Here is a 56,113-nt window from a genome sequence, read left to right on the forward strand (position 1 = left end):
AATTGCGCCACATCGCGCCGACCTCGGGCATGATCTATATCGACGGCGATACCTCGATGTCGCCGGGCACCTGGGAAGCCGTGATGCGCGGTGTCGGCGGCGCGGTGGCCGCCACCGATGCTGTCATGGAAGGCAAACACCACAACGCCTTCGTCGCGGTGCGCCCGCCCGGGCATCACGCCGAGAAATCGACGCCGATGGGCTTTTGCTTCTTCGACAATGTCGCGATCGCCGCGCGCCACGCACAACGCAAATACGGCATCAAGCGCGCCGCGATCGTCGATTTCGACGTCCATCACGGCAACGGCACGCAGGACATCTTCTGGGCCGACCCGACCGTGATGTACTGCTCGACGCACCAGATGCCACTGTTCCCCGGCACCGGAGCTGCCGGCGAACGCGGCGAGCACGACACCGTCGTCAACGCGCCGCTCGCGCCCGGCGACGGCGGCGTCAAATTCCGCTCCGCCTTCGAGAACCTGATCCTGCCGCAGCTCGAGAAGTTTTCTCCCGAACTCGTCGTCATCTCGGCGGGCTTCGACGCCCATCACCGCGATCCCCTGGCCTCGATCAACCTGACGGGCGAGGATTTCGGCTGGGTCACGCGCAAGTTGATGGACCTCGCCGACAAGAGCGCCGGCGGCCGCGTCGTCTCCGTGCTGGAAGGCGGCTACGACCTCGAGGGCCTGAAAGAGTCGGTGGCATCTCATGTCACCGCATTGATGGGCGCCTAAATACCCGCCACAATACGCCCGCAAAAATTCGATTGATTCTGCGCCGGGGCAAGCATGGCCTGCGACGGGTCATGCTTGGACGACAAGATCCGATCACGGTCTGATCGGCGCACTGGGAACACATGATGGCCGAAAATACTCAAGCCGACGTCAAGAAGCTCTCCTTTGAAGGCGCGATCGAGGAACTCGAATCGATCGTCAAGCGGCTCGAGGACGGCAAGGTCCCGCTTGAGGAATCGGTCGCGATCTACGAGCGCGGCGAGGCACTGAAGCGGCGCTGTGAGGAATTGCTGCGCCAGGCCGAAGCCCGCGTCGACAAGATCACCACCGACGCCTCGGGCCAGGCATCCGGGACCGAACCGCTCGACGTGCAGTAACGCCGCCGACCGCCGCGACCCTGCGACAGGATGTCCGCCACCGCGGGCAATTGTTGCTGCGTATTTCCATTGATCGATCACGCCGCGGGGTGACCGCGGCGACCGGCGCGGCCGCGAATCGGGCCGTTCCGGACCGGCCGGTTGCCGCTAAAATGGCCAAATTGGAACCCGCTCCGGGTGCCAACCATTGAAAAGTCTAGGTTTTTCAAGACGGCGCATAGGAACCCTGCGCCGCCTATCGGGTTGGCTTTGGTTACGGCTTTGGTGTAATGCTTCCAGTTCTATGGGCATTTGAGGGTGGCCGGCGGCCCGATTTTTCGGGCGGCATGCATCTCAAATGGTTCGACAAAACTGAACCGGGACGGGTGAAGAGCGACCAAGGTGATGCGTATCACGTGGTCCAATCCGGAGTGAATCTAGGCTTACAACCAGGCACGGTCTGCCGGGGCGGCACCCAGTGTCTGGCTTTCGCTGCGCGATGTGCGCGCCAACCCATCTCGCGTCGGGCGGTTCGTTCCGACAGGCAAAAATTGGAAATTCGCTGTGACCACATTTAGTAAAACGCCGCTTCTTGACACTATTCACACGCCCGATGACCTGCGCAAGCTGAAGGTCGAGCAGGTGCGGCAAGTTGCCGACGAGCTCCGCCAGGAAACCATCGACGCCGTGTCGGTGACCGGCGGCCATTTCGGCGCAGGCCTCGGCGTGGTCGAACTGACCACCGCCATCCACTACATCTTCGACACCCCGCGCGACCGCCTGATCTGGGACGTCGGCCACCAGGCCTATCCGCACAAGATCCTGACCGGTCGCCGCGACCGCATCCGCACCCTGCGCACCGGCGGCGGCCTCTCCGGCTTCACCAAGCGCACCGAGAGCGACTACGATCCGTTCGGCGCGGCGCACTCCTCGACCTCGATTTCGGCCGGCCTCGGCATGGCCGTGGCGCGCGATCTCTCCGGCGGCAAGAACAACGTTATCGCCGTGATCGGTGACGGCGCGATGTCGGCGGGCATGGCCTATGAGGCCATGAACAACGCCGGCGCGATGAATTCGCGCCTGATCGTGATCCTCAACGACAACGACATGTCGATCGCGCCGCCGGTCGGCGCGATGAGCGCCTATCTGTCGCGGCTCTACTCCGGCAAGACCTACCGCTCGCTGCGCGAGGCCGCCAAGCAGATCAACAAGCGCCTGCCGAAGATCCTGGCCAACCGCGCCAACCGCGTCGAGGAATATTCCCGCGGCTTCATGATGGACGGCGGCACGCTGTTCGAGGAGCTCGGCTTCTACTATGTCGGCCCGATCGACGGTCACAATCTCGACCATCTGCTGCCGGTGCTGAAGAACGTCCGCGACATGGAGACCGGGCCGATCCTGGTTCACGTCGTGACCCAGAAGGGCAAGGGCTACGGTCCGGCGGAAGCTTCCGCCGACAAGTACCACGCCGTCGTCAAGTTCGACGTCGCCACCGGCACCCAGGCCAAGGCCAAGCCGAATGCGCCGGCCTACCAGAACGTGTTCGGCCAGAGCCTCGTCAAGGAAGCGCAGAAGGACGACAAGATCGTCGCCATCACCGCGGCGATGCCGTCGGGCACCGGCGTCGACATCTTCAACAAGGCGTTCCCGGACCGCACCTTCGACGTCGGCATCGCCGAGCAGCATGCGGTGACCTTCGCCGCGGGCCTTGCCACCGAAGGCTACAAGCCGTTCTGCGCGATCTACTCGACCTTCCTGCAGCGCGGTTACGACCAGGTGGTCCATGACGTCGCGATCCAGAGCCTGCCGGTTCGCTTCGCGATCGACCGCGCCGGCCTGGTCGGCGCCGACGGTGCGACCCATGCCGGTTCGTTCGACAACGCCTATCTCGGCTGTCTGCCGAACTTCGTGATCATGGCGGCCTCCGATGAGGCCGAGATGGTGCACATGGTCGCGACCCAGGTCGCGATCAACGATCGCCCGAGCGCGCTGCGCTATCCGCGCGGCGAAGGCCGCGGCGTCGAGATGCCGGAAGTCGGCGTTGCCCTGCCGATCGGCAAGGGCCGCATCATCCGCGAAGGCAAGAAGGTTGCGCTGCTCTCCTTTGGCACCCGTCTCGCCGAGTGCGAGAAGGCGGCCGACGAGCTCGCGGCCCACGGCCTCTCCGCCACCATCGCCGACGCGCGCTTCATGAAGCCGCTCGACGAAGAGATGATCATGAAGCTCGCCCGCGACCACGAGATCCTGATCACGATCGAGGAAGGCTCGATCGGTGGCTTCGGCTCGCATGTCATGCAGTTCCTGTCCGACAACGCGATGCTGGACAGCGGCATGCTCAAGTTCCGCTCGATGATCCTGCCCGACGTGTTCCTCGACCACGACACGCCCGCGGCGATGTATGGCCGCGCCGGTCTCGACGCCAAGAGCATCGTTGCCAAGGTGTTCGAGACCCTCGGCAAGGACTACAAGACCGAGACCGTCAAGCTCGCGTAATCGCGTTCCACCTCTCCCACCGGGGAGAGGTCGGATCGGGCGAGCGATCCAGGTGAGGGGGTGAGGTCCCATGAAAGTGCGTAACCCCTCACCCGCGCCTCCGGCGCGACCTCTCCCGATGGGAGAGGTTTCAAGTCGATCTTGTCCTGGGCAAGTCCATGAGAATCTATCTGGCAGGTCCTGACGTGTTCCTGCCGGATGCCGTGGAGATCGGCCGCCGCAAGGCGGAGGTTTGCGCCTATCACGGGCTGACCGGGCTGTATCCGCTCGACAACAGCATCAATCCCACCGTCGCCGGCGCTTCGCTCACCATCTTCAAGAGCAACGAGGCGATGATGGAGTCCGCCGACGCCATCATCGCCAATTTGACGCCGTTTCGCGGCCCCAGTGCCGACGCAGGCACCGTCTACGAACTCGGCTACATGGCGGGACGCAGCAAACTGTGCCTCGCCTATTCGAACGATCCCACGTCCTACGCCAATCGCGTGGCGCGGCTGAGCCAGGTCGTGCCGGCATCCGACGGACGCCTGATCGACGCGGAGGGGCTGACGGTGGAAGAGTTTGGATTGCCCGACAATCTGATGATGATGCACGCGCTCGATTTGCACGGCAGCCCGCTGGTGACACCGCGGGAGCCGGCGACCGACCTCTGGCACGACCTCACCTCCTTCGAGGCCTGCGTGCGGCTCGCCGCCACGCAGCGCCGGCAGAGCGCCAAGTGAGCAAGTGAGTGAGCAAGTAAGTGAGCAAGCAAGTGAGTAAGGCGGGCGACAACGACAATAGCGCATCCTCCGGCAAGCGCATCGACGTGCTGCTGGTCGAGCGCGGCCTGTTCGAAAGCCGGGCGCGGGCGCGCGCCGCGATCGACGCCGGCCTCGTCACCGCCGACGGCAAGCCGATTGCAAAGGCGTCCGAGATCGTCGCGCCCGGCGCCGAGCTCACGGCCGAGCCGGCGCATCCCTATGTCTCGCGCGGCGGCGTCAAGCTCGCCGGCGCGCTCGAGCATTATCCGATCAACGTCGAGGGCCATGTCTGCCTCGACGTCGGCGCCTCGACCGGCGGCTTCACCGAGGTGCTGCTCGCCAACGGCGCGAGTCTGGTGTTCGCCATCGATGTCGGTCACGGCCAGCTGCATCCCTCGCTGCAGGGCCATCCGAAGATCGTCTCGATGGAGGAGACCGACATCAGGAACTATGAGGGCAAGCGACTGCCGGCGCGGCCCGATATCGTCGTGATCGATGTCAGCTTCATCTCGCTGAAGCTGGTGCTGCCGGTGGCGCTGTCGCTGGCGGCGGCCCCGATGCATCTGCTGGCGTTGATCAAGCCGCAGTTCGAGGCGGCCCGCAAGCACTCCAAGCGCGGCGTCATCCGCAATGCGATGGTGCATCAGGAGATCTGCGACGATATCGCAGCCTTTGCCGCCTCGCTCGGCTGCACCGACATCGAGGTGTTTCCGTCATCGATATCGGGCGGCGACGGCAATATCGAATTCTTCCTCGGCGCGCGCCGTGGCTGAGCTGCTCACGATCGGCCATGTCGGCCACCGCGGCGACGGCGTCGCGATCGATGGTGCACAGTCGATCTTCGTGCCCTATACGCTGGCCGGCGAAACGGTCGAGGTCGAGGATGTCCCCGGCAATCATCCCGACCGGCGGCGGCTGCTGCGCGTCGTGCACGAAAGCCCCGAGCGCATTGCGCCGTTCTGCCCCCATTTCGGAGTCTGCGGCGGCTGTGCGATCCAGCACTGGAGCGAGGCGCCCTACCACGCCTGGAAGCGCAACATCGTGGTCGAGACGCTGGCCCAGGCGAAGATCGCGACTGAGGTCGCGCCGCTGCGCGACGCCCATGGCGCCGGCCGACGCCGCATCACGCTGCACGGACGCATGGGTACCCACGAAGTCCTCAAGGTCGGCTTCGCCGCCGCTGGCTCGCATGACATCATCCCGGTCGATCGCTGTCCGATCCTCGACCCCGTGCTCGACGGTGCGCTCGAGGCAGCCTGGGCCACAGCCGAGCCGCTGATCTCGATCGGCAAGCCGCTCGACATCCAGGTGACGGCGACCGCGAACGGCCTCGACATCGACGTGCGCGGGTCCGGCGCGCTGCCGACCAGCCTGATCACCACCTTGTCGCGGGTTGCGGAGAAACACCGGCTGGCGCGGCTGACGCGGCACGGCGAGCTGGTGCTGCAGCGCGGCTCGCCCGAGATTGCGATCGGCAAGGCGAAAGTCGTGCTGCCGCCGGGCTCGTTCCTGCAGGCGACGGTCAAGGGCGAGGAGACGCTGGCTGCGCTGGTTCGCGAGCATTGCGGCCGCGCCAAGCACATCGCCGATCTGTTCTGCGGCGTCGGCCCGTTCGCGCTGCGCCTCGCCGAGAAGGCGCGGATCTCGGCCTTCGACAGCGACGCGGGTGCGATCGCGGCACTTCAGAAGGCCGCGCAATCAACGCCCGGGTTGAAGCCGCTCAAGGCCGAGGCGCGCGACCTGTTCCGCCGCCCGTTGATGCCGCAAGAGCTGCGCGACTATGACGCCGTCGTGTTCGATCCGCCGCGGCAGGGCGCGCAGGCGCAGGTCACGCAGCTGGCGGCGAGCAAGGTGCCGGTGATCGTCGCGGTGTCCTGCAACGCCGCGACCTTTGCCCGCGACGCAAGGATCCTGATCGATGGCGGCTACAGGATCGCCGGTGTCACGCCGGTCGATCAGTTCCGCCATACGCCGCATGTCGAGCTGGTGGCGCGCTTCGCGCGCTGAGACATCGTTGCGCCTATCGCAGCGTGCGGCGGTCTCGCTATAATCCGCATCGCATGTCCCACGATCCGCTGCTTGCGCGCATCATTCCCGTCCTCGCCGCCGTGCCTGGTGTCGCCGCCATCATGCTCGGCGGCTCGCGGGCGCGCGGCACGGCGCATGACGCCTCTGATTACGATCTCGGTCTCTACTATCGGGATGGCGCCGGCCTCGATATCGATCGGCTGCGCGCGGCAGTCATGGGCCTGGTCGACGATCCCGCTGCCGTGAATGTGACAGCAATCGGCGAATGGGGGCCGTGGATCGTCGGCGGCGCCTGGCTCGCGATCGACGGCCACAAGGTCGACCTGCTCTACCGCAGCGTCGAACAGGTCACGGCCGTTATCGACGCCTGCCGCAACGGCGAGATCGGCATGCATTACCAGCCGGGCCATCCGCACGGCTTCTGCTCGGCGATCTGGATGGGCGAGGTCGCGCTGTGCCGCCAGCTGCATGATCCCGATGGCATCATCGCGGCATTGAAGGCGAGAACGGCGCCCTACCCGCCCGCCCTGCGCGACGCGCTGCTCCGGCGCTTTCAATGGGAAATCCTGTTCGCGATCGAGAATGCCGCGCTTGCCGTGCCGCGCGGCGACACTACGCACATCGCCGGCTGCGCCTATCGCGCGCTGGCCTGCGTCGCGCAGGTGCTGTTTGCGCTGAACGGGCAGTATCTGATCAACGAGAAGGGCGCGCTGGCGCAGGCTGCGGATTTTCCGGTGACGGTTCGTGACCTCGCCGCGCGCGTCGCCGAAGTCTGGCGGCAGATCGGAGTTGCGGACTACGCGGCTGCGTTGCGGACGCTGCACGTGCTGGAGAGTGAGCTCCGGGAGACATCGTAGTCCCGTAGGATGGGTAGAGCGCACCGAAACCCATCACTTCGAACCCGCTGCGCGATGATGGGTTTCGCTGCGCTCTACCCACCCTACAAGATCATCGTCCCCAGCGGTCCTGCCAGATCTTCTCGCCGATCGTGCAGCTCACCCGCGGCTCCTTCTCGGCGGTCCGCACCACCGGGCGCTCGGGGGTGCGGCCGGCGACTTCGAGCAGCAGCTTGGTGCGGATCGCCTCCTTGAACTTCTCGCGGTCCTTGATCGTCACCACGAAGGAGCCGGGCCCGCCGATCACGCAATCCTCGTAGTAGTAGTCGAGATTTTCGATATCCATCGTCGAATAGGACGGCTCCTTCACCATGATCGGCAGGCCGTTGATGACGATGCCCTTGTCGAGCGCGGCATCGCGCGCCGGCGTGATCGGCGTGCCGTTGTTGTTGGGCCCATCGCCGGAAATATCGATCACGCGGCGAATGCCGCGATGCGGGTTCTCGTCGAACATCGGAATCGCGAAGTAGATCGCGCCCGAGATCGAGGTGCGCGAGGCGCGGCGCACCGGCGTCTTCATGATCTCGGCGGAGACCGCGTCCGCCGATTCAGGGCCGTCGATCACCCGCCAGGGAATGATCACCTTCTGGTCGTTGGATGCGGCCCACTCGAAATAGGTGATCGAGATCTTGCCGTTCGGGCCGGCCTTCAGCGCCTGCAGGAAATCCTTGGAAACGATCGCCTGGGCATAGCCCTCGCGCTGGATCGCGAGCTCGTCCATGTCCATCGAATAGGAGACGTCGACCGCGATGATCAACTCGATGTCGACGCTCGGCGTGGATTCCTTTTCAGCGACGCGATGGCCCACCTGGGTTCCCGGGCTGGGCGCGGCAACACCGGCCACATCGCCGCTGGCCAACATGCCCGCGACAAGCACCGCTCCGATCGAGACATACCAGCGCATTGCGGCCCTCCCGTCGTGTGCCGTTATGGTGACATGCAAATCAGGCGGCGAAAAGCGCAGATATCATCTGTCCTTCACATTCAAGTTAGAGGCCTGCAAGTTAGACGCCCGCAGGTTTAGACGTCACGCATGAGGCAACACGCGCCGTGCCGTTGCCGCAATGACGCCGTGCAAATCGAACGGTTCCAAGATGTGCCGGAAGACGGTATTCTTACGGAGCAATCGCGAGGGAGTGCGATGCCCGATACCGTCGTCAAGCCGAAAACCAGGACGAAGACCAAGGTCGAGCGGCCGCGCCTGCACAAGGTGATCCTGGTCAACGACGACTACACGCCGCGCGAATTCGTCGTCACCGTGCTGAAGGGCGAATTCCGCATGACCGACGACCAGGCCTACAAGGTGATGCTGACCGCGCATCAGCGCGGCGTCTGCGTGGTCGCGGTCTTCACCCGGGACGTCGCCGAGACCAAGGCGACGCGCGCCACCGACGCCGGCCGCGCCAAGGGCTATCCGCTGCTGTTCACCACCGAGCCCGAGGAATAGCGCGCCAGCGCCAGTTTGCCGCAGGCCTTGCCGCGCATTTTATCGATCGCAGCCACCGCTGCTTTAGGGATCGCATGGCACGAACGCGGCATGTCCGTCGCACTGCGCCAACAATTGTCCCTGCGGAAGAGTCGCCCCGAGACCTCGTTCGGTCCGTTCCGCCCCCTGCCCGCTTTGCCATGGCTTGTCATGGCGACGGCGATAAGGATCGTCGGCTTCGGCAAGCCGGGCCTGATATTGCCCGCGCTGGTGCTGGCCGACATCTGCGTGCTGCTCGCCTTCTTCGCGACGGCACGGGATTCGATCCAGGCTGCCGGGGGTCAATCATCGCTCGGCGAACTGACGCTGGCCGAGCAGATCAGGCTGTCGCGGTCGATCCTGTGGCGGATCGTGCTTGTGATCATCATCGCGACACTCGCCACTGCGGCGATCGGCTTCGCCTGTTTTGCACCGCACCTGCTGTGGGGCCTCGACGGCATGGCCTTCGATCAGGGCGCCGATCTCGGCCGGTTCTGGAGTGCTGCGATCGCAGCCCTGGTGCTGATGATGATCGTCAACGCGGAAGGTAATGGCGGCCGCGTCGCGCTGTTTGCCGCCGTCAGGGACCTTGGCCGGCACGCGCTCTGGCTTGGCGCCGCGGTGCTCGTGCTTGGCGCGATCAACGTTGCGCTCGGCTACGGGCAGCAGCTTGTGCGCACCGCGATCTGGCAATTCTGGCAGACTTCGATGACGGGCCAGCCGATCAAGAACCTGGTCTACGTCGTTTTCATCTTCAGCTTCGCCATGCTGCGGCTATGGATCACGCTGTCGATCCTGACCTTCGGCCTGAAGCAGTCTTACGCGCGCGGCGGATAGCGACTCCTCACCGCTCCGCCGGCTGCGCGGGTTGCGTCCGCTGGCTCAGCACGATGTCGGCCACGACGGCGCCCATCACCAGCGCGCCGCCGATCAGGGCACGCAGCGACGGCACTTCGGCAAACGCCAGCCACACCCAGAACGGCATCAGCGGCGTTTCGAGGGTTGCGATCAGCGATGCCTGACCGGACGGCAGGAATCGCGAGCCGACCGTAAACAAAGTGAGGCCGAGACCCACCTGGCATGCGCCGAACATCGCGAGCACGCCGAGATCGGCGCCGCCGACCGCGCCGATGCCGAGCCCCAACGGCAGGCTAACGGCGCTGCCGAGGAAGTTGGAGAGCGCCGCGGCTGCTATCATCGGCGTGCCCCTGTGCCGCCGGATCACCACCGTCATCAGCGAGATCGCGAGCACCATCACGCAGGCAAGCCCGATGCCCCTGTAATCCGTGACGCCCCCGGCGCCGCTGACGGTGATGGCGACGCCCGCGAGCGCGACGAGACTCGCCAGCAATGTGCCGGGTCGCGCCCGCTCGCGCAGCCAAAGCCAGGCGATCGCAGCGGCCGCAAACGGCTGCATCGCGATCAGGATTGCGACATTGGCGACGCTGGTCAGTTGCAGCGCCGGAATGAACGTCACCATGCCCAGGGTCGAGAGACCGGCCACCAGCCATCCGCTCAACGGCATCGCGACGAGATCGTGCACGCCGCGCCGGCCTTGCGTCGCGACCAGAAACAGCACAATCGCGCCGCCGCCGAACAGCCCGCGCCAGAACAGGATGGTCCAGGAATCGAAGTGCAGCAGCCGGGTAAAGAACGGCGCGGTGCTCCAGGCGGCCGCGGCCGCCACGACCAGCGCAATCCCGGTGCGATGCTGCGCGTCCGTCTCAGTCACGTCGCACCGACGCTAGCTGGCCGCAGCAATCGGCGCTTCGTCGAACAGGCCATAGACCCGTTCCGCCTTCGAGAACCCCGCGATCGGAAACTCGCCGAGATCGCTCCAGCCGCCGTCATGGAGGCCGGCGAAGCGCTCGGACGCGACGACGGTGCGGCCGAGACGGCCGGCGATCTTCTCCAGCCGCGCCGCGAGATTGACCGCCGGGCCGATGCAGGTGAAGTCGAGCCGGTTGCCGCCGCCGATATTGCCATAGAGCACGCGCCCGAGATGCAGCGCGACGCCGAAGCGGAAGCGCTCGACCGCATCGCCATTGGGAAATTGCAGCGCCTCGACCCCGGCACGGGATGCGCGCGCCGCCTCCAGCACCCGTGAGCAGACCTGCACCTCGTCGCCGAGATATTCGTCGACCGGAAACACCGCGAGCAGGCCGTCGCCCATGAATTTGAGCACCTCACCGCCATGCTCGCGGATCGCGGTGACCTGGCAATCGAAATAGAGGTTGAGGATCTCCACCACGGTCTCGGGCGGCAAACGGTCCGACAGTGCGGTGAAGCCGCGCAGGTCGGACAGCCAGATCGCGGCATCCATCGTATCGGCGTGACCGCGCCGGATCTGGCCGCCCATGATGCGCTCGCCGGCGCGGTTGCCAACGTAGGTGTCGAGCAGTAGTGAGGCGGTGCGGCGCAGCGTCACGATCTCGATGTAGCGCGCCAGCGGCACGGTGATCGAGCGGATTGCATCGAGCTGCTCCTCGGTGAAGCCGCCCGGCTGCTTGGTGGTCCAACTGGAGGCATTGACGAAGCCGTCGGTGTAAACCAGCGGTACCGCGAAATAGTCGGTGACGCCCTCGGCCTGCAGGTCCACGACAACGGGAAAGCGTTTGCTGGCGGGGTCGTCGAGCCGCGCGCGCACTTCAATTCCCTGCTTGAAGACGATCGGCAGCGGGCTGACGGCAAATTCGGGGGAGTCCAGGATGTTGTGATCGACCGTGCCGGTTTCGACCTCGGAGCCGGGCTTCCAGAAGAAATGCCGGCCGTAGATCTCGGGATGCAGCGTGCGCACGAAGACGCCGACGCGCCACAGCGGCAGGCCGGCTCGCACCAGGCGCTCGCAGCATTCCGCCATCATCTGCGGTGGGGTCGGCGCCGACCGCGCGCCGCCGATCATCCATTTGATGATGTCCCGAAGCTCCGACGCGTTCATGGCATTCCCCAGGCGAGCACCCGATCCGGTGATCGCCAGTATATAGGGGATCAGCGCCCGGTCTGCCCTCGGTCGCGCAGAAAATGATCGGCCAGCACGCAGGCCATCATCGCCTCGCCCACCGGCACCGCCCGGATGCCGACGCAGGGGTCGTGGCGGCCCTTGGTCAGGATGTCGGTATCGGCGCCCTTGCGGTCCACGGTCCGGCGCGTGGTCAGGATCGACGAGGTCGGCTTGACCGCAAAGCGCACCACCACCGGCTGGCCGGTCGAGATGCCCCCGAGGACGCCGCCGGCATGGTTGGACAGGAAACGCGTGCCGTTGTTGCCGGTCCGCATCTCGTCGGCGTTCGCTTCGCCTGACAGTTCGGCGGCGCCGAAGCCCGCGCCGATCTCGACACCCTTGACCGCGTTGATGCTCATCATCGCCGAGGCCAGATCGCTATCGAGCTTGGCGTAGATCGGCGCGCCGAGACCGGCCGGCACGCCTTCGGCAACGACCTCGATGACGGCGCCGATCGAGGAGCCGCTCTTCCTGATGCCGTCGAGATAGCTCTCGAAGAACGCCGCCTTGTCCTTGTCCGGACAGAAGAACGGATTCCTTGCGATCTCGTCCCAGTCCCATTTCTCGCGGTCGATCTTGTGCGGGCCAATCTGCACCAGCGCGCCGCGCACCTTGACCTCGGGCAGGACTTTTCGTGCGATCGCGCCGGCCGCGACGCGGGTCGCGGTCTCTCGTGCGGAGGAGCGTCCGCCGCCGCGATAGTCGCGCAGGCCGTATTTCGCTTCATAGGTGAAGTCGGCATGGCCGGGACGGAACTTGTCCTTGATCTCGGAATAGTCCTTCGAGCGCTGGTCGGTGTTCTCGATCAGCAACGCGATCGGCGTGCCGGTCGTCACCTGCACGCCACTTTCCGGATGCGCCATCACGCCGGACAGGATCTTCACCGCATCCGGCTCCTGGCGTTGGGTGGTGAAGCGCGACTGGCCGGGCCTGCGGCGGTCGAGGTCGTGCTGGATCTCCTCCACCGTCAGAGGGATCATCGGCGGGCAACCGTCCACCACGCAGCCGATCGCAACCCCATGGCTCTCGCCGAAGGTCGTGACGCGGAACATATGGCCGAAAGTATTGAAGGACATGGCGTGTCGTAACGCGCGGGGTGGGCAGCGTCAAACGGGTTTCATGCCCCCAAAGACGCGGCCGACCGGGTGCCTTTAACTATATTTCTGCAGCCCCGCCGCGCCGAACACGTAGACCGCACCCTGCTCGATCGTGAGGTCGGCGGCCGAGGCCGCCGTCTCGAAGCCGAGCGCGACCATCAGCGCCCGCGCCGTGCCGCCATGGGCGACGGCGACCGTGTCTGACGTCACCGAACCGTACCATTCGGTCATCCGCACCTGCACGTCGACGTAGCTCTCGCCGCCCTCCGGCGCGACCTGCCACTTCTCGGCCAGGCGGCGCGCATAGACGACAGGGTCCGCGGCCTGCGCCTGCGCCAAGGTCGAGCCCTCCCAGGTCCCGTAGGCGATCTCGCGCAGCCGCGCGTCGAGCGCGTAATCGCCCGGCGGCAGGCCAAGCTCGGTGCGCACCAGCTCCATGGTCGCGCGCGCCCGGATCAGCGGGCTTGCGACGAATGGCAGCGTCGTCTTGTCACGGCCGGCGCGCGCCAGGAGATCGGCAAGGATGCGGCCGGCATGCACCGCCTGGGCACGGCCGCGCTCGTTGAGGGCGATGTCCTGCACGCCCTGAAGCCGGCCCTCGGCGTTCCACGAGGTTTCGCCGTGACGGATGTAGTAGATCGTTGGCACCGGCATTCCCGTAACCGCTGGTCCCTGTGAGCGAGCTGTCGGGCGCCTGACCCAAGACTTCCACGCTTCGGCTTCCACGCTTCGGATTTTTTCGGCTCGGAGGTACACCAGCACTTTGGCTGGCGACAAGCCCAAATCGGCCGCAGCAGAGCCGCACTGCGCGCAGGTCGGCGCAACCGGAATAGGCACGTCGTTTGGGTGTTATGTTTGACAAGGCGGCCATCGCCGCGACCATCGAAGACTGGATGCATGACCGCGTTTCGTCAAAGTGTCGAAGCCATGATTCCAGCGCTCCGCCGCTATGCGCGCGCGCTAGTGCGTGACACGGATATCGCCGACGACCTGGTGCAGGACACGCTGGTGCGCGCGCTGCGCTCGGAGCGGCTGTTTCTCGGCGGCGACGTCAGGAGCTGGCTCTACACGATCCTGACCAATCTGAACAAGAACCGGCGGCGTTCGCTGGCGCGGCGGCCGGCCTTCATGCCGCTGCTCGACAACAACGCCGACGCCAGCGGCACCGAGGCCGAAGGCCGCGACATCGAGCGCGCGCTGTCGACGCTGGTCGAGGAGCAACGCTCGGTGCTGCTGCTCGTGATGCTGGAGGGCATGAGCTACCGCGAGGTCGCCGACATCCAGGGCGTGCCGATCGGCACGGTGATGTCCCGCCTCGCCCGCGCGCGCGCCCATGTGCGGGCCTCGATCGAGGGCCAGCGTCCGGCGCTGAGGCGGGTGAAATGATAATGTGCGCGATGGCAGACGTTACGATGAGCGATTTTCGAACAGGATTTGGCAGAGACGACTGATATGACCGACCCGAACATTCCCGTCACCGAAGACGAGCTGCACGCCTACGTCGACAACGAGCTGCCGGCCGAACGCCGCGGCGACGTCGAGGCGTGGCTCGCCACCCATCCCGACGACGCGGCACGGGTGCAATCATGGCGCGCGATGGCCGAGACGCTGCATGCGCGCTACGACGGCGTGCTGGACGAGGCGGTGCCGAAGCGGCTCGAGCTCGAGCGGCTGGTGCGCCAGCCGCGCCGCTGGGTCTATGGCGCGGTAGCGGCGACGCTTGCCGCCTTCATCGCCGGCGGCGGCGTCGGCTGGGTCGCACGGGGCGCTACCGCTGCGCCCTCGACCTTCCAGAGCTTCACGCTCGATGCGCTCGACGCGCATCGGCTCTACGTGGTCGAGGTCCGCCATCCGGTCGAGGTGCCCGGCAGCGAGCGCGACCATCTGCAGCAATGGCTGACCAAGCGCTGCGGCTGGGACGTCCGCGCCCCCGACCTCAGCGGGCTGAAGCTGGTCGGCGGCCGCCTGCTGCCGGGGCCGAGCGGGCCGGCGTCGTTCCTGATGTATGAGAGCACGTCCGGTGAGCGCTTCACGGTCTACACCGCCAAGGCAAAGACCGAGGCGACCCAGATGCGCTACGCCGCGCAGGGCAGCGACGGCGCGCTGTTCTGGGCCGATCGCGGCGTCGCCTATGTCGTCAGCGGTGGCACCGACCGCACCCGCCTGACCCAGGTCGCGCGGGCGGTCTACGATCAGATGGAGAAGAACGGCGGCTGATCTCCCGTAATTTTACGGGAGATCACGGCGTGAAAATGTGCCGTTTCGAGCAAGTGAATCCAGCCTCACTCGGCGTCCCAATTCCGACATTGAAAACTTCGATTCGTGTCATCGACGCGTCTCATTATCGCACCGGATGTTCACGCGAAGATGATCTGCGCCCGATCCGCCGATCGGCGCACGCGGCCTCGATTGGGGTTTTGTGTACCGCGCTGGTCCCCCTCTCGAGGCCGCACTCCTTTTTCCGCCATCCGGTCTGCACGCCGCAGACCAGGAGTTCGGACGGCCGGTCATCCTTTGACGCGCTCACGGCGCGGCGTCTACCCCGGTGGAGTCCGGGGTAGTTGCAGTTTCGCGTCTTCGCGTCTCTGGGGCGCGCTCCCGGCGGTCAGCCGAGATCGCTGCGCGGATTATAGGGATTTCGCTCCCGCCACGTCTGCATCAATGCCTCAAGCTCGGCATCGTTCCCGTCGGGAAGGATGATGCGGGTCGTGACGTAGAGGTCGCCGACAGCGCCCGCCTTCGACAGCCCCTTGCCCTTGAGGCGGAAGGTGCGGCCGCTGGAGGTGTTCTTCGGGATCGACAGCTCGACCGCGCTGCCGAGCGTCGGCACGCGGACCTTGCCGCCCAGCACCGCCTCGTAGAGGGTCACCGGCAGGTCGATCCGCAGATCATTGCCGTCGACCTTGAAGAACGGGTGCGGCGCGATCGAGATCGTGATCAGGAGATCGCCGGGCGGGTGGCCTTGCGCGGTGTCGCCCTGCCCCTTCAGCCGGATCTGCTGGCCGGCGGTGACGCCGGGCGGAATCTTGACGTTGAGCTCACGGCCGGTCGGCAGGCGGACGCGCTTGTCGCCGCCCCTGACCGATTCCTCCAGCGACACCGTCATGGCGACCGAAAGATCGAGGTCGACGCCGACCCCGCCGCCGTCAAATTCAAACGGGCCGGCTCGCCCCGTGCGGCCGCCAGCGCTGCCACGCGCGGCGTTGCCGAACATGCTGTTGAGGATGTCCTCGAAGCTGCCGCCGCCCATCCCGCCGCCGCCGGGACCGCCGCGGAAGCTGTACTCGAAGCCGCCGCCCGGACCGGCACGGCCGCCGGCGCCACCGCCAGGGAAACCCTGGAAGCGCGGCTTGCCCTCGGCATCGATCTCGCCGCGGTCGAACTGCTTGCGCTTGTCCTCGTCGCCGACGATCTCGTTGGCCGTGTTGATCTCCGCAAAGCGGGCGGCCGCCTTCGGGTCGTTCTTGTTGTTATCGGGGTGATGCTTCTTGGCGAGCTTGCGATAGGCGCTCTTGATCGTCGCAGCGCTGGCGCTCCGCTGCACCCCCAAGACCTCATAGGGGTCGCGCATCCGTCACGTCTCCTTCACGGGAAAATCAGTCCTGGCCGGGAACCCATCCGGGCCCACCTTACCTCCATGTGGGGGCTCAGTGGCATTTTTGCAACTAGGCCGGTACCGGCTTCTGCCGGAACTCTCAGGACTTTCTCCAAGGCTTCAAACTATGGATTTCCCACCGCCCCTGTCCAGCCTTGCAGGCGGCTCCCTGCAGCCAGCTCTCGGTGGCTCCATTAACATAGCTGGCGAGGAAATCCCGGCACGTCTTGCCGTCCTCGCCCGAATAGGCCTGCGCCAGCGGCGTCACCGAGCCGCGCGCGCCGGTCTCGGGATTTTCCCAGGGCTGGCTGGAATCCTTGTCGCCCTTGGTCAGCACGTCGGAGGCCGCGTTGCGGGCAAAGGCGAGATCGCTGTCGGTCGGCATCACAGCACTGACTTGGGCCGAATTGACCTGGGTCGAATTGACTTGGGTCGGGCCGATCGAGCCCGTCACATCCTTGTCGTCCATCTTGGCGAAGGCATCGCTGCGCGACAGGCTGCAGCCGCTGGCGCCGACGCCGATCAGGATCAATGTCACCACCGCGCCCGCGGGATGGATCGCCGATAGGCCAACGCGCCCCCATGCCCTATATAGGGCTAGTAACGCGCTCTCGGACGCGGGCGAATGCAAATCGGGACTCCTGACATGACCGACACGACCTCCATCAAACACCCGACACCGTTAACATCGGGTGATTTCACCGCGGCGGAGGAGCCGTTCGCCCTGTTCGCTGAATGGTTTGCGGAAGCGGTCAAGTCCGAGCAGAACGATCCGAACGCGATGGCGCTCGCGACCGTCGATGCCGACGGGCTGCCCGACGTGCGGATGGTGTTGATGAAGGGCTTCGATGCCGACGGCTTCGTGTTCTACAGCCATATTGCGAGCGCCAAGGGCCGCGAATTGGCCGCAAATCCTAAGGCCGCTTTACTGTTTCACTGGAAATCGCTGCGCCGCCAGGTGCGCATCCGCGGGCCGGTGACGCCAGTCGCCGATGCCGAGGCCGACGCCTATTTCGCCACAAGGCCGAAGCAGGCGCAGATCGGCGCCTGGGCCAGCAAGCAATCGCAGCCGCTCGAGAGCCGCTTCGCCTTCGAGCAGGCGATCGCCAAGGTCGGCGCGAAGTATGTCATCGGCGAGGTGCCGCGGCCGCCGGGCTGGAGCGGCTGGCGGATCACGCCGCAGCGCTTCGAGTTCTGGCACGACCGCCCGTTCCGCCTGCACGACCGCATCGAATTCCGCCGCGATGACGCCGGTCACGCATGGTCGAAGGTGCGGCTCTATCCCTGAAAACCCGCGACTGTCATGGAAGGGCGAAAGCGCGAAGCGCGTCTTCGTGTAAGATGACCCGGCCATCGACGTCCTGATCTCCTCTTCGTTCGAAGACGTCGATGCCGGCACGGTGCCGCGCATGGCGAAAACGAAAGAAACCGTCGATGACCCGCCCATCCAATGCACCGCGGCGCACGCTGCTCCTGACCGGCGCGAGCCGCGGCATCGGCCATGCCACCGCGATCCGGTTCTCATCCGCCGGCTGGCGCGTCATCACCCTCTCGCGGCACGCGTTTCCGGAGGTCTGCCCCTGGGGCGCCGGGCCGGAAGACCACATCGAGGTCGACCTCGGCAGCCATGACGACACCGTGCGCGCGATCTCGGAGATCCGGCAGCGGCTGGACAATGATGAGCTGCACGCGCTGGTCAACAATGCCGCGATCTCGCCGAAGGCTGTGGGCGGCGGCCGGCTCGGCACCATGGACACCGACATCGAGACCTGGACCCATGTTTTCCACGTCAACTTCTTCGCGCCGATCATGATCGCGCGCGGGCTGATCGAGGAATTGAAGCATGCCAAGGGCGCGGTGGTGAACGTCACCTCGATCGCCGGCTCGCGCGTGCATCCGTTTGCCGGCGCGGCCTACGCGACGTCGAAGGCAGCGCTTGCGGCGCTGACGCGCGAGATGGCGTCGGACTTCGGCCGCGTCGGCGTTCGCGTCAACGCGATCGCCCCGGGTGAGATCGATACCTCGATCCTGTCGCCCGGCACCGAGAAGATCGTCGACCAGCAGATCCCGATGCATCGCCTCGGCACCCCGGACGAGGTCGCCAAGATCATCTACGTGCTGTGCACGGAAACCAGCTCGTACGTGAACGGCGCCGAGATCCACATCAATGGTGGCCAGCACGTCTGAGCTGCCGTCAATTCGTGCCACGCCGTCATTGCGAGGAGCGACAGCGACGAAGCAATCCATGTCTGTGCTTGCCGCGCGATGGATTGCTTCGCTTCGCTCGCAATGACGTGGATAGAGCGGCGCTCACCCGCCATCCTTGGAGGACAAACACGATCGTCATTTCGTGGGGGGAAGGAAGGGAGAGGTTCGAGGCGATCCCGGCCGCCGCCGCGGCCGTAGTGCAGGGATTGCTTCGATGGCAGGCGTAACGACGCAGACGAGGCTTCTGCCTCCAGAAGGCCTCAGCCTTTAGTCCGCATAGAACCGACGCGACTTCTTCTCAGTCCGCCGCAGCGCGACGTCATTCAGCGCGCTGGAGCAGTCGTCTTCGTCCTCGCCATCAAGCAGCGCAGCGTCACAGTAACGGCAAAGTCTCGGCGAGATCGCCTGCACCTTGCCTGCTGCGCGGTCCTGTTGATAGCGCGCAAAGTCGATGACGTTACGCCGTGGCGTTATGATCTTCTCAACCATTGCTGTCCTCCGGCTTCGAGGCAGGCGTTATCGCAGACAAGTTTCGCCCAAACGTTCAGCGCAACACTCAAATTTTAGGAGAGGAAATAAGGCAGAAAAGCGCGTCCCAAAACGCGACGCTGGAACAGCGCTACAGCCACTTCTTCCACTTGAAAATCCAGTAGGGAACGATCGCCGCGACCAGCATCAGTACCAGTGCGTATGGATAGCCGTGCGTCCATTCGAGTTCCGGCATGATCTTGAAATTCATGCCGTAGATCGACGCAATCAGCGTCGGCGGCATCAAGACCACCGCCATCACCGAGAACAGCTTGATGATGTTGTTCTGTTCCAGATTGACCACACCGAGCATGGCGTCGAGCACGAAGGTGATCTTGTTGGAGAGATAGGAGGCGTGGTCGGTCAGCGAGGCGACGTCACGCTGCATGGTCTTGAGCTGCTCGCGCATGTCCTTGGACCATTTCACACCTTCCACGATCGCCGAGAGGAAGGTGACGAGGCGGCCGATCGAGACCAGGCTTTCCCGCACCTTCGAGGTCAGGTCGCCCTTGCGGCCGATCGCGATCAGGATCTGCGAATATTGCTTGGCGTGGCCGTGACGCTCGCTCTCCGGCTCGAAGATGTCGTGGGAGACCTGGTCGATGTCGGCCCCGCAGCGCTCCAGGAGGTCGGCGCAACGGTCGATCACGGCATCCAGCAGTTCCATCAGCACCTGCTCGCCGGTGATGCTGGGGGAGCAGGCGCGGGCCAGCTTGTTCTCGACCAGCGCAAACGGCTTCGGCAGGTCGTAGCGCACCGTCACCAGCCGATGGCTGGTCAGGATGAAGGTGACCGCCGTGGTGCGCGGCATGTCGGTGTCAGACTGGCACATCAGCGTCGCGGTCATGTAGCGGGCGCTGTTCTCGATGTAGAGCCGGCTGGAGATTTCGATCTCCTGCATGTCCTCCCGGGTCGGAACCGCGATCCCCGCGAGCTTCTCGACGGCCCGGTCCTCCTCGACGGTCGGGTTCACCAGATCGACCCAGACCGCGCCCTCCGGCAGCGCGCCGAGGTCGGTGGCGGCGGCCTTCTTCAGCGAAAAATCGGAGGGAACGAACACCGACAGCATCAGGAACTCCACAAAACAGGGGCTGGCAGGACCCGCCGACTTAGCGCGATTCTGGCTGGCGCTTCATGACCGGGGCATTAACCGGGCGTCCATATTTGTGGCAGCCGGGTGGCAGTGATGGAGGTCCGACTCGACGACCGTTGCCTGTTTGCACAAAAAACCGACCCGCGCCAGAACAGTTGCGGCAAAAAAGCCACAGATCACGTCCCGCGATGCGGGAAAGCCATCTAAAGTCTGGGAAGAATGGCGGCTTTCAGGCAATAATGCCTCTCATGGAATCGTGGCGTTTGGGGCGTAATGTTGGCGCTTTCGTGCGCGGATTTTCGATTGGAATGTAATCATGTCGTCGCTCAAAGTTACCTTCGGGATCCTGACCGCGGGCCTGATGTTGTCGGGCTGCATGCAGGCCACGACCTACGAGGCAACCAATACCGCTGCCTTCAAGCCGCGTGACAAGGAACTCCTGGCCAAGACCACCTACGTCAAGACGCCGGTGGCCGAACCGTTCCGCCGCGCCATCGTCGAGTATCACCGCAAGGAAGCCCCCGGCTCGATCGTGGTCGATTCCGACAACCATTACCTCTACTACGTGCTGAACGACGGCAAGGCGATCCGCTACGGCATCACCGTTGGCGAAGAAGCGATGGCCTGGTCCGGCATTGCCAAGGTCGGCAGCATGACCGAATGGCCGGCATGGCATCCGACCCCCGGCGAGATCTCGCGCCTCGGCGTTCCGACCTTCGTGGCGCCCGGTCCGGACAATCCGATGGGCTCGCGCGCGATGTATCTCTACTCGGGCGGCAAGGATACGCTGTTCCGCATCCACGGCACCAACCAGCCGGAATACATCGGCTCGTCGATCTCCTCGGGCTGCATCCGCATGACCAACGAGGACGTCATCGACCTCTACAACCGCGTCAAGCTCGGCACCATTGTCGTGGTGCTGGAGCCGAAGCACGGCGACTCGCCCTACAAGCCGCAGATGGCGCTGCAGGGTGCCGGCGGCACCACCTACTGATCCCAATCACATCGCAATCGCGATCAAAGGCGCCGGCTTTGCCGGCGCTTTTTTGTTGGCTGCGGCTTGGTCTCGGGCGCGCCGCTGGGTGCGGCGGCCGCATCATCCGATTGCGCCGCATCCGGCGCATCGGCCTTGCCGTGGTCGGCCTTGGTGGCGTCCGGCCTGGATGCATCCGATTTCGCGGCAACCTCGCGCGGCGGCGCCTCTTCCGGGCGCTCGGCCGGCAGCAGCGGCGCGACCTGCGGCAGCGGATCGTACACGTTCCACTGGCAGATCCGGTAGTTGCTGCGGCGCTCCGCGAGGTCGAGATGGATGTGGTCCTCGTGGTACCAGTCCGAGCCCGGACCGAGCACCGTGGAGAAGCGGGCGCAGACCGAATGCAGCACGGTCTCGCGCAGATCGCGCGGCACGCTGGGGTCGGTCAGCGAGATCGACTTGCCGTTGGCGAGACCGAACGCGCGCACGTCGAGCGCATTGGCGCGGCCATGCTCGGACAGCTGCGCGCCGACAACGCGGTTGCGGCCACGGCATTCGAACGAGTCGAAATTGTCGAGATTGCTGATCCCGCCCCCGAGGCGCTGCGCCAGCGGCGCGATATCGGTGCGGACCCAGTCGGCGACCGCGCTTGCCATCTTGCAGCGGAGGATCGCCGCGGGCTTGACTGCGACCCTGCGCTTGTCCGGCAGCACGATGGCCTCGAGCCGCACCAGATCCTCGCCGCCGCAACCTCCGGCGCCGTGGATATCGGGAATGCTCGGCGCGATTGCGATCTCCTCGGTGAGTGCCTGCCGGCAGGCCGAAAGCTGCGGCTTGGGAGGCTCAGCCGGCTTGGCTGCTTCGGCAGGCTTGGCCGCCTCGCTGGGCCTGGCAGCCTCGGCAGGTGCGGCTGGATGCTGCGTCTCGGCCGCCGGCAGCTCGGGCTCGGCTGCGGCAGGCGCATCGGCGGCCGCGGGCGCGTCAGCGGGGCGCGGCTTCGGCAACGGCACCGCTGAACGGCGGACCGCCTTGTGCGCCCTGTGCGGCCGGGTGCCGAACAGATCGTCCCACGGAAAGGTGGGCGCGCCGCGGGCAGCCTGCGCGGGCCCCGCTTGCATGCCAAGGGAAAGCAAAAGGCAAAGCAGCGCGGCGGCGGCGGTAACCATTGCCGCGCCCCCGCGGCGAAACGCGCCATCAGGCCATTTTCGGCTTGCTTTCTCCGCGCTACAGTTCATGTCAGTTCCATGATTTTACTGTCGGCCGTCCAAGATGCCGGCAGATCATGCGTGAGGATCGAGGAGGGATTTGCGTATGCTTGGTTTGATGCAAGATTGGCCGTTGCTGTGCCACAAGATTATTGAGCACGCCGCCAAATATCACGGCACGCAGGAAGTCGTGACACGGTCGGTCGAAGGCCCGATTCATCGCACCAATTACGCCGAAATCCATGCCCGCTCGCTGAAGGTCTCGCAGAGCCTCGAGCGTGACGGCATCAAGCTCGGCGACCGCATCGCCACCATCGCCTGGAACACCTGGCGCCACCTCGAGGTCTGGTACGGCATCATGGGGATCGGCGCGATCTGCCATACGGTCAATCCGCGGCTGTTTCCGGAGCAGATCGCCTGGATCGTCAACCACGCCCAGGACCGCATCGTCATCACCGACCTCACCTTCGTTCCGGTGCTGGAGAAGATCGCGAGCCAGCTGCCGAGCGTCGAGCGCTACGTGGTGCTGACCGACAAGGCGCACATGCCGCAGACCACGCTGAAGAACGCGGTCGCCTATGAGGACTGGATCGCGGCATCCGACGGCAAGTTCGAGTGGAAGACCTTCGACGAAAACACCGCCGCGGCGATGTGCTACACCTCCGGCACGACGGGCGATCCCAAGGGTGTACTTTATTCGCACCGGTCCAACGTGTTGCACGCGCTGATGGCCAACTCGAAGGACGCGCTCGGCACCTCCGCCTCGGACACAATGCTTCCGGTGGTGCCCTTGTTCCATGCCAACAGCTGGGGCATCGCGTTCTCCGCGCCGTCGATGGGCACCAAGCTGGTGATGCCGGGCCCGAAGCTCGACGGCGCCTCGGTGTACGAATTGCTGTCGACCGAGAAGGTCACCCATACCGCCGGTGTCCCGACGGTGTGGCTGATGCTGCTGCAATACATGGCCGCCAACAATGTCAAGCTGCCCGATCTGCAGATGGTGATCTGCGGCGGTTCGGCGATGCCGCGTTCGATGATCCAGGCGTTCCTCGACATGGGCAGCCAGGTGCGGCACGCCTGGGGCATGACCGAGATGAGCCCGCTCGGCACGCTGGCGACGCTGAAGCCGCCGTTCACCGAGCGCACCGGCGAGGAGCGGCTCGACATCCTGCAGACCCAGGGTTATCCGCCGTTCGGCGTCGAGATGAAGATCACCGACGATGCCGGCAAGGAGCTGCCGTGGGACGGCAAGACCTTCGGCCGCCTCAAGGTCTCGGGTCCCGCGATCGCCAAGGCCTACTTCCGGGTCGATGCCAACATCCTCGACGATGCCGGCTTCTTCGACACCGGCGACGTCTCGACGATGGACGAGCACGGCTACATGCGGATCACCGACCGCTCCAAGGACGTGATCAAGTCCGGCGGCGAATGGATCTCCTCGATCGATCTCGAGAACCTCGCGGTCGGCCACCCCGCGGTCGCGGAAGCCGCCGTGATCGGCGTTCATCATCCGAAATGGGACGAGCGGCCGCTGCTGATCGTGCAGCTCAAGCAGGGCCAGAGCGCCACGCGCGAGGACATCCTGAAGTTCATGGACGGCAAGATCGCCAAATGGTGGATGCCCGACGACGTCGCCTTCGTCGACGGCATTCCCCACACCGCGACCGGCAAGATCCTGAAGACAGCGCTGCGCGACCAGTTCAAGGACTACACCTTCCCCACCGCCGCGGCGTAGGCGAGTTGCCATCCTCTCCTGGAGGGGGAGGATCGGTTCGCATGAAGCGCAGCGGAATGCGAACCGAGGTGGGGTGACAGTCCCTCCATTGAGACAGGTGCCCGTGCTGAGGGATCACCCCACCCCGCCGCTCATTTCATTTGCGTCGACCCTCCCCCTCCAGGGGAGGGTAAATAGCACCGCCCAAATCCCTTGAATTCGCCGCAGGACCGTGGTCTCACACGGTCATTGGCGGCGGCTGAGGTCGCCGGGGACATCAACCGGCAGATTTTTCGACGATGGCGCGCAGGTTTTCCGCTCCCTACCAGCAGGAGCCCGTGTCCGGTCTCGCCACCTGGTCGCGCAACCTCGCCATCTTTTCCGTCGTCGCGGTGGTGGTCTCGATCCTCATCGTCCGGTTCGGGTTCCTGGAGGTCAAACCGGCGCTCGCGACCTTCTTCGGCGCGCTGGGTCTCGCCGGCCTGTCGATCCTGCTCGGGCTGGCCGCCTTCGCCGCGATCTGGCAGAACGGCACCCGCGGCATGGGCCGGATCCTGCTCGCGTTCCTGATCGACGCCGCGATCCTCGCCTACCCGGCCTACCTCACCTATCAGTACCGCAAGCTGCCGCGGATCTACGACGTCACCACCGACGCGATCGACCCGCCGAAATTCGAGGCGCTGGCGCGGCTGCGCACCGGCGAGGGCACCAATCCGGCCGCCTATGCCGGCCTCTATTCGGCCGAGAAGCAGCGCGCGGCCTATCCCGACATCGAAACCGTCGAACTGGAAGCCCCGGTCGACCGTGCCTATGAGATGACGCTGCGGCTGGTGAACCGGCGCAAATGGCTGGTCATCGACGCACGCGCGCCGCAGCCGCCGCGCCGCATCGGCCGCATCGAGGCGGTGGCGCGCACGCCGATCATGGGATTCCGCGAGGACGTCTCGATCCGGGTTACGCCCGATGACGAGGATTCGCGCGTCGATATCCGCTCGGCCTCGCGCTATTTCGACACCGATCTCGGTAGCAACGCCGCACGGGTCAAGAAGCTGATCGAGGACCTCAACACGGCGGCCGAAAACGAAAATTCCAAGCCGGCGAAGAAGGCGGCCCCGGTCGCGCCGAAGGCGCCGCCGGCGAAGACGGTGAAGAAGTAACGCGCTAGCGTCATTCCGGGGCGTGCGCAGCACGAACCCGGAATCTCGAGATTACGGGTCTGGTGCTTACGCACCATCCCGGAATGACGTGCGGATAGGCCTCGTCCCCTTACACCATCCGGTACGTGCCGCCGATCACCGGATCGCCATCCGTCGCCACGACGCCGCGCGCGACCAGATCCTCCAGATGCGCCAGCACGGAATAACCGGCGGCGTTGGCGAGGCGCGGATCGAGCCCGATATAGATCGCCCGCACCATGGTCGGGATGTCGGCCTCCCCCTTGCCGAGGCGATGCAGGATCGACGCCTCGCGCGCCCGGCGATGCCGCGCCAGGAAGCGGACGAAGCGCGGGCCTTCCGGAATCTCCGGGCCATGGCCGGAGAAATAGAGCTGCTCGGGGCGCTGCTCCAGCCGTTCCAGCGAGGCCATGTAGTCGATCATCGAACCGTCGGGCGGCGCCACGATCGAGGTCGACCAGCCCATCACATGGTCGCCGACGAAATTGATGCTGCGTTCGGCCCACGCGAACGCCAGGTGATTGGCGGTGTGGCCGGGGGTCGCGACCGCCTCGAGCGCAAAGCCTGCGCCCTCGATGACGTCGCCGTGCTTGACCTCGATGTCGGGCCGGAAATCGCGGTCGGCGCCGGATTCCGGATTGTGCTTCTCGCTCTCGAAGCGCGGCCGCGAGGCGCGGTGCGGCCCCTCGGCATAAACAGGCGCGCCGGTCGCAGCCTTGATCCGGGGCGTGTTCGGCGAATGGTCGCGATGGGTATGGGTGACCAGGATATGGGTCACGGTCTCGCCCTTGACCGCATCGAGCAGCGCTTTCGCATGCGCCTCGTCGTCGGGACCGGGATCGATGATCGCGACCTTGCCCTCGCCCACGATGTAGCTGACCGTGCCAGTGAAAGTGAACGGGCTCGGATTGTTGCAGAGGACGCGGCGCACGCCGGGGCGGACCTGTTCGACCACGCCGGGCTGCAGCGGAAAGTCGCGGTTGAACGGGATGTCGTCGTTGTCGGCCATGGGAACGCCCCTATTGGCTCTCGTAGGATGGGTAGAGCGAAGCGAAACCCATCACGCAACCGCGCGCTGGGCGGCAAGATGGGTTTCGCTGCGCTCTACCCATCCTACGCTGTGTGCGGCGCGTCCTTACGAGAACGCCTGGATGCCGGTGATGGCGCGGCCGAGGATCAGCGCGTGGACGTCGTGCGTGCCCTCATAGGTGTTCACCGTCTCGAGGTTCGCGGCGTGGCGCATCACGTGGTACTCGATCTGGATGCCGTTGCCGCCGTGCATGTCGCGCGCCATGCGGGCGATGTCGAGCGACTTGCCGCAATTGTTGCGCTTGACGATCGAGATCATCTCCGGCGCCATCTTGCCCTCGTCCATCAGGCGGCCGACGCGCAGGCTCGCCTGCAGGCCAAGCGCGATTTCGGTCTCCATGTCGGCGAGCTTCTTCTGCACCAGCTGGGTGGCGGCGAGCGGCCGGTTGAACTGCTTGCGGTCGAGCGTGTACTGACGCGCGCGGTGCATGCAGTCCTCGGCGGCGCCGAGCGCGCCCCAGGAGATGCCGTAGCGGGCGCGGTTGAGGCAGCCGAACGGGCCCTTGAGGCCGGAGACGTTGGGCAGCAGCGCGCTTTCCGGCACCACCACATTGTCGAGCACGATCTCGCCGGTGATCGAGGCGCGCAAGCTGAGCTTGCCGCCGACCTTCGGCGCCGACAGGCCCTTCATGCCCTTCTCGAGGATGAAGCCGCGGATCTGGTTGTCATGCGCAGCGGACTTCGCCCACACCACGAACACGTCGGCGATCGGCGCGTTCGAGATCCACATCTTGGCGCCGTTGAGCTTGTAGCCGTCGGCCACCTTCTCGGCGCGGGTCTTCATGCCGCCGGGATCGGAACCGGCGTCCGGCTCGGTCAGGCCGAAGCAGCCGACCCATTCTCCGGTCGCGAGCTTGGGCAGATACTTCTTGCGCTGGTCTTCGTCGCCATAGGCGTAGATCGGATACATCACCAGCGACGACTGCACCGAGTTCATCGAGCGATAGCCGCTGTCGACGCGCTCGATCTCGCGGGCGACGAGACCATAAGCCACGTAGCTCGCATTGGCGCAGCCATATTCCTCGGGCAGCGTCACGCCGATCAGGCCGAGCTCGCCCATTTCGTTGAAGATCTCGCGATCGGTCTTCTCTTCCAGATAGGCCTTGGTGACCCGCGGCAGCAGCTTGTCCTGCGCATAGGCCCGCGCAGTGTCGCGGATCAGGCGTTCGTCTTCGGTGAGCTGGTCATCGAGCAGGAAGGGATCATCCCACTGGAAGCTGGCGGCAGCCGGCTTGTCCTTGGCCTGGGGGCGCACGCTCATGAAACATCCTTTCGCATCGTCACTCGGAAATTGGCGGATAAATTAAAGCGCTATGCTGCGAAGCGCAATTGAATTGGGATCATTGTCATTCCGGGGCGATGCGCAGCATCGAGCCCGGAATGACGGTACTAACCGTCGAACTTCTCGTTCGACACGATCTCGATGCCGAAACCGGACAACCCCTTGTAGTCGTGCACCGACGACGTCAGGTGCCGGATCGAGGTGATGCCGAGATCGCGCAGTATCTGGGCGCCGACGCCGACTTCGCGCCATTGCTTGTTGCGATCGGCCTCCGCCGACTTCTGCTCGCTCACCGGCTGGACCGGAACGCCGGCAGCACCGTCGCGCAGATATACCAGCACGCCGCGACCGGCATCCTTGAAGTGCCGCAGCACGGCTTCCATCCGCGCCGACCCGGTGAACAGGTCCTTCACGATGTTGGGCTTGTGCAGCCGGGTCAGCACGTCCCGGCCATCGCCGATGCCGTTATAGACGAAGGCGGCGTGCATGATCTCGTCGAACGGCGAGCGATAGGCGTAGCCCTGCAGCGGACCGATCGGGCTTTCGGTGGTGAAAGTCGCGACCCGCTCGATCAGCTTCTCGCGCGCCTGGCGATAGGCGATCATATCAGCGATCGTGACATGCTTGAGCTTGTGGGCGGCGGCGAATTTCGCGACCTGCTCGCCCTTCATCACGGTTCCATCGTCGTTCATCAGCTCGCTGATGACGCCGACCGGCGGCAGGCCCGAGAGCCGGCACAGATCGACCGCGGCTTCGGTGTGGCCGGAGCGCAGCAGCACGCCGCCGTCGCGCGCGATCAGCGGGAAGATGTGGCCTGGGCGCGCAAAATCATTGGAGCCGGCGTTCGGATTGGCGAGCGCGCGGCAGCAGGAGGCGCGTTCCTCGGCCGAGATGCCGGTGCCGCCATCGGGCTTGTAGTCGATCGAGACGGTGAAGGCCGTGGTGTGGTTGGATTCGTTGTGCGCCACCATCGGGTCGAGCCGCAGCCGGCGGGCGTCCTCGGTGGTGATCGGCGCGCAGACGATGCCGGAAGTGTGGCGGATGATGAAGGCCATCTTCTCCGCCGTGCAGAACGACGCCGCGACGATCAAATCGCCCTCGCCTTCCCGATCGTCATCGTCGGTGACGACGACGAGTTCACCCTTCGCAAAGGCTTGCAGCACTTCCTGGATCGTATCGGCCATTGTCCTGACATCTCGCTTTATGCATGCAGTGGATTAGCCGGGTTCCGATGTCAGCGCCAGTATCATTATGCAACCCGCCATGCGTCCGGCAGGCATACCAGGACCGGGGACGGCCCCGTTTTCTGTTTGATTTCTTGTTTGAACTTGAACCCGCCGGACAACCGATGCCCGCTTTTCCGGGTCATGCTCAGTAGCCCGTAGCCCGTATGGAGCGAAGCGCAATCCGGGCTACGCAATCGCGCAAGCGAAGGCGCGCCTGACGGCGCAATTGCTCAAGTGGATGTCCCCCTCTTAAGGCAGCACCTCGCGCCGGTCGCTGAGCTGGGCGTCCAGCTCGGCCCGCTTGTCGTCGAGCAGGCCGGCGTCGGCAGCCTCGATCACCGAATAGAGCTCGCCGGCGTCGCTGAGCCGGGTCACCGTTACATAGTCGGCGCCGGCCGCGTAGAGATCGTCGACGCCGGTCAACAGGTCCGCGGTGGCGACGATCCGCGCGGTCGGATTCAGGGCGCGGACGTGGCGCACCAGCTTCTCATTGTCGGCGCCGACCAGGAGGAAATCCGGCACGCTCAGGATGATGATCTCGGCCTTGCCGATGCCGGCGTGCACCAGCGTATCGACATTGCTGATGTCGCCATAGATCACGTGCATGCCGCGGTCGGACAGCGTGCGGAACACCAGCGGGTTGAAGTCGATGACGCTGATCTGCTCGAGCAGCGACTGGTTCTGCCGCTCGATCTGGCTGACCAGCGCGCTCGCGGCGCGGAAAAAGCCGAGAATGACAATGCGCCGGATCTCGCCGTGTCCACCCTCCTGGCCGGCCTCGCCGCGGCCCTCGCCGACGTGGTCGAGATCGCGCAGCCCGATGCGCTTCAAGGGACTAATCAGGCCACGCACGATCTGGTCGCTGCGGCCCATCGCGAAGGTCGAGAGCACCGCCAGCACCACGAAGGCGAACGAGGCCGCGCTCGCGGTCTCGGTCCCGATATGGTTGGCGGCGACGCCAGTCTGGATCACCACCAGCGAGAACTCGGAGATCTGCGCCAGATTGATCGCCGGCAGCAGGCTGGCGCGCAGGCCCTGCTTCATCAGATAAAGCGGCGTGAACGTCGTGATCAGGCGGCTCGCCACCGTGAACGCCGCGATCACGAGCGCAAGCCCGATCACCGAGAGCCCCGGGATCGGGATCGTCATGCCGAGCGCGACGAAGAACAGCGTGATGAAGAAATCGCGGAGCGTCGTGACCTTGGCGGTGACGTCGAGCGCATAGGGAAAGGTCGAGATCGACACGCCGGCGACCAGCGAGCCCATCTCGCGCGACAGATGCAGCCGTTCGGCGATCTCGCCGATCAGGAAGCACCAGGCGAGCGCGCCGAGCAGCACGAGCTCGGGCCGCCGCGCGATCTGGTGGAACAACCGCGGCAGCACGTAGCGGCTCAGCACCAGGGCGGTCGCGACCAGCACCGCGACGCGGGCGATCGACAGCAGCACGACGCTGATCTGCAGATTGTCGAGACTCGGCTGCACCGCCAGGAACAGGATCGCGAAGATGTCCTGCAGCACCAGCACGCCGAGCGTGATGCGGCCCGGCAGCGTGTCGAGCTCGCGCTTCTCGTACAGCACCTTGACGATGATGACGGTCGAGGACAGCGCGCAGGCGACGCAGAGATAAATCGCATCGAATTTGCCGCCGCCGATCGCAAGGCCGATTCCGGCAAAGAACGCGACGCCGATCAGGCAGCCGCCGATCAGTTCGCCGGCGCCGGCGAACAGGATGACCTTGCCGGCGCGGATGATCTTCTTGAGGTCGATTTCCAGCCCGATCATGAACAGCATGAAGATCAGGCCGAGCTCGGAGATGACGCTGATCGACTCCTGGGATTTGACCCAGCCCATGCCGAATGGACCAATGAAAAAGCCGGCGATAAGGTAGGCCAGTATCAGCGGTTGCCGGGAGAAATGGGCGAGCAGCCCAATCCCCCAGGCAAACAGGATACAGAGCGTGATATCGGGAATCAGTTCATGCATGCGTCAAAGACTTCCTGTTGCCGCAACCTAGAGGGCCGGGCGTGAGGATCAACCGAGCAATGTGTCACATCCGCGCAGGCGGCGTTTTTCTTGCAGTTCTGCTCTGCCTGCTCACCGGGAGAGTGACCGAGGCGCTAGCACAATCCCCGGCAAGTATTGAACAAAATTTCGCGAACTCGCTGACCGCGGTGCCATCGGAAGGTCTCACCGCAACAGGTGCATTCTACGTGCCGGTGTATTCCAGCGTGTCGATGAGCCAGGGCAAGCTCAGGGCCGATTTCTCGGTGACGCTCAGCGTGCACAATGCCTCCGAAACGAGGCCGCTGGTGCTGAAGCGGATCGCCTATTTCGACACATCAGGCAAGATGGTGGAGAGCTACCTCAAATCGCCGATCGCGCTAAAACCGTTTGCGACCATCGAGGTCGCGATCGCCACGACCGATACCCGCGGCGGCACCGGCGCGAATTTCGTGGTCGATTGGGCGGCCGCAGGCGAAATCGCGGAGCCGGCGGTCGAGGCCTTGATGGTCGGCAGCGTCGGCGCCGGGCACTATGCCTTCATCAGCCAAGGCCGCCCAATCAGGCTGACCGGCAAGAACTGACTTCATAGAGGGCCGCTTCCGGCGGCCCTCTCAACGACAACAACACGGAGCGAAACGTCCATGTCCACCTCAGCCCAGTTCGACTTTGCACCACTGCTTCCGGCCGGTCTGCCCGCGCCGGCCGCGCGCTGGACCGGGCTCGCCAAATACAGCTTCGTCGGCGGCAACAACGATCCCGACCAGGTCCCGGTCGACGGGCTGCTGGAAGCGGTCAACGCCGTGCTGAAGCGCGAGGGCAGGAACCTCGCGACCTACAATCTCGCGCACGGACCGCAGGGCTATCTGCCGTTGCGCCAGTTTCTCACCGAGAAGCTGAAGCGCGATGCCGGGATCGCCTGCACGCCGGACGAGATCATGATCGTCTCCGGCTCGCTGCAAGCGCTCGACCTGGTCAATCAGACGCTGCTTGCCAAGGGCGATACCGTGCTGATCGAGCAGGAAACCTATCAGGGCTCGCTGAACCGGCTGACCCGGCTCGGCGTCAATGCGGTCGGCATTCCCCTCGACGGTGAGGGCATCAGGATCGATGCGCTGGCTGCAGCGCTCGCCGATTACAAGCGACGCGGCATCACGCCAAAATACATCTACACCATCCCGACCGTGCAGAACCCGACCGGCTCGATCCTCCCGGAGAGCCGCCGCGCCGAGATGCTGAAGCTGTCCAAGGAATACGGCGTGCCGATCTTCGAGGATGATTGCTATGCCGACCTGATCTGGAACGGCGAACGGCCGCCCGCGATCTATGCGATGAGCATGCATGGCGGCGTGATCCATATCGGCTCGTTCTCGAAATCGATCGCGCCGGCGCTGCGGGTCGGCTTCATCGTTGCACCGTGGGCGATCATGTCGCGGATGCTGCCGCTGAAGACCGACGCCGGCTCCGGCGCGCTGGAGCAGATGGTGCTGGCCGAATATTGCGCGCCGCATTTTGCGACCCACGTGCCGCGGCTGACCAAAGGCCTGCGCGCCAAGCTCGACACGCTGATGGAGGCGCTGAACGAACAGTTCGGCACCTCTGCCGAGTTCGAGGCGCCGAAGGGCGGCATCTTCCTCTGGGTCAAGCTGCCCGACAATGTCGACACGCTGAAGCTCTACCAGGCGGCGCTCGCCGCCGGCGTCTCGATCAATCCCGGACCTGAATGGTCGACCAGCAAGGCCCATTCCGGCAGCCGGCTGCGGCTCTGCTTCGCCAGCCCCTCGCACGACCAGATCCGCGAAGGCGTCGCCGTGCTCGCGGAAGTGTGCCGCAAGGAGTTCGGCGTGCCCGCGCGCAGCAGCAATGTGGAGAAGAGCGGCTAGCGATCACCGCGCGGCAAGATGGATTGCTTCGCTTCGCTCGCAATGACGGAAGACTGGTCTCTCCACGTCATTGCGAGGAGCGCCAGCGACGAAGCAATCCATGTCTCCGCTTGCTCAGAGTTTCACCGCACCGAGAATGGCGCCTGATAGGGCCGGCCGAACGGCACGCCGTTGACCACGGTCTGCACCGGCTTCAGCTGCAGATTGCCGTCGCGCTTGTTGTTGCGGGTGTCGACGAAGGTGACCGGGCCCTCGACGAGATCCATGATCGCGACGTCGCCGGGCGCGCCGCGCTGCAGCGTGCCGATCTTCGGGGTGCGGTTGATGATCCGCGCCGGCACCGAGGTCGCCATCGCCACGACCTGATCCAGCGAGGAGCCCATCGCCAGGAACTTGCTCATCACGTTGGGCAGGAACGGGATGCCGGGCGAGTTGCCCGAGAACACGTGGATGTCGGAGGAGATCGTGTCGGGCGTGCAGCCCGCGGGGATCGCGATCTCGGCCACCGTGAAATCGAAGCTGCCGCCGCCATGGCCGACATCGAACAGCACGCCGCGCTGCTTTGCCGCGAGCGCCGCCGGCAACAGCTTGCCGTCCTGCACGATGTTGGTGAAGGCGCCGGACATGTTCGGCGCGCCGGAATAGGCGTGAGTTAAGATATCGCCCGGGCGCAGCAGATCGAGGATGTCGGACATCAACTCCTTGGTCTCGACGCCGCCGATATGCACCATCATCCGCGCCGGCCAGCCGCACATCTCGCAGGCCTGGATGCCACGCTTCAGCGGCTCGATGCCATGCTTGAAGATGACGTTCTCCGACATCCGCACCTTGACCCCGATCAGGAAGTCCGGGTTCTCGGCGAGCGCCATCGCACAGGCTTCGACCTGGGCGTTGTCGATGTTGTAGAGCTCGGCCACCGGGAAAGCCGACAGGCCGTTGTTGGCGATGTGGACGAAGGCGTAGATCCGCGCCCGCGACTGCGCCACGATGAAGCGCCGCAGCGCCGCGAGATTATTGACGCCGGCATCGCCGGCCGAGACCACCGTCGTGGTGCCCTGGAATTGCACCAGCTCGTCGGCGGGTATGCCGATCGCAGATCCATAGGGGTAGACATGGCAGTGCAAATCGACGAGGCCCGGCATCACCAGCTTGCCCGACGCGTCGATGGTCTTGCTGGCGCGCGCAGCCGGAATCTCGTCCTCGATCGCCTCGATGAAGCCCCAGCGGATGCCGATGTCGCGCTTGCCGCGCAGCGACTGGCTGGGATCGATCACGTCGCCGCTCTTGATCACGAGGTCGAACTTGTCGTCCGGCCCCGTCGCCGCAGCGGCCGGCCCTGCGATAACAGCGGCAGCGGCCGATCCAGTCCCCTTCAAAAAATCCCGGCGTGAAAATCCGCTCACGGCAACGTCCCCCCGAACATTGATTTTTATGGCGTGATGATGCGTCGGACGCGGTGGTTACGCAAGGCCACCTGAACAACCGTTCAGAAAACTCCGCCGGTTCCTCAGGAACGTTTCGATGCCTGCACGGTTTTTCCCTCGCATCATTTGAGGAGGATGAGATGAAAAAGATTGGTTTTGTTCTTGCGGCGATCGGTACGCTTGCAGTGGCCATTCCGTCGATCGCGAGCGCCGAGACCGTCGTGATCAAGCGCGGCCATCACCACCACTGGGATCGTGGTTGGGGCGCGCGCGCCGAGATGCGCCATGACCGTGGTTGGCATCGCGGCTGGCATCACGACCATGACCGCACGGTCGTGATCAGGCGGGATCGCTACTAATCGCCGACACATCCAAGAGACCGACACAACGGAAAATGGCTCCTCGCGGAGCCATTTTCTTGCGACATGTCGAAGACAACAACAAAGCCAGACCCGTCGTCCGGAGGAGCGCGTTCTTACGCGCGTCTCGAAGGATGAATCGGCCATATGCGGGGCCGTGCATCCTTCGAGACGGCCGCTCCGCGGCCTCCTCGGGATGACGGGTTTCCCGCTGGTTGTGCAAATATCCAGCTGCTTCCTTGTCCTGCAATATTAATCCCACGCCGGGGCAAAGCCCGGATTGACGCAGCGCATGTCCTTGCGCAGCGCGGCGATCGCCTTGCGGTCGTCGTCGTCGAGCCTGACCTTCAACGCGTCGAGATTGGCCTGTTGGCTTTCGGCACGCGAGGCTTTCGGGATCGCCGCAACGCCGTTCTGATCGAGCAGCCATTTCAGCGCGACCTGCGCCGCGGTCGCATCATGCTTGCGGCCGATCCTCGCCAGCGTTTCGTCGGTGGCGAAACGTCCCTGCGCGAGCGGACAATAGGCCACCAGCGGGATCGATTTCGCGGCGAGATATTTCCGCACCGGCGTCTGGTCGAGCATGGCGTGATATTCGATCTGGTTGCAGGCGATCGGCGCCTTGATGTCCTCGACCACGGTCTTGAGCAGCGCGGTGGTGAAATTGGCGACCCCGATCGCGCGGACGCGGCCCTCCTCCTTCAGCCGCATCAGCGTTTCGAACACGGCCGGCAGCTTCATGTTCGGCGACGGCCAGTGCACCAGATAGAGATCGACGTGATCGAGCCGCAGCTTGTTCAGGCTGGTATCGAACGCCCTTCGGATCGCATCCGGCGCCAGGTTCTCGTGCCAGACCTTGGTGGTCACATGCAGGTCCTTGCGCGCGACCTTCGCCGCCGCAATCGCCTCTCCGATCGCCTCTTCGTTGCCGTACATCTCGGCGGTGTCGATGTGCCGGTAACCGAGCCCGAGCGCGCTCTCGACCGCCGCACGGCAGGCATCGCCCTGCATGCGGAAGGTGCCGAGCCCGAGCTGCGGCAGGCTGATGCCCTGTGTCTGCAGATTTTCCATGGATAGCTCCTGACGCGTGGGACGCCGATGAAATCGACGACGTCACGCCAGCAAATCAGCTGAAAGGAATGAAATTGGCAGAACTGCCAAACGACAGTCTGCCCGCAAACCGGCACTGCGGGCAAGATGCCCGCAATCAAGATGTCGCGACGGGACCGGGGACGGATCTAGATGTGCTGCGCCATGATCTGGCCGGGCCGCGCGTCAGGCCGCGGCTCGATGTCGACCGACCAGAGATCGTGGTTGTCGACGTCCTTCAGCGTCACCGTCATCACCCCGGTCCTGCCGTCGATATCGACGCGGCCGAAGAATTGCAGCCCGAAGCACGGCGCGAGGTTGTCGCCCTGCTCGGCCGAACAGCCCTTCTGGTACATCGCCTTGGGGCCGAAGGTGTTGTCGAGTTCGCCCGGCGACCAAGTGCCGGCATGCAGCGGGCCGGAGACGAACTCCCAGAACGGCTCGAACTCCTGAAACACCGCGCGGTTCGGATCATAGTGATGCGCGGCGGTGTAGTGCATGTCGGCGGTGAGCCACACCGTGTTCCGGATGCCGGCGCGCTTCATGAAGGACAAGAGATCGGCTATCTCGTGCTCGCGCCGCTCGGGCGGGCCGTCGCCGAGCGCGACTGCATCCAGGCTGACGAGGCCGATCGGCAGATCCGCGGCGATCACCTTCCAGACAGCATCCGAGGCCGTCAGCTCCCGCTTCAGCCACGCGAGTTGGCTGTCGCCGAGGATGAAGGCCTGGTCCGGATCGCCCTGCTTGTTCCAGCTGGAATCGCGGTAGGAGCGCATGTCGATGATGAAGACGTCGAGCAGCGGCCCATAGGCGACCTTGCGATAGACCCGGCCGTCGCGCTCCGGCATCAGCCGCATCGGCATGAATTCATGGAAGGCGCGGCGCGCCCGCGCCACCAGGCGCGAGCTGCCGTCCGCGTCGTAGCCGGTCGAATCGGCGGTGCCGATCGGCGCCCAGTCGTCGGCCACCTCATGATCGTCCCATTGCGCAAAGACAGGCACTTCGGCGTGGAAGTCACGAAAATTCTCGTCGAGCCAGTTGTATTTGTAGTTGCCGCGGAACTCATCGAGGCTGTGCGCAACGACCGATTTCTCCTCGGTGACGATGTTGCGCCAGACTTCCCCGTTGGGGAGCTTCTGCTCCGACGGCACCGTGCAGTCGGCATAGATGTGGTCGCCGGAATGGATGAAGAAGTCCGGGCGCTCGTTCAGCATGGTGCGGTAGCTGCGCAAGCCGCCGCGCGCGGGGTCGATGCCCCAGCCCTGCCCGACGACATCGCCGGACCAGACGAAGGAGACCGAGCGGCGATCGACCGGCGCGGTGCGGAAATGCCCGACCCGGCCTTCGCCTGATAGGCCGTCGCGGTCCTCGAAGCTGATCCGATAGAACAGGTCCTGGCCTGGCGGCAGGCCGTCGAGCAGCAGTTTGGCGGTGAAGTCGCGCTCGGGCAGCGCATCGGCGGTCGCGCTGCGCAGGATGGTGGCGAAGCTCTCGACCGCAGCGCATTCGATGCGCATGCGCGCGGCGCGATCGGTGCGAGCCCAGATCACAGCGGACTCACTTGCGACGTCACCGGACTGGATGCCCGCGATCCCAGGACGATCTGCCGCGCGGCTCAGATAGGGTCTTGCCAGCGCGCCCAATCCCGCCAGCGCGGCCGTGGACGCCGAGCGCACCAGAAGCTGACGCCTTGTGAGGCCTCGCCGCCTCGCGGAGATCGCAGTCGGCATTCGGTAACCTTCGCCATATCCTGACGAGGGTTTTGCCTGCGCCGTTTGACTCCGGACTTACAGTTTCTTGACTCTCCGCCGACGGTTTTGCGACGGCGGGATGACTCGGGCGAGAGGATTGATTGTTCTCAGGTCAGTGCGCATCCAAAGCCAAACCCGTCATCCTGAGGCGCGAGCGGAGCGAGCCTCGAAGGATGAATCGGCCACAGGCGAGGCCGTCCATCCTTCGAGACGCGCGCAAGAGCGCGCTCCTCAGGATGACGGGTTGGTATTGATGCGAACGCGTGCGTAAGCCGGCGTGACACTCTGCCGGGTCCCCTCACCGCTGCCAGTTGCAGATCCCGCCGGTGCGGCACGGCCAGGTCTGGATCCTGGTGTCGCGGGCTTCCGCATTGAGCGGGTTGGAATGCCGGCGCGCGAGCTTGGCGCGGGCGGGAACGTGCGCGACCGCGCGCTTCCGCTCATGCGGCGCGGTCTGACGAGGCTCCCTCGCCCGGGTCGTCCGTACGGGCTTTTGCTGCTCGACCTTCGGCTCCTCGACCTTCGGCTCGACGGCTGCGTGCTGATCCGGACCGTGATCGGCCTTTGCCTCGACCGGAACCGGCTCGAACTGCGCCGGCGGCCCAAGCGGCTTCGGCGACAGCACGGCGCGGGAGAGATCGAGGCTGAAGAACTCGCTCGGGCGGTATTCGTCGCCCAACGCCACGCCGCCCAGAGCCAGGGACGCGGTCCAAACGGTTGCAACGAAAACGCTCTTCAGGACCGTCAAAAGGGCCTCCTGAAATCACTCGAACAGAACAGCCATGATGTAGGGACCCGGCCGCGCGAATCCAGCCGCAGGTTGCGGCCAGGGTCATCGGTCAACCAAGGCAGCCGTGGAAAGTTCCACCATGCCCCGTTCCGATGCAATCGGAACTGGGCTCCGGATTCTTGCTCTGACGCGTTTTCTTCACGCGATCCGGTAGCCACTTCGCTCGAAAACGCTTTGGCCTATTCCGCCGCCTGCGCCAGCGGCTGGCCGATCGCGCGCTCCAGCCGCGCGCATTCGGTGCGGTAGCGAGCGACGTTGCCTTCCTTGACGTGGCCATAGCCGCGCACGAGGTCCGCGGCCTTTGCCAGCGCCACGAGGCGCGGCAAATCGAGCGGCTTCTTGCCGTCGAGATGACGCAGGATCATCGCCGAATACTCGACCGGCAATGCGCGCTCCATCTTGCGCTCGGCGGTATAGCCGAAGATGTCGAACGCGGTGCCGCGCAGGCCCTTCAGCCCCGCCAGCAGGCCGAACGCCTTGAAGATCCACGGTCCGAATTCGCGCTTCTGCAAGCGCCCGGTGACGGGATCGCGCTGCGCCAGCAGCGGCGGCGCCAGCAGGACCTTCAGACCGGAATTGCCCTCGAACTGTTCCCGCAGCGCCTTGCTGAACTCGCCGTCGGAATAGAGCCGCGCGACCTCGTATTCGTCCTTGTAGGCCATCAGCTTGAACAGGCCTTTTGCAAAAGCCTCGGTCAGGTCCTGCGAACCCGGCGCTGCCGCCGCTTCAGCTGTGCGAACGCGCGCGACGTCGTCGAGATAGCGCTTGGCGTAGGCCGCATCCTGATAGTCGGTGAGGAATTTGGCGCGGAACGCGATCGCCTCGTCGAGCGTCTTCTTGGCTGGAGCAGCACCTGCGCTCTTGAAGCGCGCAGCGCTGACCACGCGCTGCAGATCGTGCGCGGCAAGCCGGCCCCACGAGAACGCGGTCTTGTTCATCTCGATCGCGGCGCCGTTGAGCTCGATCGCCTTCAGGATCGCTTCCAGCGAGAGCGGGATCGCGCCGCGCTGGAACGCGAAGCCGAGCATGAAGGCGTTGGTCGCGATGCTGTCACCCATCAGCGCGGTCGCAAGCCCGGTGGCATCGAGGATGTCGAGATCACCCGGCGTTACCGCGCCGTTCAGCGCGTCGCGCATCGAGCTCGCCTCGAAGTCGATATCGGGATCGATCACGAAGCTCGCGGTCGGCAGCAAATCGGCGTTGACGACGGCGCGGGTGACGCCGCGCTCGGCGCGGCTCAGCGCCGGCACGCTGGTGGCGACGACGAGGTCGCAGCCCAGGATCAGATTTGCATTGCCGGGCGCGATGCGGACCGTGGTCAGCATGTCGGACGCGGGCGCGAGCCGGACATGGCTCATGACCGCGCCGTTCTTCTGCGACAGGCCGGTGAAGTCGAGCGTCGAGCAGGCGAGCCCTTCGACATGCGCGGCCATGCCGAGCAGCGCGCCGATGGTGATCACACCCGTGCCGCCGATACCGGTGATCAGGATGTTGTAGGGCGCGCTCAGCGCGGCCGCGGGCGGCGCCGGGAGGTCGGCGAACAATGCCTTGGGATCGGCGGCGGTACGGTCGGCCTTGCGCAGCTTGGGATCCTGCACCATCACGAAGCTCGGGCAGAAGCCCTCGATGCAGGAGAAATCCTTGTTGCAGTTCGACTGGTCGATGCGGCGCTTGCGGCCGAGCTCGGTCTCCAGCGGCTGCACCGAGACGCAGTTCGACGCCACCGAGCAGTCGCCGCAGCCTTCGCAGACCCGCTCGTTGATGAAGACGCGCTTGGCCGGATCGGGAAACAGCCCGCGCTTGCGGCGGCGGCGTTTCTCGGCGGCGCAGGTCTGGTCGTAGATCAGGACGGTGAGGCCCTCGATCTCGCGCAAGGTGCGCTGCACGGCGTCGAGCTCGCGGCGATGGTGGATGGTGGCGCCGGACGGGAAATAATTGGCGGGATATTTGTCGGGATCGTCGGAGACGATCGCCAGCTTCTTGGTGCCCTCCGCCCAGACCTGATGCGCGATCTGCGACACGGTGAAGCCGCCTTCGGCGGGCTGACCGCCGGTCATCGCGACCGCGTCGTTGTAGAGGATCTTGTAGGTGATGTTGACGCCGGCCGCAGCCGCCGCGCGCAGCGCCAGCAGACCCGAATGCGTGTAGGTGCCGTCGCCGAGGTTCTGGAACACGTGCTGTTCGCTGGTGAACGGCGCCTGCCCGATCCAGCTCACGCCCTCCGCGCCCATATGCGAGATGGTCTGGGTGTTGCGGTTCGGCACCGACAGCGCCATGCCGTGACAGCCGATGCCGGCCATCGCGCGGCTGCCCTCGGGGATCTTGGTCGATGAATTGTGCGGGCAGCCCGAGCAGAAATACGGCGTGCGCGACAGCTTCGCGGCGCCGGTGCCCTCGGCCGGGCGATCGAACGCCTCGAGCTTGGCCAGCCGCTGCTCCAGCAGCGGGCTGCGGTGGCCGAGCTTGCGCAGCCTCGCCACCACGGCTGCCGCCACCATGGTCGGCGTCAGCTCGCCCTCGCTCGGCAGCAGCGGCGCGCCGCTCTCGTCGCGCTTGCCGACCACCGACGGACGCTTCGACGCGTCCATATTGTAGAGGATGCGGACCAGCTGGTCCTCGATGAAGCCGCGCTTCTCCTCGACCACCAGCACGTCCTGCAGGCCCTCGGCGAAGGCGCGCGCGCCATTTGCTTCAAGCGGCCAGGTCAGGGCCACCTTGTAGATGCGCAAACCCAGGTCCTGCGCCTCGGCATCGGTGATGCCGAGATCGGCGAGCGCCTGGCTTAGATCGAGATAGGCTTTACCCGTCGCCATGATACCGAGCCGCGCCGGCTTGGAATCCAGCACGATGCGGTCGAACCGGTTGGCGCGGGCGAAGGCGGCGACCGCCTCCATCTTGGGCCCGTGCAACCTGCGCTCGGCCTCCAGAGGCGGATCCGGCCAGCGGATCGAGAGCCCGCCCGGCGGCATCTCGAAATCGTCGGGCATGATGATCTTGATGCGATCGGGATCACTGACGATCGAGGCCGAGCTCTCCACCGTCTCCGAGATCGCCTTGAAGCCGACCCAGCAGCCGGAATAGCGCGACAACGCGAAGCCGAGGATGCCGAGGTCAAGATAGTCCTGCAGCGTCGCCGGATTGACGACCGGCATCAGCGCCGAGGCGAACACCTGCTCGCTTTGATGCGCCAGGGTCGAGGACTGGCAGCCATGATCGTCACCTGCCAGCGCAATTACGCCGCCATTCGGCGAGGTGCCGGCCGAATTGGCGTGCTTGAGTGCATCGAGCGAACGGTCGACGCCGGGGCCCTTGCCGTACCAGATGCCGAACACGCCATCGACCTTGGCGCCGGGGAACATGCCGACCTGCTGGCTGCCCCACACCGCGGTCGCCGCCAGGTCCTCGTTGAGGCCGGGAACGAAGGCGATGTCATGCTCTTTAAGGAAAGATTTCGCCCGCCACAGCGCGTGGTCGTACATGCCGAGCGGCGAGCCGCGGTATCCGGAGATGAAACCCGCGGTGTTCAGCCCGTGCGCGCGGTCGCGTTCGCGCTGCAACATGGGCAATCGGACCAGAGCCTGGGTACCGGAGAGGAAGATTCGCTTTGTGTCCAACCGGTACTTGTCGTCCAGTCCAACGTCCATCAACGCCATCAGTCTCACGCTCCCCGTAGATCCGTCGCGCCGGCCCGAACCGGTCTCATTGTCGTGCGCATGATCATGCATCAGCATGCACTGATTTTGTTATGCATCAACAGCCCCGTTTCCATGGCCGCAGCACATATCTCGTTGTTGCGTGTGCGAGGTCTAGTTGCTCTGCGAGGCCTTGTTGCTCTGCGAGGCCTTGCCGAACCCTGGCATCTTTGAAACGGTGGCGCGCAAAGGGAGACCAAGGATGATTAAAGTCGAATCCGCGTTCACGACGGAAATCGTGGAAAAGGACAATCTGCTGGTGGGTCCCTGGCGCAGCCCGAAGCAGATGCTGCAGGCCCAGACCTACGACTCCCACGCTTCCATTCACGACGATGCAACCGCCCAGAAGCTCGGCTTCCGCGGCGGCACCATCGAGGGACCGACCCATTTCAGCCAGTTCGCGCCGCTCGGCGAGCGGATCTGGGGCCGCGCCTGGTTCGAGACCGGCTGCCTGTCCGCGCATTACCGCAATCCGGTGTTCGAAGGCGAAGAAGTACAGGCCCAGATCGAGAAGCCGAAGCCGGGTCAAACCGTGTGCGAGATCGGGATGATCAAGCGCGACGGCACCGAGATCCTGCGCGGCACCGCCTCGATCGACGGTGACGGCAGCGAGACGGCGCTGAGCCGCCGGCTCGGCGAATTGAAGCCGCTGACCGATCCCGTGATCCTCGCCGACATCAAGGTCGGCATGAAGACGCCCCGGCAGGCGATCAAGATGGATTTCGACCAGAACATGGGCGACCTCTATCCGTTCTCGCTCGCCGACAAGCTGAAGGTGATCACCGAGCCTTCGGATGGCTACTACGCGCAGGAGTACAATCCGTGGGGCCGCGCCATCATCCCGATGGAGATGCTGAGCGTGCTGTTCCAGTACCGCGCCCGCGAAGACCGGTTGCCGGTCCGCGGCCCCGCCGTCGGACTGTTCGCCGATCAGGAGATCCGCCTGCTGCGCGGGCCGCTATTCCCCGGCGAGACCTATTGGGTCGAGCGCGAGGTCGTGGCGCTCTCCGGCAGCAAGCGCACCGAGAGCATGTGGGTCCGCTCGACCGTGTTCGATGCCGACGACGCCGTGGTCGCGACCATGCTGCTGAACGGCGCCAGCATGAAGGACTCCTACGCCAACTATGAGCGCGAGCACAAAGCGCTCTACGGCTGAAGCGACAGCCGCCTCGTTCCGCAAGCCGCCAAACCAAGGACAACAACAATGGCCCGCCTGCCCTATCTCGAAGCCGATCAGGTCGCCCCCGAGTATCGCGACATGCTCAAGCGCAATACCAATCTGCACAAGCTGCTGGTGAACTCGCCGGACATGGCGCGTGCCTTCAACGGCATCGGCGGCTATATCCGCTTCAAGAGCAAGCTTGACCCGCGGCTGCGCGAGCTGGCGATCCTGCAGGTCGGCTGGCTGGAGAAATCCGAGTACGAGTTCACCCACCATGTGAAGATCGGCAAGGAGTTCGGCGTCACCGATGAGGACATCAAGGGTCTGATGGCAGAGACCGACGACAAGCCGTCGCAGCTCGAACCCCTGGCGAAAGCGATCCTCAGGGGCGCCCGCGAGATGGTGCGCGAGCTCGCGATGTCGGAGGCGACCTTCGCCGAGATCAAGCAACATCTCTCCGACGAGCACATGACGGATCTCGTGCTGACCATCGCGTTCTACTGCGCGGTGGTGCGGGTGCTCGCCACCATGCAGATCGACAACGAACCCACCTACAAAGAGGTACTGCAGCAGTACCCGATCCCGGGAGTGAAGTGACATGCGCCTGCAAGATCGCGTCGCCATCGTCGTCGGCGCCGGCCAGAGCCCCGGCGAAGGCATCGGCAACGGCCGCGCCACCGCGCTGACCTTCGCCCGCGAAGGCGCCAAGGTGCTGTGTGTCGATCACAATCTGGCGTCGGCGCAGGAAACCGTCGACCTGATCGCGGCCAAGGGCGGCATTTCAGTCGCCTTCAAGGCCGACGTCACCAGGAACGCCGACATCAAGGCGATGGTGGCGGATGCGCATGGCCGCTGGGGCAGCGTCGATATCCTGCACAACAATGTCGGCGTCAGCCTCTCCGGCGGCGATGCCGAACTGCTCGACATCACCGAGGAGGCGTTCGACCGCTGCGTGGCGATCAACCTGAAGAGCTGCATCCTCGCCGCCAAGCACGTGATCCCGATCATGCGCCGGCAGCAGCGCGGCTCGATCATCAACATCTCGTCGATGGCCGCGATCACGACCTACCCTTACGTCGCCTACAAGGCGACCAAGTCGGCGATGATCGCCTTCACCGAACAGCTCGCCTACCAGAATGCGCAATATGGCATTCGCGCAAACGTGATCCTGCCGGGGTTGATGAACACGCCGATGGCAGTGGACACCCGCGCCCGCGAATTCAAGAAGAGCCGCGCCGAGGTCGAGGCCGAGCGCGACAGCAAGGTGCCGCTGCGTCACAAGATGGGCACCGGCTGGGATGTCGCCAATGCCGCGCTATTTCTCGCGTCCGATGAAGCGAATTTCGTGACCGGGGTCACGTTGCCGGTCGATGGCGGCGCAAGTGTGCGGCGCGGTTAATCGAGGCGATTAACCTGTGTGACAATTCGGGATTAATCACTGTGACGAAATCACGCGCTGTTGCGCCGCAATGATTCGAAAAAATTGAAGTATTCCAATGACACGGCGTTGTGACGGCGTGTCCACATAAATCGAAATCCTGACTCGTTGTGGTCGCACGAAATTCATCTGCGCTCTGTATCTCGCACGCCAAGAACTTCTGGAGTGCCTGGACCAATGAGCGAAGAATTCGAACTCAGACCCGATCAGTGGGATGCGCTGAAAGCGCTGCGGGCTCCCGCAGCAAACCCGTCACGGCTGAACCGGTTCGCCGTCGAAAGCCTGATCACGCTCGGTTATGTCGCAGTACGAGGCGACGCGTTTGAGCTGACGCCCGCGGGCCGCAAGGTGCTGGTCCGCGGTTCGTCACTTCTGCTGCTCGATATCGCAGCCTGATTCCCTTCAAACTGAAACGAACGAGAACTCCAGTTTTGATTCGATCAAAACCGTAGCTCTCGTTTCTTGTTTTGACGCGTTTTCTTCACGCGAACCGGTATCCACTTCGCTCGAAAACGCTCTGCCACACGCGGCATCATGCCGCGTGTGCTTTTCCGGGGATGGTCGCCTCGCCGTGCTGCGTCAACGGCTTCATGCCGGTGACCGTGCGCAGCAGCACATAGAACACCGGCGTCAGGAACAGGCCGAACACCGTGACGCCGATCATGCCGGAGAACACCGCGACGCCCATCGCGCGCCGCATCTCCGAGCCCGCACCGGTCGACAGCACCAGCGGCAGCACGCCCATGATGAACGCCATCGACGTCATCAGGATCGGCCGCAGCCGCAGCCGGCTCGCCTCGATCGCGGCTCTGATCGGTGAGCGGCCGGCGAATTCGAGCTCGCGCGCGAATTCGACGATCAGGATGGCGTTCTTGGCCGACAAGCCCACCAGCACGATCAGGCCGATCTGGGTGAAGACGTTGTTGTCGCCCTTCGACAGCCAGACCCCGAACATCGCGGCCAACAGCCCCATCGGCACGATCATGATGATCGAGAGCGGCAGCGCCAGGCTCTCATAGAGCGCGGCGAGCACCAGGAACACCAGGAGGATCGCGAGCGGAAACACCCAGATCCCGGAATTGCCGGCGATGAACTCCTGATAGGTCAGGTCGGTCCATTCGAAGGCAAAGCCAGGCGGCAGCACTTCGGCCGCGATCCGCGTCGCTGCCTCCTGTGCCTGGCCGGAGGAATACCCCGGTGCGGCAGCGGCGTTGATATCAGACGACAGGAAGCCGTTGTAGCGGATCGCGCGCTCCGGCCCGGCACTCTGGCGGACCTTCAACAACGCCGACAGCGGCACCATGTCACCGGACGACGAGCGCACCTTCAGCTGCCTGATGTCGTCGGCCCGCGCGCGGAACGGCGCGTCCGCCTGCACATAGACCGAATAGGTGCGGCCGAATTTGTTGAAGTCGTTGACGTAGTAGGAGCCGAGATAGATCTGCAGCGTGTTGAAGACCTCCGTCACCGGCACGCCGAGCTGCAACGCCTTGGTGCGGTCGATGTCGGCGAACAGCTGCGGCACGTTGACCTGGAAGCTCGAGAACACGCCGGCGATCTCCGGCGCCTTCTGCATCGCCGCCATGAACGCCTTGGTGGCGTCGTTCAGCGCCTCGTAGCCGAGGCCGGCGCGGTCCTCGATCTGCAGCTTGAAGCCGCCGATGGTGCCGAGGCCGTTGACCGGCGGCGGCGGGAACATGGCGATGAAGGCATCCTGGATGCCGGCATATTTCTTGTTCAGCGCCGCCGCGATCGCCGGGCCGCTCAGCGAGGGATCCTTGCGCTCGTCGAACGGCTTCAGGGTCGAGAACACGATGCCGGCGTTGGAGGAGTTGGTGAAGCCGGAGATCGACAGACCGGGGAACGCCACCGAGCTTTCGACACCGGGCTGGGTCAGCGCGATGTCGCTCATCTTGCGGATCACTTCCTCGGTGCGATCGAGCGTCGCGCCATCAGGCAGCCGGGCAAAGCCGACCAGATACTGCTTGTCCTGGCCCGGCACGAAGCCCGACGGCACCTGCTTGAACAGCACGCCGGTCAAGCCGATCAGCAGCACATAGAGACCGATCACCACGGCCTTGCCGTAGATCACCTTGGTGACGGTGCGGCCGTAGTTCGCGGACGACTTGGTGAAGACCTTGTTGAAGCCGCGGAAGAACCAGCCCAGCGACCTTTCCATGACCCGGGTCAGCCAGTCCTTCGGCTCGTGATGCCCCTTCAGCAGCAGCGCCGACAGTGCCGGCGACAGCGTCAGAGAGTTGATCGCCGAGATCACGGTCGAGATCGCGATCGTCAGCGCGAACTGCTTGTAGAACTGTCCGGTGAGGCCGGAGATGAAGGCGAGCGGCACGAACACCGCGATCAGGACCAGCGCGATCGCGATGATCGGGCCGGACACTTCGCGCATCGCCTGGTTGGTGGCATCGCGCGGCGACAGGCCGGATTCGATGTTGCGCTCGACGTTCTCGACCACGACGATGGCGTCGTCGACCACGATGCCGATCGCCAGCACCAGTCCGAACAGGCTGAGCGCGTTGATCGAGAAGCCGAACACGTGCATCACCGCGAAGGTGCCGACGATCGACACCGGGACCGCGATCAGCGGAATGATCGAGGCGCGCCAGGTCTGCAGGAACAGGATCACGACCAGCACGACCAGCGCGATCGCCTCGAGCAGGGTGTGAATGACGGCCTCGATCGAGGAGCGCACGAATTGGGTGGGATCGTAGACGATCTGGTACGATACGCCCTCGGGCATGTTCTTCTTGATCTCGGCCATCGTCGCGCGGACATGGTCGGAGATCTCCAGCGCGTTCGAACCGGGCGCCTGGAAGATCGGGATCGCGACCGCCTGCTTGTTGTCGAGTAGCGAGCGCAGGCCGTATTCGGAGGCGCCGAGCTCGATCCGGGCGACGTCACGCAGCCGCACCACCTCGCCGGCCGAACCGGTCTTGACCACGATGTCGCCGAACTGCTCCTCGGTCGACAGCCGTCCCTCGGCGTTGACCGAGAGCTGCAGGTCGAGGCCCTTGACGCTGGGCGAGGAGCCGACCACGCCGGCGGCGGCCTCGACATTCTGCGCCTGGATCGCGCGCACCACGTCGCTCGCGGTCAGCGCATGCTCGGCGGCCTTCTGCGGATCGACCCAGACCCGCATCGAATAGTCGCCGGCGCCATAGAGCTGGACGTCGCCGACGCCGTCGATCCGCGCCAGCCGGTCCTTGACGTTGAGCACTGCGTAATTGCGCAGATACGTCATGTCGTAGCGGTTGTTGGGCGACAGCAGATGCACGACCATGGTGAGGTCGGGCGAGCTCTTCTTGGTGATGATGCCGAGCTGGCGCACCACGGCCGGCAGGCGCGGCTCGGCCTGCTGTACGCGGTTCTGCACCAGCTGGGTCGCCTTGTCGGGATCGGTGCCGAGCCGGAACGTCACCGTCAGCGTCATCGCGCCGTCGGTGGTCGCCTGGCTCGACATATAGAGCATGCCTTCGACGCCGTTGATCTGCTCCTCGATCGGCGTTGCCACCGTCTCGGCGATCACCTTCGGATTGGCGCCGGGATAGGTCGCGCGCACCACGACCGACGGCGGCACCACGTCGGGATATTCCGAGATCGGCATCGCCACCAGCGAGATCAGGCCGGCCAGGAAGATCAGGATCGATAGCACGCCGGCGAAGATCGGCCGGTCGATGAAGAATTTTGAGAGATTCATGGCTCCGCCCCCGCGTGCAGCGCCTAGCGCTGCACGACGTGCTGGTTGGTTTCAGTGGATGCCTGCTGCATGCCGCGCGCGCCCATCTCGGCGACTTCCATCTTCAGAAGTGCGCCGGGGCGCACGCGCTGCAGGCCGTTGACGACGATGCGGTCGCCGGATTTCAGGCCGGCGGTGACGATCCGCAGGCCATCGACCGCGCCGCCGAGCGTGACGGAGCGATAGACGGCGCGGCTGTCGTCGCCGACCAGCATGACGAACTTCTTGTCCTGGTCGGTGCCGACGGCGCGCTCGTCGATCAGCACCAAGGTCTGCTGCTTGGGCTGGCCCATGCGCACGCGGGCGAACTGTCCGGGGATCAGGCGGCCGTCGTCGTTCTTGAACACGGCGCGGACGCGGATCGTGCCGCTCTGCCCGTTGACCTGGTTGTCGATCAGCTGGATGTGTCCCTTGGCGCTGAGGCCGCCCGAGGTCACCATGTCGACCGGGATCTGATCGAGATTGCCGCGCTTGCCGGAGGCATCCGCGATCGAGTTCAGCGCGCGCAGCACGACTTCCTCGTCCGCATCGAAGCTCGCATAGATCGGATTGACCGAGACCAGCGAGGTCAGGACCGGCGACGACGTACCCGCCGCGACGAGATTACCGACGGTGACCTCGATCCGGCCGACCCGGCCGTCGACCGGTGCGCGGACCTCGGTGTAATCGAGATTGAGCTTTGCGGTTTGCAGCGCGGCTTCAGCGGCCTTGACGTTGGCGATCGCCTCGCGATTGGCATTGTCGCGCTGGTCGAAGTCGCGCTTGGTCACAATATTGTTGCCGACCAGCTGTGCGCCGCGCTCGACTTCGCTCGTGGTGAACACGACGCGGGCCTTGGCCGCCTCGAGCTGCGCCTGGGCGCGGTCGACCTCGGCCGCGTAAGGCGCGGGGTCGATCTTGAACAGGATGTCGCCGGACTTCACCAGCGCGCCCTCGGTGAAGTTGGCCGAAAGGATCGCGCCGGCCACGCGGGGCCGCAGCTGGACGCGGTCGACGGCCTCGAGCCGGCCCGAGAAGTCATCGAACAGGGTGGTCGGCCGCGGCTGGATCACGGCGACCGTCACCGGCACCGCGGGTTCGGGCGCGGCGGCGGTCGCGGTTGCCTGCGCGGCATGGAAATGATGGCCGGTCGCGATCGAACCGGCGACGGCCAGGGCGCCAAGGATCGCGACACCGCCGACGACGCGTCGGAACCGGCCGGAACGGGGATTTTGGGTTGACGAGGGCATTCACGCGCTCCAGATATCTGTAGTGTTCGCTACAAATGTGGAGCTGGACGCCGGTTCGCAAGATACTTATGTATCAAGCGCTACGAATTATTATCTCATTCATGGGGAAATGGGAAGTCACGGGAAAAACATCACGTGCAACAAGAGGATAAGCCAGGGACGATCCGTCACAGAAACGGCACCCGGCTTACGGAGTAACGAGAAATGGGAATGGGACGCCCCCGCGCCTTCGACGCGGACGCCGCCTTGGACCGCGCCATGGACGTGTTCTGGCGCCACGGATATGAGGGCGCGACCATCGCGCAGCTCACCGAGGCGATGAGCATCAATCCCCCGAGCCTCTACGCCGCCTTCGGCAGTAAGGAAGGCCTGCTGAAGGCTGCGCTCGACCGCTACACCGAAAAGCGCGACGCCTGGATGGACAGGGTGGTCAGCGCTGCGACCGCGCACGAGGTCGCAGAACGATTTCTGATGGAGCATGCGGACGCCCAGACCGACCCCGCCAACCCGCCCGGCTGTCTGCTGGTCCAGGGCGGCCTTGCCTGCGGCACCGGCTCGGCGAATGTTCCGTTCGAACTGGCGGCGCGCCGCACCCGCACCGAGGACCAGTTGCGCGAACGCTTTGTCCGCGCCAAGGCCGAACATGACCTCGGCGAGAGCGTCGATCCGGCCACGCTTGCGCGTTATCTCTCCGCGGTGACATCGGGCATGTGCGTGATGGCCTCCTCGGGCGCGAACCGCGAGACGCTGCGTGAGATCGCGGCGGTGTCGCTGAAGGCGTTCGAGGAGCAGACGAAGCCCTGAGCCACCCTAGACATCACCACATCGTCTGCCGCGCGCGCTCCGGCCATTCACGATCGTACTTCTCGCCGCCGACCGTGTGCTCGCTCATCTCGGCAAGGATCTGGCCCGGCGTCGGCAGGATTGCCGGATCGATTCGCTTGTCCGGATTCCACAGGTCGGAGCGCACGATCGCGCGGGCGCACTGGAAGTAGATCTCCTCCACGTTCATCACGATGACCGTGCGCGGCGCCTTGCCTTCCATCTTGAAGGAAGCCAGCAGCTCCGGCTCGGCCGTGACATAGGCGCGGCCATTGACGCGCAGCGTGCTGCCCGAGCCCGGGATCAGGAACAGCAGCCCAACGCGGGGATCGCGCACGATGTTGCGCAGCGAATCGCAGCGATTGTTGCCGCGGCGATCCGGCATCATCAGCGTCTTCGCATCATGGATGCGCACGAAGCCCGGCAGGTCACCGCGCGGCGAGCAATCGAGCCCCTCGGGCCCCGAGGTCGCGAGCGACACGAACGGCGATTTCTCGATGAGCACACGATAGAGCGGCGTCACGTGATCGGAGACCTTCACGGTCGACGCGTCGTTCGGGAAGCCGTAGATCGCCTCAAGCTGCTCGATCGTAGAGATCACCGACATCAGTGCTGTTCTCCTTTGTGGCTAGTCGTGGTTATTCGTCCCAGCGTTCGCCCTTGATGATGCGGACAAGCTGTCGCGCGTGATATTCGGCGGTGCCGGAATTGACGATGGTGAAATCGGGTGTCGAGGTGCTTTCGTCGACGGTGCGGGCCAGCCGCTGCGCGAGCAGGCCGTCGCTGCTGCGGGCCCGCGCGGCCAGCCGTGCCGCCAGCACGTCCGGCGGCGCCGTGACCAGCACGACGATGGCACTGGCATAGTTGCGGCGCGCCACCGCGATCACCGTGCGCGAGACGTTCGCGATCACGGTGCGTCCGGCACGGATATCGTCGTTGATGGCCCGCGACAACGCATAGCGGTGGCCGTGCGCTTCCCAATGCATGGCATAGTCGCCGCTAGCTGCCGCGTGCTGGAAGGCCTCCGCGCTGATCTCCTCATTGTCTTCCGACGCCGAGGCCTGGCGCGTGATCAGGCGGCGGGGAAACACGATCCCGCGATCATCGGCGCAGGCCGCTTTCGCGAGCCCAAGCAGCGTATCCTTGCCGGCGCCGCTCGGGCCGACCACCAGGATCAACCGGCCCGGCCCGATCGCAGCGCGCTGCTCGGCGATCACGGACGCATCGGTCACGCGACCCTCCCCCCTTCGCGCCAGACGCTGCGCACGACAGGCAGGTCACGCGCGACGTGCACGCGGATCAGGTCGGCGCGCCGGCCGACAGCGATCTCACCGCGATCGGAGAGGCCAACCGCTTCGGCCGGCGTCTTGGTCACGGTGCGGATGGCGGAGGCAAGATCGATCGCCGGCACATGCCGCGGCAGTTGCAGCGCCGCCATCAACAAGCTCGACGGGATGTAGTCCGATGACAGGATATCGAGCATGCCCTCATTGGCGAGATCGACCGCCGCGATGTTGCCGGAATGCGAGCCGCCGCGCACCACGTTCGGCGCGCCCATCAGGATGTCGATGCCGGCGGCGTGCAGGCCCCGCGCGGCTTCCATCGTGGTCGGGAATTCCGCGACCGCGACCTTGTCGTTGACGGCGTCGACCACGTTCTCGTCCGTGGTGTCGTCGTGGCTCGCCAGCGGGATCTTGTACTCATGCGCCAGCGCGACGATCGCGCGGGTGTTTGCGACCGCATATTCCTTCTGATAGGCGAAGCGCCGGGCGAACAGCACGTCGAGCTGGGCGTCGGTCATGCCCCCACCCTTGCCGCGGTAGTAGTCGCGCAGCTTGACCTCGTCGCGGAACTGGCGCTGGCCCGGCGTATGGTCCATCAGCGACATCAGCCGCACGTCCGGCCGGTCGATCAGCTCCTTGGCCTCAGCGACGACGTCAGGCATCGGCACCTCGCAGCGCAGATGCAGGAAGTGATCGGCGCGCAGCAGGTCCTCCTCACGCGCCGCCGAGATCGCCGCCGCCAGCACGCCGGCGCGGCCATCGACGTCCTCGGCGCCGTCCTCGCGCCAGACCCGCAGCGAGTCCAGCACGGTGGTGATGCCTGAGGTCGCGAGCTGCCCGTCATAGGAGATCACAGCGGCGACCGGGTTCCAGAACACCTTCGGCCGCGGCACGTAGTGCATCTCGAGATGGTCCGTGTGCAGCTCGATCAGCCCGGGCATCAGGAGATCGCCGCCGGCATCCTCGGCCGCCTCGGGCGCCCTGCCCTCGCCGAACTCCGCGATCTTGCCGTCAGAAATCGCGACCCAGCCCTGCTCAATCACGCGATCGGCGAGGACCAGCCGGGCGTTGCCGACGATGGTGTCTTGCTTGGCGGTCATTTCAAACGGTCCTTCAGGCAGCAGCGGCGAACGAGGTCACATCGACGATGCGATCGGCTATCAGATGGCGGATTTCGTCGTCATGGACAATCGCGACCATCGCGACGCCCTTGGTCTTTTTCTCCGCAATCAGCTCGACCACCACTGCGCGATTCGCCGCATCGAGCGAAGCGGTCGGTTCGTCCAGCAGCAGGATCGGCAGGTCCGAGATGAAGCCACGCGCGATGTTGACGCGCTGCTGCTCGCCGCCGGAGAAGGTCGAGGGCGGCAGGGTCCACAGCCGATCCGGAATGTTGAGCCGGCGCAGCAGTTTGCCGGCACGTTCGCGGGCCTCCTCGCGCGCCACGCCGTTGACGATCAACGGCTCGGCGACGACGTCGATGGTCGCCACCCGCGGCACCGCGCGCAGGAACTGGCTGACATAGCCGATCGTCGAGCGGCGGATGCTCAGCACCTGGCGCGGCTCGGCGGTCGCAAGGTCAACCACCTTGCCGTGGTGGCGGATGCCGATCCGGCCGCTGTCGCAGCGGTAATTGCCGAAGATCATCTTCAGGATCGAGGATTTTCCGGCGCCCGACGGGCCCGACAGCACCACGCATTCGCCGGGATCGACATGGAACGAGACGCCGCGCACCACGGGCAACTCGACGCCGCCCTGCAGATGCATGGTGAAGGTCTTCTCGGCGTTGGCAAGTTCGATCATCGCGGTCATTGGCAAGCTCATGGCGGCAGAATCGAGGAAACGAGCAGCTGGGTATAGGGCTCGCGGGGATCGTCGAGCACCTGGTCGGTGAGGCCGGTCTCGATGACGCGGCCGCCCTTCATCACCATCACGCGATGCGACAGCAGGCGCGCCACCGCGAGATCGTGGGTCACGACGATGGCGGCGAGGCCAAGCTCGCTGACCAGGTTGCGCATCAGGTCGAGCAGGCGCGCCTGCACCGAGACGTCGAGGCCGCCGGTCGGCTCGTCCATGAACACCAGCCGCGGCTCGGTGACGAGATTGCGCGCGATCTGCAGCCGCTGCCGCATGCCGCCGGAATAGGTCTTCGGCGCATCGTCGATGCGGCCGACATCGATCTCGACCCGATCGAGCCAGGTCGATGCGGTGTCTCTGATACGACCGTAGTGATTCCAGCCGACCGCCATCAGCCGCTCGCCGACATTGGCGCCGGCCGAGACACCCATGCGCAGTCCCTGCGCCGGATCCTGATGCACAAAGCCCCAGTCTGTGCGGAACAGGAAGCGCCGCTCCGCTTCGCCGAGTTCGGCGAGATCGCGCAGCACGCCGTCGCGCATCCGGTAGGACACCCGTCCCGCGCTCGGCGCGAGCTGCGCCGACAGCAGTTGCAGCAAGGTCGACTTGCCCGATCCGGATTCGCCGACGATCGCCAGCACCTCGCCGGGATAGAGCGCGAACGAGACATCGCGGCAGGCCGGCAGCCGGCCGTAATTCTTGGCAAGCCCCTCGGCCACCAGCAACGGCTCGTCGTTGTCGAGGCTCGAAAGCTCAGACATGCGCCTTCTCCTTATGCGGTGCTGCGCTCTCGGTGCCGCGATGGCCGGCGGCCTGGCGCTGCTCGCAGAAGTCGGTGTCGGAGCAGACGAACATCCGCCCGCCCTTGTCGTCGGTGACGATCTCGTCGAGATAGGAATTGTCGGCGCCGCACAGCGCGCAGGGCGCATTGAAGCGGTAGCGCGTGAACGGATGATCCTCGAAATCCAGCGACACCACCGTGGTGTAGGGCGGAATCGCGTAGATGCGCTTTTCGCGGCCGGCGCCGAACAGCTGCAGCGCCGCGCAATTGTCCATCTTCGGATTGTCGAATTTCGGGGTCGGCGACGGGTCCATCACGTAGCGCGCATTCACCTTCACCGGATAGGCGTAGGCGGTCGCGATGTGGCCGAAGCGCGCGATGTCCTCGTAGAGCTTGACATGCATCAGCCCATATTCGGCGAGCGCATGCATCCGCCGCGTCTCGGTCTCGCGCGGTTCCAGGAAGCGCAGCGGCTCGGGGATCGGCACCTGATAGACCAGCACCTGCCCCGCGTGCAGCGACGCCTCGGGAATCCGGTGCCTTGTCTGGATCACGGTCGCATCCGTGGTCGAGGTCGTGGTCGCGACTCCCGCGGTCTTGCCGAAGAATTTGCGGATCGAGATCGCATTGGTGGTGTCGTCCGAACCCTGATCGATCACCTTCAGCACGTCGTCGGGACCGAGGATCGCCGCCGTCACCTGCACGCCGCCGGTGCCCCAGCCATAGGGCATCGGCATCTCGCGGCTCGCGAACGGCACCTGATAGCCGGGGATCGCGATCGCCTTCAGGATCGCGCGGCGGATCATCCGCTTGGTCTGCTCGTCGAGATAGGCGAAGTTGTACGTCGGCGCGTTCATTCCGCGGCCTCCTGCAGTTCGACCGCCTGGTTGGCCTCGGCGAATTCCTGCCGCAGCTTGCGCAGCAGGCCGAGCTCGGACTGGAAGTCGACGTAGTGCGGCAGCTTGAGATGCTCGACGAAGCCGGTCGACTGGACGTTGTCGGAGTGCGACATCACGAACTCCTCGTCCTGCGCCGGCGCCCCCGCCTCTTCGCCGAGCTCGCGCGCGCGGAGCGCACGGTCGACCAGCGCCATCGACATGGTCTTGCGCTCGCTCTGGCCGAAGGCAAGGCCATAGCCGCGGGTGAAGCACGGCGCCTCGGTGGTCGAGCCCTTGAACTGGTTGACCATCTGGCATTCGGTCAGTTCGACCGAGCCGAGCGGCACCGCGAAGCCGACATCCTCGGCAAAGAATTCGACTTCGACTTCGCCGAAGCGGATCTCGCCGGCGAACGGATGGTTGCGGCCATAACCGCGCTGCGTCGAATAGCCGAGCGCGAGCAGGAATCCCTCGTCGCCGCGCGCCAGATTCTGTAGCCGCAGGTCGCGATCGGCCGGGAAGCTCAGCGGCTCGCGCGTGAGGTCGCCGACCGGCGCGTCGCTATCTGCCTGCGGCGACGTCTCGATCAGGCCATCGCGGCCGAGAATGTCTGTCACCCGCGGCGTTGCCGCCTGTGAGGCCTCCGCGGTCGCCGGCTGCTCCGGCACAAAGCCTTCCGCGAGCTGCGGGTCGAGCAGGCGATGGGTGTAGTCGAAGGTCGGCCCCAGGATCTGGCCGCCAGGAACGTCCTTGAAGGTCGAGGAGATGCGCCGCCGCACCTGCATCTCGCCGGTGTTGACCGGATCGGTCGCGCCGAACCGCGGCAGCGTGGCGCGGAAGGCGCGAACCAGGAAGATCGCCTCGATCATGTCGCCGCGGGCTTGCTTGATCGCCAGCGCCGCGAGCTCGCGGTCATACAGCGAACCCTCGGTCATCACGCGGTCGACCCCGAGCGCGAGCTGTTCGGAGATCTGCGCCAGCGTCACCTCGGGCACAGCGCGATCGCCACGCCGCTCATG

Annotated in this window: 52 protein-coding genes (2 of these 52 only partly in view); 24 read left to right on the plus strand and 28 right to left on the minus strand. The window is 65.3% G+C overall.

The features are described from left to right. The 7 genes from FBZ93_RS07495 to FBZ93_RS07525 form a co-directional block, all read left to right on the plus strand. Positions 1-734, plus strand: the 3' portion of a protein-coding gene (locus FBZ93_RS07495; RefSeq protein ID WP_146985283.1) for a histone deacetylase family protein. It extends 193 nt beyond the left edge of the window; only the last 734 of its 927 coding nucleotides appear in the window; the start codon falls outside the window, past its left edge; it ends in the stop codon at positions 732-734. A gap of 125 nt (positions 735-859) precedes the next feature. Then, the gene (locus FBZ93_RS07500) at positions 860-1,111 is read left to right on the plus strand and encodes an exodeoxyribonuclease VII small subunit (RefSeq protein ID WP_146985284.1); all 252 of its coding nucleotides are present in this window, start codon (positions 860-862) and stop codon (positions 1,109-1,111) included. Between the two features lie 543 nt (positions 1,112-1,654). Then, a complete protein-coding gene (gene dxs, locus FBZ93_RS07505; RefSeq protein ID WP_146985285.1) occupies positions 1,655-3,583 on the plus strand; it encodes a 1-deoxy-D-xylulose-5-phosphate synthase in 1,929 nt (642 codons plus the stop codon). 158 nt (positions 3,584-3,741) lie between these two features. Further along, a complete protein-coding gene (locus FBZ93_RS07510) occupies positions 3,742-4,305 on the plus strand; it encodes a nucleoside 2-deoxyribosyltransferase (protein WP_146985286.1) in 564 nt (187 codons plus the stop codon). A 20-nt stretch (positions 4,306-4,325) separates the two neighbouring features. Continuing rightward, a complete protein-coding gene (locus tag FBZ93_RS07515; protein ID WP_246667388.1) occupies positions 4,326-5,099 on the plus strand; it encodes a TlyA family RNA methyltransferase in 774 nt (257 codons plus the stop codon). Further along, complete coding sequence (locus FBZ93_RS07520; RefSeq protein ID WP_146985287.1) at positions 5,092-6,333, plus strand: class I SAM-dependent RNA methyltransferase; 1,242 nt, start codon at positions 5,092-5,094, stop codon at positions 6,331-6,333. Before FBZ93_RS07515 ends, FBZ93_RS07520 begins: the two co-directional genes overlap by 8 nt. Before the next feature lie 53 nt (positions 6,334-6,386). Beyond that, complete coding sequence (locus tag FBZ93_RS07525; RefSeq protein ID WP_146985288.1) at positions 6,387-7,211, plus strand: nucleotidyltransferase domain-containing protein; 825 nt, start codon at positions 6,387-6,389, stop codon at positions 7,209-7,211. Positions 7,212-7,302: 91 nt separating this feature from the next. On the opposite strand, the gene FBZ93_RS07530 is transcribed toward FBZ93_RS07525, so the two are convergent. Continuing rightward, positions 7,303-8,154, minus strand: a complete 852-nt coding sequence (locus FBZ93_RS07530; protein ID WP_050423067.1) for a DUF1194 domain-containing protein — start codon at positions 8,152-8,154, stop codon at positions 7,303-7,305. A gap of 237 nt (positions 8,155-8,391) precedes the next feature. Here FBZ93_RS07530 and clpS point away from each other — a divergent pair, with 237 nt between their 5' ends. Beyond that, complete coding sequence (gene clpS, locus FBZ93_RS07535) at positions 8,392-8,697, plus strand: ATP-dependent Clp protease adapter ClpS (protein ID WP_021076758.1); 306 nt, start codon at positions 8,392-8,394, stop codon at positions 8,695-8,697. Positions 8,698-8,886: 189 nt separating this feature from the next. Further along, positions 8,887-9,552: a hypothetical protein gene (locus FBZ93_RS07540; protein WP_146985289.1), complete on the plus strand. Its 666-nt coding sequence runs from the start codon at positions 8,887-8,889 to the stop codon at positions 9,550-9,552. A 7-nt stretch (positions 9,553-9,559) separates the two neighbouring features. Here the strand turns inward: FBZ93_RS07540 and FBZ93_RS07545 are convergent, their stop codons facing one another. From FBZ93_RS07545 to FBZ93_RS07560, 4 genes are all read right to left on the minus strand, one after another. Further along, positions 9,560-10,447, minus strand: a complete 888-nt coding sequence (locus tag FBZ93_RS07545; protein WP_146985290.1) for a DMT family transporter — start codon at positions 10,445-10,447, stop codon at positions 9,560-9,562. Positions 10,448-10,459: 12 nt separating this feature from the next. After that, a complete protein-coding gene (locus FBZ93_RS07550) occupies positions 10,460-11,653 on the minus strand; it encodes an adenylate/guanylate cyclase domain-containing protein (RefSeq protein WP_146985291.1) in 1,194 nt (397 codons plus the stop codon). A gap of 50 nt (positions 11,654-11,703) precedes the next feature. Further along, a complete protein-coding gene (aroC, locus tag FBZ93_RS07555; RefSeq protein WP_146985292.1) occupies positions 11,704-12,792 on the minus strand; it encodes a chorismate synthase in 1,089 nt (362 codons plus the stop codon). Between the two features lie 75 nt (positions 12,793-12,867). Next, complete coding sequence (locus FBZ93_RS07560) at positions 12,868-13,467, minus strand: histidine phosphatase family protein (RefSeq protein ID WP_146985293.1); 600 nt, start codon at positions 13,465-13,467, stop codon at positions 12,868-12,870. 243 nt (positions 13,468-13,710) lie between these two features. Here FBZ93_RS07560 and FBZ93_RS07565 point away from each other — a divergent pair, with 243 nt between their 5' ends. Next, positions 13,711-14,199: a sigma-70 family RNA polymerase sigma factor gene (locus FBZ93_RS07565; protein ID WP_050423071.1), complete on the plus strand. Its 489-nt coding sequence runs from the start codon at positions 13,711-13,713 to the stop codon at positions 14,197-14,199. A 66-nt stretch (positions 14,200-14,265) separates the two neighbouring features. Continuing rightward, positions 14,266-15,030 (plus strand): anti-sigma factor family protein, encoded by a 765-nt coding sequence (locus FBZ93_RS07570; protein ID WP_146985294.1) that lies wholly within the window; start codon positions 14,266-14,268, stop codon positions 15,028-15,030. A 388-nt stretch (positions 15,031-15,418) separates the two neighbouring features. Here the strand turns inward: FBZ93_RS07570 and FBZ93_RS07575 are convergent, their stop codons facing one another. Both FBZ93_RS07575 and FBZ93_RS07580 read right to left on the minus strand, forming a co-directional pair. Then, positions 15,419-16,384, minus strand: a complete 966-nt coding sequence (locus FBZ93_RS07575) for a DnaJ C-terminal domain-containing protein (RefSeq protein ID WP_146985295.1) — start codon at positions 16,382-16,384, stop codon at positions 15,419-15,421. A gap of 124 nt (positions 16,385-16,508) precedes the next feature. Then, positions 16,509-16,946, minus strand: a complete 438-nt coding sequence (locus FBZ93_RS07580) for an RT0821/Lpp0805 family surface protein (RefSeq protein WP_146985296.1) — start codon at positions 16,944-16,946, stop codon at positions 16,509-16,511. Between the two features lie 108 nt (positions 16,947-17,054). Between FBZ93_RS07580 and pdxH the strand changes: the two genes are divergently transcribed. Both pdxH and FBZ93_RS07590 read left to right on the plus strand, forming a co-directional pair. After that, positions 17,055-17,696, plus strand: coding sequence for a pyridoxamine 5'-phosphate oxidase (pdxH, locus tag FBZ93_RS07585; protein WP_146985297.1), 642 nt, complete (start codon positions 17,055-17,057; stop codon positions 17,694-17,696). A gap of 146 nt (positions 17,697-17,842) precedes the next feature. Further along, positions 17,843-18,595 (plus strand): SDR family NAD(P)-dependent oxidoreductase, encoded by a 753-nt coding sequence (locus tag FBZ93_RS07590; protein ID WP_050423074.1) that lies wholly within the window; start codon positions 17,843-17,845, stop codon positions 18,593-18,595. Between the two features lie 288 nt (positions 18,596-18,883). Here the strand turns inward: FBZ93_RS07590 and FBZ93_RS07600 are convergent, their stop codons facing one another. Next, positions 18,884-19,105, minus strand: a complete 222-nt coding sequence (locus FBZ93_RS07600) for a hypothetical protein (protein WP_050423076.1) — start codon at positions 19,103-19,105, stop codon at positions 18,884-18,886. 130 nt (positions 19,106-19,235) lie between these two features. Next, positions 19,236-20,213 (minus strand): magnesium transporter CorA family protein, encoded by a 978-nt coding sequence (locus FBZ93_RS07605; RefSeq protein WP_146985299.1) that lies wholly within the window; start codon positions 20,211-20,213, stop codon positions 19,236-19,238. A 340-nt stretch (positions 20,214-20,553) separates the two neighbouring features. On the opposite strand from FBZ93_RS07605, the gene FBZ93_RS07610 reads away from it, so the two are divergent. Beyond that, positions 20,554-21,231, plus strand: a complete 678-nt coding sequence (locus tag FBZ93_RS07610; RefSeq protein ID WP_074130682.1) for a L,D-transpeptidase — start codon at positions 20,554-20,556, stop codon at positions 21,229-21,231. A gap of 23 nt (positions 21,232-21,254) precedes the next feature. Here the strand turns inward: FBZ93_RS07610 and FBZ93_RS07615 are convergent, their stop codons facing one another. Then, the gene (locus tag FBZ93_RS07615) at positions 21,255-22,445 is read right to left on the minus strand and encodes an extensin family protein (RefSeq protein WP_433995386.1); all 1,191 of its coding nucleotides are present in this window, start codon (positions 22,443-22,445) and stop codon (positions 21,255-21,257) included. A gap of 76 nt (positions 22,446-22,521) precedes the next feature. Here FBZ93_RS07615 and FBZ93_RS07620 point away from each other — a divergent pair, with 76 nt between their 5' ends. Together FBZ93_RS07620 and FBZ93_RS07625 are read left to right on the plus strand one after the other, a co-directional pair. Beyond that, positions 22,522-24,150, plus strand: coding sequence for a fatty-acid--CoA ligase (locus FBZ93_RS07620; protein ID WP_146985300.1), 1,629 nt, complete (start codon positions 22,522-22,524; stop codon positions 24,148-24,150). A gap of 278 nt (positions 24,151-24,428) precedes the next feature. Beyond that, positions 24,429-25,286 carry a DUF1499 domain-containing protein gene (locus FBZ93_RS07625; protein WP_146985301.1) on the plus strand — a complete coding sequence of 286 codons (858 nt, stop codon included), beginning with the start codon at positions 24,429-24,431 and terminating at the stop codon, positions 25,284-25,286. A 109-nt stretch (positions 25,287-25,395) separates the two neighbouring features. Here the strand turns inward: FBZ93_RS07625 and FBZ93_RS07630 are convergent, their stop codons facing one another. From FBZ93_RS07630 to FBZ93_RS07645, 4 genes are all read right to left on the minus strand, one after another. After that, positions 25,396-26,313, minus strand: coding sequence for an MBL fold metallo-hydrolase (locus tag FBZ93_RS07630; RefSeq protein ID WP_146985302.1), 918 nt, complete (start codon positions 26,311-26,313; stop codon positions 25,396-25,398). A 126-nt stretch (positions 26,314-26,439) separates the two neighbouring features. Next, a complete protein-coding gene (locus tag FBZ93_RS07635; protein WP_074131771.1) occupies positions 26,440-27,654 on the minus strand; it encodes an acyl-CoA dehydrogenase in 1,215 nt (404 codons plus the stop codon). A 128-nt stretch (positions 27,655-27,782) separates the two neighbouring features. Continuing rightward, positions 27,783-28,859 carry a 3,4-dihydroxy-2-butanone-4-phosphate synthase gene (ribB, locus tag FBZ93_RS07640; RefSeq protein ID WP_146985303.1) on the minus strand — a complete coding sequence of 359 codons (1,077 nt, stop codon included), beginning with the start codon at positions 28,857-28,859 and terminating at the stop codon, positions 27,783-27,785. Positions 28,860-29,150: 291 nt separating this feature from the next. Then, positions 29,151-30,884, minus strand: a complete 1,734-nt coding sequence (locus tag FBZ93_RS07645) for a cation:proton antiporter (RefSeq protein WP_146985304.1) — start codon at positions 30,882-30,884, stop codon at positions 29,151-29,153. A gap of 59 nt (positions 30,885-30,943) precedes the next feature. Between FBZ93_RS07645 and FBZ93_RS07650 the strand changes: the two genes are divergently transcribed. Beyond that, positions 30,944-31,486 carry a DUF3124 domain-containing protein gene (locus tag FBZ93_RS07650; protein ID WP_167528952.1) on the plus strand — a complete coding sequence of 181 codons (543 nt, stop codon included), beginning with the start codon at positions 30,944-30,946 and terminating at the stop codon, positions 31,484-31,486. A gap of 60 nt (positions 31,487-31,546) precedes the next feature. Continuing rightward, positions 31,547-32,785: a PLP-dependent aminotransferase family protein gene (locus FBZ93_RS07655; protein WP_146985305.1), complete on the plus strand. Its 1,239-nt coding sequence runs from the start codon at positions 31,547-31,549 to the stop codon at positions 32,783-32,785. 122 nt (positions 32,786-32,907) lie between these two features. Here the strand turns inward: FBZ93_RS07655 and FBZ93_RS07660 are convergent, their stop codons facing one another. Continuing rightward, positions 32,908-34,188: an amidohydrolase family protein gene (locus FBZ93_RS07660; RefSeq protein ID WP_146985306.1), complete on the minus strand. Its 1,281-nt coding sequence runs from the start codon at positions 34,186-34,188 to the stop codon at positions 32,908-32,910. A gap of 161 nt (positions 34,189-34,349) precedes the next feature. Here FBZ93_RS07660 and FBZ93_RS07665 point away from each other — a divergent pair, with 161 nt between their 5' ends. Further along, complete coding sequence (locus FBZ93_RS07665) at positions 34,350-34,568, plus strand: hypothetical protein (protein ID WP_146985307.1); 219 nt, start codon at positions 34,350-34,352, stop codon at positions 34,566-34,568. Positions 34,569-34,820: 252 nt separating this feature from the next. Here the strand turns inward: FBZ93_RS07665 and FBZ93_RS07670 are convergent, their stop codons facing one another. The 4 genes from FBZ93_RS07670 to FBZ93_RS07690 form a co-directional block, all read right to left on the minus strand. Further along, positions 34,821-35,639: an aldo/keto reductase gene (locus FBZ93_RS07670; RefSeq protein WP_146985308.1), complete on the minus strand. Its 819-nt coding sequence runs from the start codon at positions 35,637-35,639 to the stop codon at positions 34,821-34,823. Between the two features lie 167 nt (positions 35,640-35,806). Next, positions 35,807-37,387, minus strand: coding sequence for an alkaline phosphatase D family protein (locus tag FBZ93_RS07675; RefSeq protein WP_146985309.1), 1,581 nt, complete (start codon positions 37,385-37,387; stop codon positions 35,807-35,809). Between the two features lie 319 nt (positions 37,388-37,706). After that, positions 37,707-38,093, minus strand: a complete 387-nt coding sequence (locus FBZ93_RS07680; RefSeq protein ID WP_146985387.1) for a hypothetical protein — start codon at positions 38,091-38,093, stop codon at positions 37,707-37,709. Positions 38,094-38,377: 284 nt separating this feature from the next. After that, a complete protein-coding gene (locus FBZ93_RS07690) occupies positions 38,378-41,851 on the minus strand; it encodes an indolepyruvate ferredoxin oxidoreductase family protein (protein ID WP_146985311.1) in 3,474 nt (1,157 codons plus the stop codon). Positions 41,852-42,092: 241 nt separating this feature from the next. Between FBZ93_RS07690 and FBZ93_RS07695 the strand changes: the two genes are divergently transcribed. The 4 genes from FBZ93_RS07695 (at position 42,093) to FBZ93_RS07710 (ending at position 44,886) form a co-directional block, all read left to right on the plus strand. After that, positions 42,093-43,046 (plus strand): hypothetical protein, encoded by a 954-nt coding sequence (locus FBZ93_RS07695; RefSeq protein WP_146985312.1) that lies wholly within the window; start codon positions 42,093-42,095, stop codon positions 43,044-43,046. 48 nt (positions 43,047-43,094) lie between these two features. Then, entirely contained in the window at positions 43,095-43,649 is a 555-nt protein-coding gene (locus FBZ93_RS07700) for a carboxymuconolactone decarboxylase family protein (RefSeq protein WP_146985313.1), read from the plus strand. Between the two features lies 1 nt (position 43,650). After that, on the plus strand, positions 43,651-44,451 hold the full coding sequence (locus FBZ93_RS07705) for an SDR family NAD(P)-dependent oxidoreductase (protein ID WP_146985314.1): 801 nt from the start codon (positions 43,651-43,653) through the stop codon (positions 44,449-44,451). Between the two features lie 216 nt (positions 44,452-44,667). Next, positions 44,668-44,886, plus strand: coding sequence for a hypothetical protein (locus FBZ93_RS07710; RefSeq protein ID WP_050423097.1), 219 nt, complete (start codon positions 44,668-44,670; stop codon positions 44,884-44,886). A gap of 136 nt (positions 44,887-45,022) precedes the next feature. Here FBZ93_RS07710 and FBZ93_RS07715 read toward each other — a convergent pair whose 3' ends face one another. Further along, the gene (locus FBZ93_RS07715; RefSeq protein WP_146985315.1) at positions 45,023-48,205 is read right to left on the minus strand and encodes an efflux RND transporter permease subunit; all 3,183 of its coding nucleotides are present in this window, start codon (positions 48,203-48,205) and stop codon (positions 45,023-45,025) included. Positions 48,206-48,228: 23 nt separating this feature from the next. Next, positions 48,229-49,473, minus strand: a complete 1,245-nt coding sequence (locus FBZ93_RS07720; RefSeq protein ID WP_146985316.1) for an efflux RND transporter periplasmic adaptor subunit — start codon at positions 49,471-49,473, stop codon at positions 48,229-48,231. Between the two features lie 204 nt (positions 49,474-49,677). On the opposite strand from FBZ93_RS07720, the gene FBZ93_RS07725 reads away from it, so the two are divergent. Further along, complete coding sequence (locus FBZ93_RS07725) at positions 49,678-50,277, plus strand: TetR/AcrR family transcriptional regulator (protein WP_146985317.1); 600 nt, start codon at positions 49,678-49,680, stop codon at positions 50,275-50,277. A gap of 13 nt (positions 50,278-50,290) precedes the next feature. Here FBZ93_RS07725 and FBZ93_RS07730 read toward each other — a convergent pair whose 3' ends face one another. The 7 genes in view from FBZ93_RS07730 to FBZ93_RS07760 are tightly spaced (at most 31 nt apart) and all read right to left on the minus strand, a layout consistent with a single transcriptional unit that may run on beyond the window. Continuing rightward, a complete protein-coding gene (locus tag FBZ93_RS07730; RefSeq protein ID WP_146985318.1) occupies positions 50,291-50,902 on the minus strand; it encodes a pyridoxamine 5'-phosphate oxidase family protein in 612 nt (203 codons plus the stop codon). Positions 50,903-50,933: 31 nt separating this feature from the next. After that, entirely contained in the window at positions 50,934-51,527 is a 594-nt protein-coding gene (phnN, locus tag FBZ93_RS07735; protein WP_146985319.1) for a phosphonate metabolism protein/1,5-bisphosphokinase (PRPP-forming) PhnN, read from the minus strand. Further along, positions 51,524-52,678: an alpha-D-ribose 1-methylphosphonate 5-triphosphate diphosphatase gene (locus tag FBZ93_RS07740; RefSeq protein ID WP_146985320.1), complete on the minus strand. Its 1,155-nt coding sequence runs from the start codon at positions 52,676-52,678 to the stop codon at positions 51,524-51,526. Before FBZ93_RS07740 ends, phnN begins: the two co-directional genes overlap by 4 nt. A gap of 13 nt (positions 52,679-52,691) precedes the next feature. Then, positions 52,692-53,390: a phosphonate C-P lyase system protein PhnL gene (gene phnL, locus FBZ93_RS07745; RefSeq protein ID WP_167528953.1), complete on the minus strand. Its 699-nt coding sequence runs from the start codon at positions 53,388-53,390 to the stop codon at positions 52,692-52,694. Between the two features lie 8 nt (positions 53,391-53,398). Next, entirely contained in the window at positions 53,399-54,196 is a 798-nt protein-coding gene (gene phnK, locus FBZ93_RS07750) for a phosphonate C-P lyase system protein PhnK (RefSeq protein ID WP_146985322.1), read from the minus strand. Continuing rightward, positions 54,189-55,073, minus strand: a complete 885-nt coding sequence (locus FBZ93_RS07755) for an alpha-D-ribose 1-methylphosphonate 5-phosphate C-P-lyase PhnJ (protein ID WP_146985323.1) — start codon at positions 55,071-55,073, stop codon at positions 54,189-54,191. The genes phnK and FBZ93_RS07755 overlap by 8 nt, the downstream gene beginning before the upstream one ends. Continuing rightward, positions 55,070-56,113, minus strand: partial view of a carbon-phosphorus lyase complex subunit PhnI gene (locus FBZ93_RS07760; RefSeq protein ID WP_146985324.1) — the 3' portion only. 60 nt of this gene lie beyond the right edge of the window; only the last 1,044 of its 1,104 coding nucleotides appear in the window; the start codon falls outside the window, past its right edge; it ends in the stop codon at positions 55,070-55,072. Before FBZ93_RS07760 ends, FBZ93_RS07755 begins: the two co-directional genes overlap by 4 nt.

The organism is Bradyrhizobium macuxiense, from assembly GCF_007993935.1.
In the GTDB taxonomy this organism is placed as follows: domain Bacteria; phylum Pseudomonadota; class Alphaproteobacteria; order Rhizobiales; family Xanthobacteraceae; genus Bradyrhizobium; species Bradyrhizobium macuxiense_A.

What these genes read in the sequence shown, in the direction of transcription:
- FBZ93_RS07540 (WP_146985289.1), top strand. Translation starts at nt 8,887, where the DNA reads ATGGCGACGGCGATAAGGATCGTCGGCTTCGGCAAGCCGGGCCTGATA.
- FBZ93_RS07755 (WP_146985323.1), bottom strand. Translation starts at nt 55,073, where the DNA reads ATGAACGCGCCGACGTACAACTTCGCCTATCTCGACGAGCAGACCAAG.
- FBZ93_RS07670 (WP_146985308.1), bottom strand. Translation starts at nt 35,639, where the DNA reads ATGGAAAATCTGCAGACACAGGGCATCAGCCTGCCGCAGCTCGGGCTC.
- FBZ93_RS07705 (WP_146985314.1), top strand. Translation starts at nt 43,651, where the DNA reads ATGCGCCTGCAAGATCGCGTCGCCATCGTCGTCGGCGCCGGCCAGAGC.
- FBZ93_RS07575 (WP_146985295.1), bottom strand. Translation starts at nt 16,384, where the DNA reads ATGCGCGACCCCTATGAGGTCTTGGGGGTGCAGCGGAGCGCCAGCGCT.
- FBZ93_RS07630 (WP_146985302.1), bottom strand. Translation starts at nt 26,313, where the DNA reads ATGGCCGACAACGACGACATCCCGTTCAACCGCGACTTTCCGCTGCAG.
- FBZ93_RS07570 (WP_146985294.1), top strand. Translation starts at nt 14,266, where the DNA reads ATGACCGACCCGAACATTCCCGTCACCGAAGACGAGCTGCACGCCTAC.
- FBZ93_RS07730 (WP_146985318.1), bottom strand. Translation starts at nt 50,902, where the DNA reads ATGTCGGTGATCTCTACGATCGAGCAGCTTGAGGCGATCTACGGCTTC.
- FBZ93_RS07620 (WP_146985300.1), top strand. Translation starts at nt 22,522, where the DNA reads ATGCTTGGTTTGATGCAAGATTGGCCGTTGCTGTGCCACAAGATTATT.
- FBZ93_RS07525 (WP_146985288.1), top strand. Translation starts at nt 6,387, where the DNA reads ATGTCCCACGATCCGCTGCTTGCGCGCATCATTCCCGTCCTCGCCGCC.
- FBZ93_RS07720 (WP_146985316.1), bottom strand. Translation starts at nt 49,473, where the DNA reads ATGCCCTCGTCAACCCAAAATCCCCGTTCCGGCCGGTTCCGACGCGTC.
- FBZ93_RS07740 (WP_146985320.1), bottom strand. Translation starts at nt 52,678, where the DNA reads ATGACCGCCAAGCAAGACACCATCGTCGGCAACGCCCGGCTGGTCCTC.
- FBZ93_RS07560 (WP_146985293.1), bottom strand. Translation starts at nt 13,467, where the DNA reads ATGCCGGTGCCAACGATCTACTACATCCGTCACGGCGAAACCTCGTGG.
- FBZ93_RS07675 (WP_146985309.1), bottom strand. Translation starts at nt 37,387, where the DNA reads ATGCCGACTGCGATCTCCGCGAGGCGGCGAGGCCTCACAAGGCGTCAG.
- FBZ93_RS07725 (WP_146985317.1), top strand. Translation starts at nt 49,678, where the DNA reads ATGGGAATGGGACGCCCCCGCGCCTTCGACGCGGACGCCGCCTTGGAC.
- aroC (WP_146985292.1), bottom strand. Translation starts at nt 12,792, where the DNA reads ATGTCCTTCAATACTTTCGGCCATATGTTCCGCGTCACGACCTTCGGC.
- FBZ93_RS07590 (WP_050423074.1), top strand. Translation starts at nt 17,843, where the DNA reads ATGACCCGCCCATCCAATGCACCGCGGCGCACGCTGCTCCTGACCGGC.
- FBZ93_RS07650 (WP_167528952.1), top strand. Translation starts at nt 30,944, where the DNA reads ATGTGTCACATCCGCGCAGGCGGCGTTTTTCTTGCAGTTCTGCTCTGC.
- FBZ93_RS07715 (WP_146985315.1), bottom strand. Translation starts at nt 48,205, where the DNA reads ATGAATCTCTCAAAATTCTTCATCGACCGGCCGATCTTCGCCGGCGTG.
- phnL (WP_167528953.1), bottom strand. Translation starts at nt 53,390, where the DNA reads ATGACCGCGATGATCGAACTTGCCAACGCCGAGAAGACCTTCACCATG.
- FBZ93_RS07500 (WP_146985284.1), top strand. Translation starts at nt 860, where the DNA reads ATGGCCGAAAATACTCAAGCCGACGTCAAGAAGCTCTCCTTTGAAGGC.
- FBZ93_RS07530 (WP_050423067.1), bottom strand. Translation starts at nt 8,154, where the DNA reads ATGCGCTGGTATGTCTCGATCGGAGCGGTGCTTGTCGCGGGCATGTTG.
- FBZ93_RS07605 (WP_146985299.1), bottom strand. Translation starts at nt 20,213, where the DNA reads ATGCTGTCGGTGTTCGTTCCCTCCGATTTTTCGCTGAAGAAGGCCGCC.
- FBZ93_RS07655 (WP_146985305.1), top strand. Translation starts at nt 31,547, where the DNA reads ATGTCCACCTCAGCCCAGTTCGACTTTGCACCACTGCTTCCGGCCGGT.
- FBZ93_RS07610 (WP_074130682.1), top strand. Translation starts at nt 20,554, where the DNA reads ATGTCGTCGCTCAAAGTTACCTTCGGGATCCTGACCGCGGGCCTGATG.
- FBZ93_RS07565 (WP_050423071.1), top strand. Translation starts at nt 13,711, where the DNA reads ATGACCGCGTTTCGTCAAAGTGTCGAAGCCATGATTCCAGCGCTCCGC.
- FBZ93_RS07710 (WP_050423097.1), top strand. Translation starts at nt 44,668, where the DNA reads ATGAGCGAAGAATTCGAACTCAGACCCGATCAGTGGGATGCGCTGAAA.
- FBZ93_RS07600 (WP_050423076.1), bottom strand. Translation starts at nt 19,105, where the DNA reads ATGGTTGAGAAGATCATAACGCCACGGCGTAACGTCATCGACTTTGCG.
- FBZ93_RS07645 (WP_146985304.1), bottom strand. Translation starts at nt 30,884, where the DNA reads ATGCATGAACTGATTCCCGATATCACGCTCTGTATCCTGTTTGCCTGG.
- FBZ93_RS07510 (WP_146985286.1), top strand. Translation starts at nt 3,742, where the DNA reads ATGAGAATCTATCTGGCAGGTCCTGACGTGTTCCTGCCGGATGCCGTG.
- FBZ93_RS07625 (WP_146985301.1), top strand. Translation starts at nt 24,429, where the DNA reads ATGGCGCGCAGGTTTTCCGCTCCCTACCAGCAGGAGCCCGTGTCCGGT.
- pdxH (WP_146985297.1), top strand. Translation starts at nt 17,055, where the DNA reads ATGACCGACACGACCTCCATCAAACACCCGACACCGTTAACATCGGGT.
- FBZ93_RS07665 (WP_146985307.1), top strand. Translation starts at nt 34,350, where the DNA reads ATGAAAAAGATTGGTTTTGTTCTTGCGGCGATCGGTACGCTTGCAGTG.
- ribB (WP_146985303.1), bottom strand. Translation starts at nt 28,859, where the DNA reads ATGGCCGATACGATCCAGGAAGTGCTGCAAGCCTTTGCGAAGGGTGAA.
- FBZ93_RS07690 (WP_146985311.1), bottom strand. Translation starts at nt 41,851, where the DNA reads ATGGCGTTGATGGACGTTGGACTGGACGACAAGTACCGGTTGGACACA.
- phnK (WP_146985322.1), bottom strand. Translation starts at nt 54,196, where the DNA reads ATGTCTGAGCTTTCGAGCCTCGACAACGACGAGCCGTTGCTGGTGGCC.
- clpS (WP_021076758.1), top strand. Translation starts at nt 8,392, where the DNA reads ATGCCCGATACCGTCGTCAAGCCGAAAACCAGGACGAAGACCAAGGTC.
- FBZ93_RS07550 (WP_146985291.1), bottom strand. Translation starts at nt 11,653, where the DNA reads ATGAACGCGTCGGAGCTTCGGGACATCATCAAATGGATGATCGGCGGC.
- FBZ93_RS07615 (WP_433995386.1), bottom strand. Translation starts at nt 22,445, where the DNA reads ATGAACTGTAGCGCGGAGAAAGCAAGCCGAAAATGGCCTGATGGCGCG.
- FBZ93_RS07635 (WP_074131771.1), bottom strand. Translation starts at nt 27,654, where the DNA reads ATGAGCGTGCGCCCCCAGGCCAAGGACAAGCCGGCTGCCGCCAGCTTC.
- FBZ93_RS07695 (WP_146985312.1), top strand. Translation starts at nt 42,093, where the DNA reads ATGATTAAAGTCGAATCCGCGTTCACGACGGAAATCGTGGAAAAGGAC.
- FBZ93_RS07700 (WP_146985313.1), top strand. Translation starts at nt 43,095, where the DNA reads ATGGCCCGCCTGCCCTATCTCGAAGCCGATCAGGTCGCCCCCGAGTAT.